This window comes from Thiomonas sp. OC7 (assembly GCF_900634595.1).
Taxonomy (GTDB): Bacteria; Pseudomonadota; Gammaproteobacteria; order Burkholderiales; family Burkholderiaceae_C; genus Thiomonas; species Thiomonas arsenitoxydans.
Map to the genome: position 1 here is coordinate 3,303,929 of NZ_LR131953.1, position 56,342 is coordinate 3,360,270.

General features: G+C 61.5%; 54 protein-coding genes, 2 tRNA genes and 3 pseudogenes (2 of these 59 running past the window's edge). 43 read left to right on the forward strand and 16 right to left on the reverse strand.

Features of this window, described 5'->3' with window-relative positions:
• On the forward strand, positions 1-1,428 hold the 3' portion of the coding sequence (locus BIO17B3_RS15835; protein ID WP_156054752.1) for a diguanylate cyclase. The gene continues 465 nt to the left of window position 1, outside the view; the window shows 1,428 of its 1,893 coding nt (coding positions 466-1,893); its start codon lies off the left edge, out of view; the stop codon is at positions 1,426-1,428.
• A gap of 17 nt (positions 1,429-1,445) precedes the next feature.
• Here BIO17B3_RS15835 and BIO17B3_RS15840 read toward each other — a convergent pair whose 3' ends face one another.
• From BIO17B3_RS15840 to yjgA, 5 genes are all read right to left on the reverse strand, one after another.
• Positions 1,446-2,603 carry an ABC transporter ATP-binding protein gene (locus BIO17B3_RS15840; RefSeq protein WP_156054753.1) on the reverse strand — a complete coding sequence of 386 codons (1,158 nt, stop codon included), beginning with the start codon at positions 2,601-2,603 and terminating at the stop codon, positions 1,446-1,448.
• Positions 2,591-3,415, reverse strand: coding sequence for an ABC transporter permease (locus BIO17B3_RS15845; protein WP_156054754.1), 825 nt, complete (start codon positions 3,413-3,415; stop codon positions 2,591-2,593). The genes BIO17B3_RS15840 and BIO17B3_RS15845 overlap by 13 nt, the downstream gene beginning before the upstream one ends.
• Before the next feature lie 195 nt (positions 3,416-3,610).
• A complete protein-coding gene (locus BIO17B3_RS15850) occupies positions 3,611-4,561 on the reverse strand; it encodes an extracellular solute-binding protein (RefSeq protein ID WP_232054315.1) in 951 nt (316 codons plus the stop codon).
• A gap of 97 nt (positions 4,562-4,658) precedes the next feature.
• Positions 4,659-5,282 carry a molybdopterin adenylyltransferase gene (gene mog / locus BIO17B3_RS15855; RefSeq protein WP_156054756.1) on the reverse strand — a complete coding sequence of 208 codons (624 nt, stop codon included), beginning with the start codon at positions 5,280-5,282 and terminating at the stop codon, positions 4,659-4,661.
• A complete protein-coding gene (gene yjgA, locus BIO17B3_RS15860; RefSeq protein WP_156054757.1) occupies positions 5,260-5,832 on the reverse strand; it encodes a ribosome biogenesis factor YjgA in 573 nt (190 codons plus the stop codon). Before yjgA ends, mog begins: the two co-directional genes overlap by 23 nt.
• A 90-nt stretch (positions 5,833-5,922) precedes the next feature.
• Here yjgA and pmbA point away from each other — a divergent pair, with 90 nt between their 5' ends.
• From pmbA to BIO17B3_RS15875, 3 genes are all read left to right on the forward strand, one after another.
• A complete protein-coding gene (gene pmbA / locus BIO17B3_RS15865) occupies positions 5,923-7,278 on the forward strand; it encodes a metalloprotease PmbA (protein ID WP_156054758.1) in 1,356 nt (451 codons plus the stop codon).
• Between the two features lie 231 nt (positions 7,279-7,509).
• Entirely contained in the window at positions 7,510-8,592 is a 1,083-nt protein-coding gene (locus BIO17B3_RS15870; RefSeq protein WP_156054759.1) for a TRAP transporter substrate-binding protein, read from the forward strand.
• Between the two features lie 137 nt (positions 8,593-8,729).
• Positions 8,730-9,815: a TRAP transporter substrate-binding protein gene (locus tag BIO17B3_RS15875; RefSeq protein WP_156054760.1), complete on the forward strand. Its 1,086-nt coding sequence runs from the start codon at positions 8,730-8,732 to the stop codon at positions 9,813-9,815.
• Between the two features lie 50 nt (positions 9,816-9,865).
• On the opposite strand, the gene BIO17B3_RS15880 is transcribed toward BIO17B3_RS15875, so the two are convergent.
• Positions 9,866-10,774 (reverse strand): LysR family transcriptional regulator, encoded by a 909-nt coding sequence (locus tag BIO17B3_RS15880; RefSeq protein WP_156054761.1) that lies wholly within the window; start codon positions 10,772-10,774, stop codon positions 9,866-9,868.
• Positions 10,775-10,865: 91 nt separating this feature from the next.
• Between BIO17B3_RS15880 and BIO17B3_RS15885 the strand changes: the two genes are divergently transcribed.
• The gene (locus BIO17B3_RS15885; RefSeq protein ID WP_232054316.1) at positions 10,866-11,930 is read left to right on the forward strand and encodes a DMT family transporter; all 1,065 of its coding nucleotides are present in this window, start codon (positions 10,866-10,868) and stop codon (positions 11,928-11,930) included.
• Here BIO17B3_RS15885 and BIO17B3_RS19490 read toward each other — a convergent pair.
• From BIO17B3_RS19490 to BIO17B3_RS15910, 5 genes and pseudogenes are all read right to left on the reverse strand, one after another.
• A pseudogene (locus BIO17B3_RS19490) lies at positions 11,904-12,395 on the reverse strand (phosphatase PAP2 family protein); the annotation flags it as partial. The gene BIO17B3_RS15885 and the pseudogene BIO17B3_RS19490 overlap by 27 nt on opposite strands.
• A 6-nt stretch (positions 12,396-12,401) precedes the next feature.
• Positions 12,402-12,899 (reverse strand): RDD family protein, encoded by a 498-nt coding sequence (locus BIO17B3_RS15895; RefSeq protein ID WP_156054763.1) that lies wholly within the window; start codon positions 12,897-12,899, stop codon positions 12,402-12,404.
• Between the two features lie 35 nt (positions 12,900-12,934).
• Positions 12,935-13,573 (reverse strand): DUF3106 domain-containing protein, encoded by a 639-nt coding sequence (locus BIO17B3_RS15900; protein WP_232054317.1) that lies wholly within the window; start codon positions 13,571-13,573, stop codon positions 12,935-12,937.
• Between the two features lie 29 nt (positions 13,574-13,602).
• Positions 13,603-14,022 (reverse strand): DUF3619 family protein, encoded by a 420-nt coding sequence (locus tag BIO17B3_RS15905; RefSeq protein WP_156054765.1) that lies wholly within the window; start codon positions 14,020-14,022, stop codon positions 13,603-13,605.
• A complete protein-coding gene (locus BIO17B3_RS15910; protein WP_041608698.1) occupies positions 14,019-14,582 on the reverse strand; it encodes an RNA polymerase sigma factor in 564 nt (187 codons plus the stop codon). The genes BIO17B3_RS15905 and BIO17B3_RS15910 overlap by 4 nt, the downstream gene beginning before the upstream one ends.
• Before the next feature lie 376 nt (positions 14,583-14,958).
• Here BIO17B3_RS15910 and BIO17B3_RS15915 point away from each other — a divergent pair, with 376 nt between their 5' ends.
• The 15 genes and pseudogenes from BIO17B3_RS15915 to BIO17B3_RS15985 form a co-directional block, all read left to right on the forward strand.
• On the forward strand, positions 14,959-16,749 hold the full coding sequence (locus BIO17B3_RS15915) for an acetolactate synthase 3 catalytic subunit (RefSeq protein WP_156054766.1): 1,791 nt from the start codon (positions 14,959-14,961) through the stop codon (positions 16,747-16,749).
• A 189-nt stretch (positions 16,750-16,938) separates the two neighbouring features.
• The gene (gene ilvN / locus BIO17B3_RS15920; protein WP_013106403.1) at positions 16,939-17,430 is read left to right on the forward strand and encodes an acetolactate synthase small subunit; all 492 of its coding nucleotides are present in this window, start codon (positions 16,939-16,941) and stop codon (positions 17,428-17,430) included.
• A gap of 25 nt (positions 17,431-17,455) precedes the next feature.
• Positions 17,456-18,526 carry a ketol-acid reductoisomerase gene (gene ilvC, locus BIO17B3_RS15925; protein WP_156054767.1) on the forward strand — a complete coding sequence of 357 codons (1,071 nt, stop codon included), beginning with the start codon at positions 17,456-17,458 and terminating at the stop codon, positions 18,524-18,526.
• Between the two features lie 86 nt (positions 18,527-18,612).
• A complete protein-coding gene (locus tag BIO17B3_RS15930; RefSeq protein WP_156054768.1) occupies positions 18,613-19,254 on the forward strand; it encodes a phosphatidylserine decarboxylase in 642 nt (213 codons plus the stop codon).
• A 42-nt stretch (positions 19,255-19,296) separates the two neighbouring features.
• Complete coding sequence (gene pssA / locus BIO17B3_RS15935) at positions 19,297-20,190, forward strand: CDP-diacylglycerol--serine O-phosphatidyltransferase (RefSeq protein WP_156054769.1); 894 nt, start codon at positions 19,297-19,299, stop codon at positions 20,188-20,190.
• 62 nt (positions 20,191-20,252) lie between these two features.
• A tRNA-Gly gene (locus BIO17B3_RS15940) sits at positions 20,253-20,328 on the forward strand.
• Positions 20,329-20,497: 169 nt separating this feature from the next.
• A tRNA-Cys gene (locus BIO17B3_RS15945) sits at positions 20,498-20,571 on the forward strand.
• Positions 20,572-20,726: 155 nt separating this feature from the next.
• A protein-coding gene (locus tag BIO17B3_RS15950; protein ID WP_156054552.1) for an IS3 family transposase occupies positions 20,727-21,859 on the forward strand; the annotation gives its coding sequence in 2 pieces (ribosomal slippage) (positions 20,727-20,982 and positions 20,982-21,859; 1,134 coding nt in all).
• Positions 21,860-22,127: 268 nt separating this feature from the next.
• A complete protein-coding gene (locus BIO17B3_RS15955; RefSeq protein WP_156054770.1) occupies positions 22,128-22,694 on the forward strand; it encodes a serine O-acetyltransferase in 567 nt (188 codons plus the stop codon).
• A 75-nt stretch (positions 22,695-22,769) separates the two neighbouring features.
• The gene (locus BIO17B3_RS15960) at positions 22,770-23,945 is read left to right on the forward strand and encodes a glycosyltransferase family 4 protein (RefSeq protein ID WP_156054771.1); all 1,176 of its coding nucleotides are present in this window, start codon (positions 22,770-22,772) and stop codon (positions 23,943-23,945) included.
• Positions 23,932-25,455, forward strand: a complete 1,524-nt coding sequence (locus BIO17B3_RS15965) for a lipopolysaccharide biosynthesis protein (RefSeq protein ID WP_156054772.1) — start codon at positions 23,932-23,934, stop codon at positions 25,453-25,455. Before BIO17B3_RS15960 ends, BIO17B3_RS15965 begins: the two co-directional genes overlap by 14 nt.
• An 84-nt stretch (positions 25,456-25,539) precedes the next feature.
• Entirely contained in the window at positions 25,540-26,607 is a 1,068-nt protein-coding gene (gene dusA / locus BIO17B3_RS15970; protein WP_156054773.1) for a tRNA dihydrouridine(20/20a) synthase DusA, read from the forward strand.
• Between the two features lie 147 nt (positions 26,608-26,754).
• A pseudogene (locus BIO17B3_RS15975) lies at positions 26,755-27,726 on the forward strand (IS5 family transposase); the annotation flags it as partial.
• Positions 27,727-27,873: 147 nt separating this feature from the next.
• Entirely contained in the window at positions 27,874-29,577 is a 1,704-nt protein-coding gene (locus BIO17B3_RS15980) for an IS1634-like element ISThsp8 family transposase (RefSeq protein ID WP_156054774.1), read from the forward strand.
• 69 nt (positions 29,578-29,646) lie between these two features.
• Positions 29,647-30,039, forward strand: a pseudogene (locus BIO17B3_RS15985) (IS5/IS1182 family transposase); the annotation flags it as partial.
• Here the strand turns inward: BIO17B3_RS15985 and mnmH are convergent.
• Positions 30,018-31,139 (reverse strand): tRNA 2-selenouridine(34) synthase MnmH, encoded by a 1,122-nt coding sequence (mnmH, locus tag BIO17B3_RS15990; RefSeq protein WP_156054775.1) that lies wholly within the window; start codon positions 31,137-31,139, stop codon positions 30,018-30,020. The pseudogene BIO17B3_RS15985 and the gene mnmH sit on opposite strands and share 22 nt — an antisense overlap.
• Positions 31,136-31,759, reverse strand: a complete 624-nt coding sequence (locus tag BIO17B3_RS15995; protein ID WP_156055314.1) for an arylesterase — start codon at positions 31,757-31,759, stop codon at positions 31,136-31,138. The genes mnmH and BIO17B3_RS15995 overlap by 4 nt, the downstream gene beginning before the upstream one ends.
• Before the next feature lie 105 nt (positions 31,760-31,864).
• Between BIO17B3_RS15995 and BIO17B3_RS16000 the strand changes: the two genes are divergently transcribed.
• Together BIO17B3_RS16000 and rlmB are read left to right on the forward strand one after the other, a co-directional pair.
• Positions 31,865-32,560, forward strand: a complete 696-nt coding sequence (locus BIO17B3_RS16000; RefSeq protein WP_156054776.1) for an ABC transporter ATP-binding protein — start codon at positions 31,865-31,867, stop codon at positions 32,558-32,560.
• Positions 32,557-33,285: a 23S rRNA (guanosine(2251)-2'-O)-methyltransferase RlmB gene (rlmB, locus tag BIO17B3_RS16005; protein WP_156054777.1), complete on the forward strand. Its 729-nt coding sequence runs from the start codon at positions 32,557-32,559 to the stop codon at positions 33,283-33,285. Before BIO17B3_RS16000 ends, rlmB begins: the two co-directional genes overlap by 4 nt.
• A 7-nt stretch (positions 33,286-33,292) precedes the next feature.
• Here the strand turns inward: rlmB and BIO17B3_RS16010 are convergent, their stop codons facing one another.
• Positions 33,293-34,600 (reverse strand): DUF3422 family protein, encoded by a 1,308-nt coding sequence (locus BIO17B3_RS16010; protein ID WP_156054778.1) that lies wholly within the window; start codon positions 34,598-34,600, stop codon positions 33,293-33,295.
• 426 nt (positions 34,601-35,026) lie between these two features.
• On the opposite strand from BIO17B3_RS16010, the gene rpsB reads away from it, so the two are divergent.
• From rpsB to BIO17B3_RS16090, 16 genes are all read left to right on the forward strand, one after another.
• Positions 35,027-35,785, forward strand: coding sequence for a 30S ribosomal protein S2 (rpsB, locus tag BIO17B3_RS16015; RefSeq protein ID WP_013106390.1), 759 nt, complete (start codon positions 35,027-35,029; stop codon positions 35,783-35,785).
• A gap of 120 nt (positions 35,786-35,905) precedes the next feature.
• Complete coding sequence (gene tsf / locus BIO17B3_RS16020; protein WP_156054779.1) at positions 35,906-36,784, forward strand: translation elongation factor Ts; 879 nt, start codon at positions 35,906-35,908, stop codon at positions 36,782-36,784.
• Positions 36,785-36,925: 141 nt separating this feature from the next.
• On the forward strand, positions 36,926-37,636 hold the full coding sequence (gene pyrH / locus BIO17B3_RS16025) for a UMP kinase (protein ID WP_013106388.1): 711 nt from the start codon (positions 36,926-36,928) through the stop codon (positions 37,634-37,636).
• Positions 37,637-37,722: 86 nt separating this feature from the next.
• The gene (gene frr, locus BIO17B3_RS16030; RefSeq protein WP_013106387.1) at positions 37,723-38,283 is read left to right on the forward strand and encodes a ribosome recycling factor; all 561 of its coding nucleotides are present in this window, start codon (positions 37,723-37,725) and stop codon (positions 38,281-38,283) included.
• 66 nt (positions 38,284-38,349) lie between these two features.
• Positions 38,350-39,087 carry a polyprenyl diphosphate synthase gene (uppS, locus tag BIO17B3_RS16035; protein ID WP_156054780.1) on the forward strand — a complete coding sequence of 246 codons (738 nt, stop codon included), beginning with the start codon at positions 38,350-38,352 and terminating at the stop codon, positions 39,085-39,087.
• Between the two features lie 24 nt (positions 39,088-39,111).
• Positions 39,112-39,954 (forward strand): phosphatidate cytidylyltransferase, encoded by an 843-nt coding sequence (locus tag BIO17B3_RS16040; protein ID WP_156054781.1) that lies wholly within the window; start codon positions 39,112-39,114, stop codon positions 39,952-39,954.
• On the forward strand, positions 39,951-41,156 hold the full coding sequence (gene ispC, locus BIO17B3_RS16045) for a 1-deoxy-D-xylulose-5-phosphate reductoisomerase (RefSeq protein WP_156054782.1): 1,206 nt from the start codon (positions 39,951-39,953) through the stop codon (positions 41,154-41,156). Before BIO17B3_RS16040 ends, ispC begins: the two co-directional genes overlap by 4 nt.
• A gap of 9 nt (positions 41,157-41,165) precedes the next feature.
• On the forward strand, positions 41,166-42,530 hold the full coding sequence (gene rseP, locus BIO17B3_RS16050) for an RIP metalloprotease RseP (RefSeq protein WP_156054783.1): 1,365 nt from the start codon (positions 41,166-41,168) through the stop codon (positions 42,528-42,530).
• The gene (bamA, locus tag BIO17B3_RS16055; RefSeq protein ID WP_370512648.1) at positions 42,530-44,833 is read left to right on the forward strand and encodes an outer membrane protein assembly factor BamA; all 2,304 of its coding nucleotides are present in this window, start codon (positions 42,530-42,532) and stop codon (positions 44,831-44,833) included. Before rseP ends, bamA begins: the two co-directional genes overlap by 1 nt.
• A 90-nt stretch (positions 44,834-44,923) precedes the next feature.
• Positions 44,924-45,409, forward strand: coding sequence for an OmpH family outer membrane protein (locus BIO17B3_RS16060; RefSeq protein ID WP_156055315.1), 486 nt, complete (start codon positions 44,924-44,926; stop codon positions 45,407-45,409).
• Between the two features lie 32 nt (positions 45,410-45,441).
• Positions 45,442-46,509 carry a UDP-3-O-(3-hydroxymyristoyl)glucosamine N-acyltransferase gene (lpxD, locus tag BIO17B3_RS16065; RefSeq protein ID WP_156054785.1) on the forward strand — a complete coding sequence of 356 codons (1,068 nt, stop codon included), beginning with the start codon at positions 45,442-45,444 and terminating at the stop codon, positions 46,507-46,509.
• Entirely contained in the window at positions 46,506-46,955 is a 450-nt protein-coding gene (gene fabZ, locus BIO17B3_RS16070; RefSeq protein WP_156054786.1) for a 3-hydroxyacyl-ACP dehydratase FabZ, read from the forward strand. Before lpxD ends, fabZ begins: the two co-directional genes overlap by 4 nt.
• An 8-nt stretch (positions 46,956-46,963) precedes the next feature.
• Entirely contained in the window at positions 46,964-47,755 is a 792-nt protein-coding gene (gene lpxA / locus BIO17B3_RS16075; protein ID WP_156054787.1) for an acyl-ACP--UDP-N-acetylglucosamine O-acyltransferase, read from the forward strand.
• A 7-nt stretch (positions 47,756-47,762) separates the two neighbouring features.
• Positions 47,763-48,911: a lipid-A-disaccharide synthase gene (lpxB, locus tag BIO17B3_RS16080; RefSeq protein ID WP_156054788.1), complete on the forward strand. Its 1,149-nt coding sequence runs from the start codon at positions 47,763-47,765 to the stop codon at positions 48,909-48,911.
• Positions 48,908-49,552 (forward strand): ribonuclease HII, encoded by a 645-nt coding sequence (gene rnhB / locus BIO17B3_RS16085; protein WP_156054789.1) that lies wholly within the window; start codon positions 48,908-48,910, stop codon positions 49,550-49,552. Before lpxB ends, rnhB begins: the two co-directional genes overlap by 4 nt.
• Entirely contained in the window at positions 49,549-50,337 is a 789-nt protein-coding gene (locus tag BIO17B3_RS16090; protein WP_156054790.1) for an RNA methyltransferase, read from the forward strand. Before rnhB ends, BIO17B3_RS16090 begins: the two co-directional genes overlap by 4 nt.
• 3 nt (positions 50,338-50,340) lie before the next feature.
• Here the strand turns inward: BIO17B3_RS16090 and BIO17B3_RS16095 are convergent, their stop codons facing one another.
• Together BIO17B3_RS16095 and BIO17B3_RS16100 are read right to left on the reverse strand one after the other, a co-directional pair.
• Positions 50,341-51,399, reverse strand: coding sequence for a DegV family protein (locus tag BIO17B3_RS16095; protein WP_013106374.1), 1,059 nt, complete (start codon positions 51,397-51,399; stop codon positions 50,341-50,343).
• A 12-nt stretch (positions 51,400-51,411) separates the two neighbouring features.
• On the reverse strand, positions 51,412-52,230 hold the full coding sequence (locus tag BIO17B3_RS16100) for a pyruvate, water dikinase regulatory protein (protein ID WP_013106373.1): 819 nt from the start codon (positions 52,228-52,230) through the stop codon (positions 51,412-51,414).
• A 139-nt stretch (positions 52,231-52,369) separates the two neighbouring features.
• On the opposite strand from BIO17B3_RS16100, the gene ppsA reads away from it, so the two are divergent.
• The 5 genes from ppsA to rplI form a co-directional block, all read left to right on the forward strand.
• Positions 52,370-54,757 (forward strand): phosphoenolpyruvate synthase, encoded by a 2,388-nt coding sequence (gene ppsA, locus BIO17B3_RS16105; protein ID WP_156054791.1) that lies wholly within the window; start codon positions 52,370-52,372, stop codon positions 54,755-54,757.
• 159 nt (positions 54,758-54,916) lie between these two features.
• Positions 54,917-55,279, forward strand: a complete 363-nt coding sequence (gene rpsF, locus BIO17B3_RS16110) for a 30S ribosomal protein S6 (RefSeq protein ID WP_013106371.1) — start codon at positions 54,917-54,919, stop codon at positions 55,277-55,279.
• Between the two features lie 23 nt (positions 55,280-55,302).
• Positions 55,303-55,593: a primosomal replication protein N gene (priB, locus tag BIO17B3_RS19495; RefSeq protein ID WP_013123686.1), complete on the forward strand. Its 291-nt coding sequence runs from the start codon at positions 55,303-55,305 to the stop codon at positions 55,591-55,593.
• A gap of 3 nt (positions 55,594-55,596) precedes the next feature.
• Positions 55,597-55,887, forward strand: coding sequence for a 30S ribosomal protein S18 (gene rpsR / locus BIO17B3_RS16120; protein ID WP_013106369.1), 291 nt, complete (start codon positions 55,597-55,599; stop codon positions 55,885-55,887).
• 15 nt (positions 55,888-55,902) lie between these two features.
• Positions 55,903-56,342, forward strand: the 5' portion of a protein-coding gene (gene rplI, locus BIO17B3_RS16125) for a 50S ribosomal protein L9 (protein WP_156054792.1). Its footprint extends 13 nt past the window's final position; 440 of the gene's 453 nt are visible here — the first part of the coding sequence; it begins with the start codon at positions 55,903-55,905; its stop codon lies off the right edge, out of view.

Consider the following 56,342-nt stretch of genomic DNA (forward strand, 5'->3'; position numbering starts at 1 on the left):
ATGGCTGTCAGTCTGGGCGCGCAGGCGGTCTATATCGGTGCCGAAGGTTCGGTGCAAGCGTTGCTGGCTCAGCAGTTGCAACAGTACGGCTACGACCAGGGCGACGCCAGTGCGGTGCTGCTCGCGCACTGGGGCTTTCCGCAGACCTTGGCGCAGGCCGTGCGTATTCGGCCGCAGACGCCGGGGGCTGCGGGCAGCCGTGAAGCGCAGCTGGGCGAGTGCGTGGCGCTCAGCCGCAGCCTGCAGCTTCGTCCGGGTGGTGTGGCGGCCGATGCCGGGCAGATGCGCAGCCTGGCCGAACATCTCCATCTCAGCGAAAGCGATCTGCAGGGTGTGCTCGCCAGCGCCGCGCAAGACATGGCGGGCATGGCCGCGGTGTTCGAGATGAAGCTCGAACAGGCCGAAGTGGATGCCGAGTTCGACCGTCTGCGCCGCGCTCTGGCCACTCCGCCGCTGCTCGACGAACCCATTGCCGACGAAGTGCTGATTGTGTCGAAAGACGCAGCGCTGCGTCTTGGCCTGCGGCAGGCGCTGGAATCGGCTGGGCATGCGCTCGCCGAAGCCGCCACCCCGGCCGAGGCGTTTGAGATCGTGCAGATTCAGGGGCCGCGGGTGGTCGTGCTCGATTGGGCCGACGGCGACAGCGTGGCGGCGCTTTGCCGCAGCCTGCGCACCGAGCGCGGCCCGCGTATCTACTTGCTGGCCCTGTCCCGCGACATGGAGCAGCACGCGGTGCTGAACGCGCTCGATGCCGGCGCGAACGACGTGCTCTTTGCCCCCGTCTTGCCGCAAATGCTGATCGCCAAGGTGCAGACCGGAGCGCGCGCCACGCGGGTGCTCGCCGCCGCAGAGGCCGAGCGCAGCCACGGCTTGCGCACTCTGCGCACGCTGGAGCAGCGCAACGCCGAGTTGCTGCAGGCCGCGGGTACCGACGAGCTGACCGGCGTGGGCAACCGCCGCGCGCTCGACGCTTTTTTGCCGCCGCTTTTTGCCCAGGCCGCAGCCGAGGGTCAGCCGCTGGCGTGTCTGATGTTCGACCTCGATGAATTCAAGCGCATCAACGACCGGCTGGGCCATGATGTGGGAGATCAGGCTTTGCGTGCTGTGGGGCGTGTGCTGCGCCAGCAGTCGCGCGGCATGGATTTTGTTGCGCGGGTGGGCGGCGAGGAGTTTTTGATGCTCTGCCCGCAAACGACCGAAGAGGCCGCGATGCGCGTGGCCGAGCGCATCCGCGCCGCCATTGCAGTCCCACAAGCCGATTTGCCGCCCTTGTCGGTCAGCGTGGGGGTGGCTCTGGGCGCCGCGGGTTTTGCCGACGCCGCATCGCTCATCCGTGCCGCCGATCAGGCTTTGCTGCAGGCCAAGCGACTGGGCCGCAACCGGGTTTGTCTGGCGCCGACTGCTTCCTCTGCGGCGGCGAGCAATTGATCTGAATGATCTGAATTTCAGACCAGCAGATGCAGGTTGGCCTGCCGGATACGCAGGCCAAGTGTGCCGCCGATCTCCAGCGCGAGTTCGCGCCAGAGCGTCGGCAGGGCGTAGGTCTCGGCTTCCAGCCCGCAGGGCAGCGCACAGCGCAGCCGCCACAGTGGGCCTTCGCATCGGGCTTCGATCAGGCGGGCCGTCAGGGTGAGGCTGTCGTCGTCTTGAGTCACTAAAGCCGAGGCCGAAGCCGGGCAGGGATGCACCGCCTCGGCGCGAACGGCCAGGGTGACTCGGGCGCCGGGTTGCAACTCGACGCCAGCAGGCAGCGTGCCGCGCCAGTCCAGCACGGGCTGCGCTTCGATGCCGAGCGAGAGCACGTCCTGTGCGCCCAGCCGCGACTGTGCCAGCACTTGAAGCGGCCACAAATTGTCCACACCCGCCAGTCGCGCCGTGGGCAGATCGGCCGGGCGCTCGAAGACTTGTTGTGGCGTGCCCGCTTGCAGCAGACGCCCGCCATCGAGCACGCCCACGAGGTCGCCCAGCAGGCGTGCGTCCACCGGGTCGTGCGTCACCAGCACGGTGGTGATGGCGCGCTCGCGCAGCAGTGCAGCCAGGGTGCGTCGCAAGCTAGGGCGGGCCTCGGGGTCGATGGCCGAGAAAGGTTCGTCGAGCAGCAGCAATTCGGGTGCACCGACCAGCGCCCGCGCCAGCGCAACCCGCTGCCGTTGGCCGCCGCTGAGTTGGTGCGGGTACTGGTTCAACCAGGGCCGCAGATCGAGCGCGTCGAGCAGCGGATCGAGATCGGCCTGTGCGCCACGGCCGAACTGCAAATTGCGCGCAATCGTCCAGTGCGGAAACAGCGCATCGCGCTGAAACATATAGCCGATGCGGCGCTTCTCGGGCGGCTGGGCGGTGAGGTCTTGCGCGCCCAGTTGCACCTGCCCGGCGCGCGCGGGCAGAAAGCCAGCGAGGGTGTCGAGCAGGGCGCTCTTACCCGCGCCGTTGTGGCCCAGCAAAACCAGGGTCTGGCCGCGCGGAACTTGCAGATCGACGACGGCCGACTGCCAGGCGCCGATGCCCCATTGCAGTCCGCGTAGACGCAGAGCGCCAGGCACGCCATGAGTCGGGCTGGTGACCGCGGGCGTTACCAGGACGGTGCGTTGCGTCAGTGCAGCCATGCCTTTTGCCGGTCTTGTGCGGACTGCGGTGCGCGCACCGAGGCGAGCAGCCTCAGTCCCCAGAACAGCGCCATGACCACCAGCAGAAACAGCACCGAAGCCGCCACGGATTGCCGCAGCCCGGACTGCAGGAACAGGTCGTAGATGCGTATGGGCGCGGTCATCGGGTAATAGGCCAGCAGCACCACCGCGGCAAACTCGCCGATGGCGCGGGCGAAGCACAGCGTCAGCCCAGTGCCGATGCCCTGACGCGCCAGCGGCAGGGTGACGCGGCGAAATACCTCCCACGGCGCCGCGCCCTGAATGCGCGCGGCGCGCTCGATCTGCAGGTCCACCGCCTCGAATCCGCCGCGGGCGGCGTTCACCGCATAGGGCAGGCCGACATAACTCATCGCCAGCACGATGCCGGCAAACGTGCCCCAGAACTCCAGGCCGATGTGTGCCAATGGTGCGCCCAGCCAGCCGCCCCGGCTGAACACCAGCAGCAGCGCGATGCCCGCAATGGTGTGCGGAATGGTGAGCGGCAGATCGACCAGCGCTTCCACCGCGCTCTTGCCACGAAACTGCTGCCGCGCCAGCACATAAGCCAGCGGCACGGCGAACATCGCCGCCAGCACCGTGCTGAACAGCGCCGCGCCCAGACTCAGGCCAATGGCGCTGCGCACATCCGCCATCGCCGCCACCTGCCGCAGATCGCCCAGCGTGGGGTGCAGCAGCAGGGCCAGCAAGGGCAGGGCGATGAAGGCCAGCAGCGTCGCGCCGATCAGCCAGAACACCCAGAACATCGGGCTGCGCGCCTCACGCCTCAACATGCTTTGCGTTCCTCGGCGAGGTGATCACAGTGACACGCCCGCCGGGCCGCCCCAAGGGCGTGTCGCCCCTTGAGGGGCAAGCCAAGCGCAGCGCAGGCTTTCGGGGTGGGCATAGGCCACGCCCGCCGGGCCGCCCCAAGGGCGTGTCGCCCCTTGAGGGGCAAGCCAAGCGCAGCGCGGGCTTTCGGGGTGGGTTCATTTTGGCCAGGCGACTGTGAGCTTGCGCAGGTCTGCAGGAACTTTGTCGCGGTTCATGGCGTAGGGTTGCTTGAGCGGAATGAAGCCATTGGCCGCAATGACCTTTTGCTCTGCTGGTCCGAGCAGGTAGGCGATGAACTCCTGCGCCAGCTTGGGATGCGGGGCGGTCGTTGGGATCGTGACCGCGTAAATGATGGGACGGCCGGAAAGTTCGCCGTTCTTGGTCTTGGCGCTGGCCTTGGCGTAATCGGCGTCGTATTTGGGATCGCTGAGATTGATCTGCGGCGGCAGGTCGATGGACTCCATGTGATGCTGCACGGCATCGGAGCGGTAGATGGCGAGATAGTCGATTTGACCGAGCTGCAGCGCCGAGATCAGATCGGTCTCGGTATCGCGCATATTGCTCTCGGGCGAGTTGGCCAGCACCTTGGCTTCAAGGTCGGGCTGTTTGTAGTAGCGGCCGGCCAGATCGAGCATCTGCAGAGTTTGATAGCCCGAGGGATCGGTGTTGGGGTTGGATCGCCCGATCTGCACGCCGGGTTCGGAGAGAATTTTCCACCAGTTGTCGGCGTTGATCTCCTTCGCGCCCTTGCTCTTGGGGGTGTAGATGAAGGTGATAGCGTTGCCCAGAAAGCCGATGGACCAGTCGGCCGTGGGTTTGTTGCCCTCATCGCCCTTGAACATGTACTTGGGGATGACCGAATAGTCGGCCACCGCCACTACGTCAGCCGGCTGGTGCAGAACAGTGACCTGCTTGACCATTTTGACGCTGCCGCCGAATTGCGGCTGCACGGTCACGCCGGGATGCAGCTTCTCGAAGCCGCGTGCCAGGGTGGTGAAGGTTTTGCCGAGAGTGCCCGCGGCGAACACGGTCAGGGTTTCAGCCTGGGCCGTGGTGCAGGCGGCAGCCAGCGCCAGTGCGCTCAAGGTGAGAGGGAGTGTTTTCATCGGGTGCATTGCAAGTCTCCTGTCGTTGTGCATTTTGAGCATAACGCGAAAGGCCGACGTTTGTCGTGCCCGCAGAAAGCAAGGTGGTGAGAGCGTGTTACGAAACCCGTGGCGGCCGCTGCGCCGACTTGGGGCGGAAGGCCACGCACACTGCGGGGTCGGTTTCCAGATACGGCCCGCCGATCAGATCGACGCAATACGGCACCGCGGCGAACAGGCCCGGCACGACGCTTTGCCCGGCGGCGTCGCGCACGCCTTCGAGCGTTTCGGCAATCGACTTGGGCTGGCCTGGCAGATTGATGATCAGCGTTTTCGCGCGGATCACTGCGGTCTGCCGCGAAAGAATGGCGGTGGGCACGAAGTGCAGGCTGATGCGGCGCATCTGTTCACCGAAGCCGGGCATCTCCTTGTCGGCCACATCCAGCGTGGCCTCCGGGGTGACGTCGCGCGGAGCGGGGCCGGTGCCGCCCGTGGTCAGCACCAGGTCGCAATGCTCGGAGTCCACCAGTTCGCACAGCGTGTTGGCGATCTGCAGGCGGTCATCGGGTATCAGCCGTTCGACAAAGCTCACCGGGTTGAGCAAGGCGCGCCCGAGCCAGTCGCGCAAGGCGGGAAGGCCCTTGTCTTGGTAGATGCCGGTGCTGGCGCGGTCGCTGATGGAGACCAGGCCGATGCGCACCCGGTCGGCGGCGGACGTTTCAGAAACTGGGGAGGGGTTCATCGTCTGCGGGATGGTGAGGTGTGTCGTGCGCGGCGATGGCCGCTTTGACGAACTGGAAAAGTTGACGGGTGAGCCGCGGCGGCTTGTCGGCGCCGACTTCGGCGCGTGCGCCGCGCACGAGCTGACGCAATTGTTGCGCGTCGGTGCTGGGGTATTTGTCGAGGAATTCGGTCTGCGCCTGGTCGTCGGCCAGCAGAACGTCGCGCCAGCGCTCCAGCGCGTGCATGCGGGCGACGCTGGCGCGGTCGTCCCGGGTGGCTGCGGCAATGACCGCGCGCACTGCGTCGGCATCGGTCGAGCGCATCAGCTTGCCCACATAAAGGGTCTGGCGCTTGCGGCCGCCATGCGCGGTGATGCGCTGTGCTTCAAGCACGGCATCACGCAGGGCTTCGGGCAGATCGGCCTGCCGGATGGTGTGGGCTGGCAGACTGATCAGTTGTTCGCCCAGCTCTTGCAGCGCAAGCATGTCGCGTTTGACCTGGCTTTTGCTCGGCGGTCGGTCGTCGGGTGGATCAAAGGCGGGGCCGGTGGGGCGATGCGGGAATTTCATGGCTCTTATTATCCGTTGAGTTCATGCGTGCCCTGGCCACCTGCCCATCCTGGACAGTGAGCCGGGCCGCCAAAAAAGGAATGCCATATCGTGGGACGTTTCGCCTACAGCAAATCGCAGTTTCAGGATCTCGCCCAACAGGCGCTCGAACAGGCGCGCAAGGTCGGCGCCTCGGACGCACAAGTGGAAGTCTCCGAAGGGCAGGGCATGTCGGTCGGCGTGCGCAACGGCCAGATCGAGAACGTGGAGCACAACCGCGACAAGAGCCTGTCCATCAGCGTGTTCGATGGCCAGCGCCGCGGCCATGCCAGCACGTCGGACTTTTCGGCAGAGGCCATTGCGCGCACCGCGCAGGCGGCGTTCGACATCGCCCGCTACACCGCCGAAGACGACTGCGCCGGGCTGCCCGAGGTGGAGCTGCTGGCCATCGGTCGGCAACAGCCGCAGCTCGATCTCTATCACCCCTGGGATCTGACACCGCAGAGCGCGGCCAAGATCGCCCTGCGCGCCGAGAAGGCCGCGTTCGCCGTGGATCCGCGCATCCGCAACAGCGAAGGCGCCAGCGTTTCCGCGCAAGAGTCGCACTTCGTATTGGCCAACAGCCGCGGCTTCTGCGACGGCTACGCTACCTCGTCGCACAGCGTGTCTTGCGCGCCGATCGCTGGTTCGGGCGACGATATGCAGCGCGATTACTGGTGGACGTCCGAATGCGACCCCGCCGACCTGGCTTCTCCCGAGGCGGTGGGGCGTTACGCCGCAGAGCGGGCGTTGTCGCGGCTGAAGGCGCGCAAGCTGTCCACGCGCAAGTGCCCGGTGTTGTTCGAGTCGCCGCTGGCTTCCGGCCTGATCGGCAGCTTCACCCATGCCATCAGCGGCGGCGCGCTGTATCGCAAATCCTCTTTTCTGCAGGACAGTCTGGGACAGCAGGTGTGGGCCGATCACATCGACCTGATCGAAGACCCCACCCTGCCCAAACGCCGCGGCAGCGCGCCGTTCGACAGCGAAGGTGTGGCCACGCACAAGCGCAGTTTGGTGGACGGCGGCGTGGTGCAAGGCTATCTGCTCGGCACTTATTCGGCGCGCAAGCTCGGCATGCAGACCACCGGCAACGCCGGCGGCGCGCACAACCTGCTGCTGCAAAGCCGCCTTACGCAGGCCAAGGATGATCTGCCCGCCATGCTGCGCAAGCTCGACACCGGGCTGTTTGCTATCGAACTCATGGGCCACGGCGTCAACTATGTGACGGGCGACTATTCGCGTGGGGTCATGGGGTTTTGGGTGGAAGGCGGAAAAATCCGCTATCCCGTGCAGGAGATCACCATTGCGGGCAATCTGCGCGACATGCTGCGCAACGTGGTGGCCGTGGGCGCGGATACGCACACCTATGGCAGCAAGACCACGGGCTCCATCCTGATCGACGGCATGACGGTGGGCGGCGCGGGCTGAGTTTGCCGAGCCCCTCGCACAAGGCCGCCTTCGGGCGGCCTTGTCGTTTGCGCGTCCGCATTGTTGACTTCAAGTCAAAGCTGATTCGCGCCAGAGTCAGCAATCCTTCGCGCTTACCCGCAATGATGCGAATGGTTACAGAAGTTACGATGTTCATGTCGGGTCAAGCCGTCTCGCGACTGCAGAAGAACTCACAGCCCGATCCTTTCTTATTCCCCTTCCGGAGACTCCATGGAACGTCGCTCCTTTGTCAAACACGCCGGTCTCGCCGGCATCCTCGCTGCCGGTACCGCCCCGGCCGTCATGGCCCAGCAATCGGTACGTTGGCGTCTGGCCTCCAGCTTTCCCAATTCGCTCGACACCATTTATGGCGCCGCCAATGTGTTCGCGCAGAAGGTCAAAGACCTGACCAACGGCAAGTTCGAGATCTCGGTGCACGCCGCTGGCGAACTGGTGCCGGCGTTCGGCGTGGTCGATGCCGTGCAACAAGGCACGGTGGAGTGCTGCCACACCGCGCCGTATTACTTTTTCGGCAAAGACCCGACCTTCGCGCTGGGCGGCACGGTGCCGTTCGGCTTCAACTCGCGCCAGATGACGGCCTGGATGTTCCAGGGCAACGGTCTCAAGCTCATGCGCGAGTTCTACAGCCAGTACAACTTCCTCAACTTCCCCTGCGGCAACACCGGCGCGCAGATGGGCGGCTGGTTCCGCAAGCCGATCAAGAGTCTGGCCGACATGAAGGGCCTGAAAATGCGCATCGGCGGTTTCGCTGGCAAGGTGATCGAGCGCATCGGCGTGGTGCCGCAGAACATTCCCGGCGGTGACATCTACCCCTCGCTGGAAAAAGGCACCATCGACGCGGCGGAGTGGATCGGCCCGTATGACGACCTGAAGCTCGGGTTCTACAAGGTGGCGAAGAACTACCTGTACCCCGGCTGGTGGGAAGGCGGTCTGGAGCTTGACCTCTATGTCAACCAGAAGGCCTACAACGCGCTGCCCGCCGACTACAAGGCCGCAGTCGATACCGCGACGGCCTACGCCCACGTCAATATGCAGGCTGCCTACGACGCCAAGAACCCCCCGGCTCTCAAGGAACTGGTGGGCAAGGGTGCCAAGCTGCAAGGCTTCCCCAAAGACGTCATGGAAGCGGCGTACAAGGCGGCCAACGATCTTTACAGCGAACTGTCCGCAAACAATCCGAATTGGCGCAAGGTCTACGCCGACTGGGTGAAATTCCGCAACGACGACATTCTGTGGTTCCGTTTTGCCGAGAACGAGTTCGACCGTTTCATGTCCACACGCAAGCTCACCTGAGCGCGCTGCCCTAGCCAAAAAAAGCCCGCCGAAGCGGGCTTTTTTCAGGGCGTTTGGGACGGGTCAATACAATTGGAATCATCTTGATATGAAATGAATCATCTGTATCGAGAGTGACTTATTTACCAGGAGACCCTATGGAACGCCGTTCATTTGTCAAACACGCCGGCCTGGCCGGTATTCTCGCGGCGGGTAGCGCACCCGCCGTTGTCATGGCCCAGCAGTCCGTGCGCTGGCGCCTGGCGTCAAGTTTTCCCAATTCGCTCGACACCATCTTCGGTGCGGCCAACATCTTCGCGCAGAAGGTCAAGGAAGCCTCGGGCGGCAAGTTCGAAATCAGCATCCATGCTGCCGGTGAACTGGTTCCACCCTTCGGCGTGGTCGACGCCGTGCAACAAGGTACGGTGGAGTGCGCGCACACCGCGCCGTACTACTTCTTCGGCAAGGATCCGACCTTCGCCCTGGGCTGTGCTGTGCCCTTCGGCATGAACTCCCGCCAGATGAGCGCCTGGATGTATCAGGGCAATGGCCTCAAGCTCATGCGCGAGTTTTATGCAAACTACAACATCATCAGCTTTCCTTTGGGCAATACCGGCGCGCAGATGGGCGGCTGGTTCCGCAAGCCGATCAAGAGCCTGGCCGACATGAAGGGCCTGAAAATGCGCATTGGCGGCTTCGGTGGCAAGGTGATGGAGCGCATCGGCGTGGTGCCGCAGAATATTCCGGGCGGTGACATTTATCCCTCGCTGGAGAAGGGCACCATCGACGCGGCGGAGTGGATCGGCCCGTATGACGATCTGAAGCTGGGCTTCTACAAAGTGGCGAAAAACTACCTGTATCCCGGCTGGTGGGAAGGCGGCCCGCAGCTCGACCTGTATGTGAACCAGAAGGCGTACAACGCTTTGTCGCCAGAATACAAGGCCATGGTGGAACTGGCGGCCTCGCATGCGCACATCAATATGCAGGCCATGTATGACGCCAAGAACCCTCCCGCGCTCAAGGAACTGGTGGGCAAAGGCGCCAAGCTGCAAGGCTTTCCGAAAGACGTGATGGAAGCGGCGTTCAAGGCGTCCAACGACCTTTATAACGAGCTTTCAGCGAGCAATCCGCGTTGGAAAAAGGTCTACACCGACTGGGCCAAGTTCCGCAACGACGACATTCTCTGGTTCCGCTTTGCGGACAACGAGTTCGACCGTTTCATGGCCACGCGCAAATTCACCTGATGTGCGCAGAAGTGGTCTGATGAAAACGCCCCGCAAGTCGGGGCGTTTTTTTATTCCAGGGCGGCGGCAAGATGGTCGATCAGTGCGCGCAAGGTGGGCGACACAAAGCGGCTCGGCGGATAGAGTGCGTAGGCACTGCCACCATAATTTCCGAGGAAATTCCAGTCCGGCAAGACCTGGACGGCAGACCTGTTCTCCAGTGCGGGGCGCGCCACATAGTCAGGCAAGGTGCAGAGCCCCAGACCGGCCAGCATGGCCTCCAGCCGCAATGCGCTGTGATTCACGGTATAGCGACCCTGCACGACGACTTCAGTCTCAGTGTCGCCCTGCCGAAAACGCCAGCACCTGTCGTGAGCATCTTCGCCTAGGGGAAGGCAGCTGTGCACCGCCAGATCGGATGGATGAGTAATAGCCGGGTGGGCCGCAAGATACGCGGGCGCTGCGCATAGAACCTGCTCTACCTGCATCAGTTCGCGCGCGGCAAAGCCTTCGGGCGGATGACGCGTGACGCGGATCATCAGATCGACGCCCTCGCGAAAGGGATCGACCTCATGGTCGGTCGCGATCAATTGCAGTTGTACCTGGGGCCATTGCGCCAGAAACTGCAAGAGCAAGGGATGCAGCACATGCCGGGCAAATGCCTTGGGGGCGCTGATGCAGATCGATCCCTTCGGCGTTCCGGCTATTTGTTGCGGCACTTGCATGACGGCTTGCGCCGCGGCGACCAACTCGCCGCAGCGCACGCGCGCCGCGTCTCCTGCGGCGGTCAGACGGAGCTGCCGCGTCGTTCGCAGGATCAGCTGAATGCCGAGGTGTTTTTCCAGGCGAGAGACCTGACGGCTCACCGCCGAGGGCGTGGTGCCAAGCTGCCGTGCGGCTGCGGAGAAACTCCCGAACTCGGCGACTCGCAGGAAGGTCACCATTTCAGGCAGAACGCTCAAAAACGCATTTGTACTCACGGCGCAATAGTCCTGTTCCGGTGGAGGGTCTGGTTTGCCAGGGATGCACGCCCAACAATGGGACAACGCTCCATCTTATGCAGGTCTTTCGATGACAAATCCGCCTATCAAGCGCGCGGCCTCAGCGCCCGCATTTCATGCGCTCAACTTGGGTGTGCCTGAAGTGCTGCTTCTACTGGTTGCAGCGGTTTGGGGTGGCAGTTATGGGGTGACCAAATTGCTGGCTCAGCAGTGGCCGGTGCTCGACTTGCTCACCCTGCGCTTTGGTTTGACCTTTCTGATCCTGTCGCCGACCTTGCGTCCCCTGTTTACGGCGCAATGGCGAGGCGGGTTGGCGGTCGGCTCGATACTGGGACTCAACCTGCTGGCCGTGTTTCTCTGCGAAACCTACGGCGTCACGTTGACGACTGCAGCAAACGCTGCTCTGCTCATCAGTCTTTGTGTCGCGCTGACGCCACTGGTCGAATGGGCGCTATTGGGGCAGCCGCCCACCTTGCGCGTGTGGCAGGCGGCGGGTTTGTCGGTGATCGGAGCGGGTTTGCTGTCGGCAACATCGGGAATTGGCCGCCCGGGCTTGGGCGATGCGCTGGTGCTTCTCGCTGCCTTGCTGAGGGCCGTGATGGTGACTCAAACCAGACGGCTTGCAGCCCGTCATGCCTTGCCCGCACTGACTTTGACCGCCGTTCAATCGGGCGTGGTGACGGTGGGGTTGGCTGCCCTGGTGTGGGTCTGGCGCGGGCCACACTGGCCGTCCATCCCCCTGCGGGCCAGTTTCTGGGCCGGGATGGCGTTTCTGGTGTTGCTGTGCACCGTATTTGCTTTCTTTGCGCAGAACTATGCGGCGTCGCGCACGAGCCCCAGCCGGGTCTCGTTGTTGATGGGTAGCGAGCCTTTGTTTGGTGTGTTGGTTGGCGTTGCTCTGCTGGGCGAGAAGATGACGATACCGGGCTGGCTGGGAGGTGGTCTGATGGTGTTTGCAGCTTGGCATGCCACTCGCCTTCCGAATCAGACGAATGAGACCGCGTCTGCCTTATGCGGGCTTCGCACCCCGAATCCACAACCTGGCGAGCCCGTGCGCCACCAAGACGCACAGGGCGCCCACGAACGCCCCGCCGATCACGTCAGCCGGGAAGTGCGCGCCGACGGCGATGCGTGACCATGCCACCCAAAGCGCGAACAGCCACAGCACGACGCCCCAGGGGCGGGGCAGCGAAAAGGCCAGACTTGCGGCAAGCACCATGGCAAAAGCCGCGTGACCCGAGGGAAAGCTGTGCGCAAACTTGGGTTCTCCAAGCACATGAACCATCTGCGGCCCGAAAACCTCAAGCGGTCGCGGAAAGTGGGCCCAGGGTTTGAGTACGCCGTAAATCGAGACAAACAACAGCAGATTGGCCCAGGCATAGACCAGCACACTGCGCAGAGAAATCAGCCGGGGCCAGCGCATCGCGAGGGTCAGCAGCAGGCCGAGGTAGACCGGCAGCAGATGATGGTCGCCCAAGGCGGTGCCCAGGCGTGCGGCGTTGTTCCACACCGGGTTGTCTCCGGCGTGATTGATGGCGAGGAATAGGCGGGCGTTCCAGCCGTCCCATGCGTACCAGATGGCGTGAGGGTCGAGTTTCATGGGCGGTTATCCGTTTGCGGGCACCAGGCGCGTGCCCGCGAGCACATCGTGCAGATACTGACGGTCTTTGCGCAGCAGGCTGGTGCAGGCCCACAGCAAAATGCCCGCCGCGAGCAGCCAGCCGGTCTCCCCCGGCGAAAGTTGCAGGGCCGCAGCCAAGGTCAGGGCGGGGACGACCCAGAGCCAGGCCAGAACGGCGCGCCATAGTGCCCGCCCAAGGCCGAGCGGCGCCCCGCTTGGGGTGACCAGAGCGATTTTCCAGACCTTCATTGGTAGTGTTTGTCGACCTGCACTCCAGAACCCGGCGCCATAGCCGGTGAGCGCAACGAATTCTGCGACTTGCAGGACGACGCGGTGTGTTGCCGACGCCTGCGGCAAACCCAACAAGTGCAGTAGCCCTAGCGTGACCGCCGCAGTGACCAGGGACAGGCCCAGCAGTATGAGCCCTTCATAGGACAGGCAGGCCAGGCGTCGGCGCAGTGGGGGCGCGTTTAGAGAAAGCATGGATTTGGGCGAAGACGTGCGCCCGTCGTGCGAACTTAGCGGGCCGGGCAGCGCAGCGCATCTGCACAAGGCACTGCGGCGGAAGCGACTTTGGCGGGTATCGGCACCGATGCCGGAAGAGGTGGCTGGGGCGCGGGTTTGACGGGCGGCTTGACAGGCTGCGCGTGGCTTGCAGCAGCCTGTTTTTCCTGCAAATATTTGCCCACCTGTCCGGGGTGGGGCTTGGGATGTCGGGCTTCTTCCTTGAGCCGCTCACGTTCGGCCTGAGGCAGTTTTTGGTAGGCCTCCCAGGCTTCGCGGCGGCTTTGCTGCGGCGTCTTGCCGGTGGAGAGAAAATTTTCGCGCGCCAGACGACGTTTTTCCGGACTGAGGTGCGCCCACTCATTCATCCGCTGCTGCAGGGTTTTTTGCTGCTGCGGACTCATTGCGGGATAGCGGGCGGCGATGTCGAGCCATTTTTTCTTGCGGTCGTGATCGAACTCGCTCCAATCGGCTTTCAGGGGGGCAAGAATGTGCTGCTGCGTCGCGCTGAGGTGTTGCCAGCTCGGCGGCGCTTCAGCCGCATGCGCCGGAGTGACGCAGAACAGCAGGGCCACGAACAGGAACAGCAGCAAGGCGGACTGAAACAGAGCCGACTGAAACAGGGCGTACTGAAGCAGGAGGGGGCGCTCCATCAGGCGTGGAGGACAGGGGCGCAAAGTCATCAGCGCTCCAGCTTGAGGTAGCGGGCAAATCCGGGATCGGCGTAGGCCGCTGGCGGCAAATCGCCCAGCAAAAGGGCGGTGTCGATGTCGGCCGTGACGCGGATGAACCGTTCCTGTTGATAGTCTTGCAAGACCAGCAGGCCGACGACCAGCACGATCAGCGGCAGAACGGAGCCGAAACGAAATAGCCACGACCTCCAGAGCGAGGGGCCCGCCAGCGAAAGCGCGCGGCCCTGCGCGACGGCAGCAGTTGCCGAAACGGGCTGAATCTGGGCGACCGCCATCAGCCGCAGGGCCTTGAGGCGCTCGGCCTGTTCGGTCGTGATCTGCCGCTCGGCCTGTTGCAGCCGTGTGGCGAATTGCTGCGCAAGGCGGGCTTCGACTTTGGGGCGCAGCGGATCGGTTGCGTCGTTTTTCATGAGTAGCCCTGGGCTTTCAAAACGCGTGCCAGCGAATGGATGGCGCGCGAGCAATGCGTTTTGACGCTGCCTTCCGAGCAGCCCATGGCTTGCGCGGTTTCGGCAACGTCGAGTTCCTCCCAATAACGTAACAAAAACGCTTCCCGTTGACGTGCGGGCAAACGCGAAATTTCAGTTTCGAGATGTTTCAGGATCTGCATGCGCTGAACCTGGGTTTCGGCGCTCTCGAGATGCTCGCTCAGTGCTTCGAGTTCCAGTGTTTCGAGCAGGTCAAACTCGCCCTCGCTTTCCTGAGATTCAAAATCCGACAGATTGCTGAACAGCGCGCTGCGCACCTTGCGCTTGCGATGCCAGTCGAGAATGGCATTGGTCAGAATGCGCTGGAACAGCAGCGGCAACTCCTGGCGCGGTTTGTCGGCGTATTTGGTCGCCAGGCTGATCATCGCCTCCTGCACCAGATCCATCGCGGCGTCGTCGTCGCGCGTCGAGAACGCGGCGCGCAAAAAAGCGCGCTTGTCGATGCTGGCGAGGAATTCGTTGAGTTCTCGTTCGGTGGCCATCGAGTCGGACGTCGTGCGGTCCGTGAGGATGAGAGGCAACTGCACATTATGCAATGGCGCATCGTTGCACCAAATGGGCTACAGGACGGGCTCATGAAGCTCAACCAGCCGACCGGCGTTGGGGCGACGTTGGGGCGTCAGTCCGATCTGATGCGAGACCAAAATCCCCACGGTCATGTGCAGCAGTGCTGCGCTGCACTACACTACCTAGTTCCGTTTGGTCTGAGCCTCCGTGCAGCAACAAGGTGAGATGCGATTTGCATTGCCTGCCGCGCCCACAACGTTCCAGATCGCACGTGTATCCCAAAGGCCGGCCACAAGCGGGTGCCGAGGGAGACCTGAAGTCTTTCGTCAGAGAAATTCACAAGGTGAACTCATGGAAATGAATCGCACAGAACACAAGTCGGCCGCTACGGCCGCATCAAAGTCCGGCGCGGCAAGCGCGCAGGAACTCACCGGGGCAGAAATCCTGGTGCGATGCCTTCAGGAAGAAGGCGTCGAATTCATGTGGGGCTACCCCGGCGGGGCCGTGCTCTACATCTACGACGAACTCTACAAGCAAACCTCGATCCAGCATGTACTGGTGCGGCAGGAAGCGGCCGCGGTTCATGCCGCAGACGCGTATGCCCGTGCGACGGGCGAGGTCGGCGTGGCCCTGGTGACCTCCGGGCCGGGGGCGACCAATGCCATCACGGGCATCGCCACCGCGTATATGGACTCGATTCCGATGGTGATCATCACCGGGCAGGTGCCGACGACGGCGATCGGGCTGGATGCGTTTCAGGAATGCGACACCGTGGGCATCACCCGCCCGGTGGTCAAACACAATTTCCTGGTCAACGATGTACGCGATCTCGCGGCCACGATGAAAAAGGCGTTCCACATCGCCCGTTCGGGTCGGCCGGGCCCGGTGGTGGTGGATGTGCCCAAGGATGTGTCGCGTCACACCACTCAGTTCGAGTATCCCAAGACCGTGGAGATGCGCTCGTACAACCCGGTGCGCAAGGGTCACGGTGGCCAGATCCGCAAGGCGGTGCAACTGCTGCTCTCGGCCAAGCGGCCCTACATCTATACGGGCGGCGGCGTGGTGCTGGCGAATGCGTCTCCCGAACTGCGCAAGCTGGCCGATCTGCTGAAGTATCCCTGCACCAATACGCTGATGGGGCTGGGCGCGATGCCCGGCGAAGACCCGAAGTTTCTCGGCATGCCTGGCATGCACGGCACCTTCGAGGCGAATATGGCGATGCAGCATTGCGACGTGCTGCTCGCGGTGGGCGTGCGGTTCGACGACCGGGTGATCGGCAATCCGGGGCATTTTGCGCAAAACCAGCGCAAGATCGTGCATATCGACATCGATCCTTCCTCTATCTCGAAGCGGGTGAAGGTGGACGTGCCCATCGTGGGCGATGTCGGCGAGGTGCTGCGGGAACTCATCGATCAGCTCGAACAGTCCTTCAAGGCGGGCAACAAGAACGACGGCGGCGCGCTGGCGGCCTGGTGGGCGCAGATCGACGAGTGGCGCAAGCGCGATTGTCTCGCCTATGAGCATTCGACCGAGGTCATCAAGCCGCAGGCTGTGATCGACACGCTGTACGAGCTGACCAAAGACCGCGAGACCTATATCTGCTCCGACGTTGGACAGCATCAGATGTGGGCCGCGCAGCTCTATAAATTTCCCGAGCCGCGGCGCTGGATCAATTCGGGCGGTCTTGGCACCATGGGCGTGGGTCTGCCCTACGCCATGGGCATCAAGCTGGCCAAGCCCGAAGCCGAAGCCGTTTGCGTCACCGGTGACGGCTCCATCCAGATGAACATTCAGGAGCTTGCCACCTGCCTGCAGTATGGCACGGCGGTGAAGATCATCCTGCTTAACAACCGCTATCTTGGCATGGTGCGGCAGTGGCAGGAGATCGAGTACGAAGGCCGCTATTCGCATTCCTACATGGACTCCTTGCCCGACTTCGTCAAGCTCGCCGAAGCCTATGGTCATGTGGGCATCAAGGTGGACAAGCCCGAAGACCTGCGTCCCGCCATGGAGAAGGCGTTTGCGATGAAAGACCGCACGGTCTTCCTCGACATCTCGGTGGACCCCACAGAGAACGTCTGGCCCATGGTGCAGGCGGGTCGGGGGATTACCGACATGTTGCTTGGGTCGGAGGATCTCTAATTTTTGAACGGCGCAATCCTGCCGGCTCTGCAGGGGGCGTGTCTCACCAGACGCGGCGGTCTGTGGAGTTGCAGCAAGTGCCTTGACCTATCGTGTGCGGCAGTGCTGCACACCCTTTCATCATCAATCTCGCAGCAGCCAGGCGACGCTTACCGGCGCCGCACGAAGCCTGCGTAGAGGAGTGAATTCATGAAACACATCATTGCCGTTCTGCTGGAAAACGAACCCGGTGCCCTGTCGCGTGTGGTGGGCTTGTTCTCCGCTCGGGGCTACAACATCGAATCGCTGGTCGTGGCGCCCACGGAAGATGCCTCACTGTCGCGCATGACCATTGTCACCAGCGGCTCGGAAGAGGTCATCGAGCAGATCACCAAGCACCTCAACCGGCTCATCGAAGTGGTCAAGGTCGTCGATCTCACCGAGGCTTCCTTCATCGAGCGCGAGCTCATGTTGATCAAGCTGCGGGCCGTGGGCAAGGAGCGCGAAGAGATCAAGCGCATGTCTGACATTTTCCGCGGCCACATCATCGATGTGACCGACAAGTCCTACACCATCGAACTGACCGGCGACGCCGCGAAGCTCGACGCTTTTATCCAGGCGGTCGATCCCACGGCCATTCTGGAAACCGTGCGAACCGGCAGCTGCGGAATTGGCCGCGCCGAGCGTATCCTGCGCGCCTGATTCCAAGACGGCGCATATTTTTTCTTTGTGGCGTGGATCGTCCCGCCGAGAACACAATACCTCAACTTCAGGAGCCAATATGAACGTTTATTACGACAAAGACGCCGATCTCTCCCTCATCAAAGGCAAGAAGGTCACCATCGTGGGCTACGGCTCGCAGGGCCATGCGCATGCCCAAAATCTGAATGACAGCGGCGTGAAGGTCACCGTCGGCCTGCGCAAGAACGGCGCATCCTGGGACAAGGCCAAAAAAGCCGGCCTGAAGGTCGCCGAGGTCGAAAAGGCCGTTGAAGGCGCCGATGTGGTGATGATGCTCATGCCCGACGAGAACATCGCCGAGGTCTATCGCAATGCCGTCGAGCCGAACATGAAGAAGGGGGCTGCACTGGCCTTTGCGCACGGCTTCAACGTGCATTACGGCCAGGTTCAGCCGCGCGCCGATCTCGACGTCATCATGATCGCCCCCAAGGCGCCCGGCCATACCGTGCGCAATACGTACACCCAGGGCGGCGGCGTGCCGCATCTGATCGCGGTGCATGCCGACAAGTCGGGCAAGGCGCGCGATCTGGCCTTGTCCTACGCCGTGGCCAACGGCGGCGGCAAGGCCGGCATTATCGAAACCAACTTCCGCGAAGAGACCGAGACCGATCTCTTCGGTGAGCAGGCGGTGCTGTGCGGCGGCACTGTCGAATTGATCAAGGCCGGTTTCGAGACCCTGGTTGAGGCCGGCTATGCGCCCGAGATGGCCTATTTCGAGTGTCTGCACGAACTCAAGCTCATCGTCGATCTGATCTACGAAGGCGGCATTGCCAACATGAACTACTCGATCTCCAACAACGCGGAGTATGGCGAGTACGTCACCGGGCCGAAGGTCGTCACCGAGGACACCAAAAACGCTATGCGTCAGTGCCTCAAGGACATCCAGACGGGTGAATACGCCAAGAGCTTCATTCTGGAAAACCGCGCCGGTGCGCCCACCTTGCTCTCGCGTCGCCGTCTGACCTCCGACCATCAGATCGAACAGGTCGGTGAGAAGCTGCGTGCGATGATGCCTTGGATCAAGGCCAACAAACTGGTGGACAAATCGAAGAACTGATCTTCCGACCCTTGGACTTTCACAACACCCGGCCCATGCCGGGTGTTGTGCTTCATGCCGGGCCTTACGGCGACTAAACTCCACCCATGACTTATCCCCATCCCATTCTGGCCCGCGAAGGCTGGCCCTTTATTGCCAGCAGCGTGCTGCTTTCCGTGATTGTTTGGGCGCTCGCCGGGTTCTGGTGGTCATTGCCGATCTGGCTGCTAACGATTTTCGTGGTGCAGTTCTTTCGTGATCCCGCCCGTCCGATCCCTCGCGATCCGCTCGCCGTTCTCAGCCCGGCCGATGGCCGCATCGTGGCCATTACGCATGCGTTCGACCCTTACGCCGGGCGCGATGCCCTCAAAATCAGCGTGTTCATGAACGTGTTCAATGTGCATTCAAACCGTGCCCCGGTGGACGGCGCCTTGCGCGATGTGCAATATTTCCCGGGTAAATTTGTGAACGCCGATCTCGACAAAGCCTCCGAGCAAAACGAGCGCAATGCGCTGGTGATCGATTGCGATGGTCGCGTGGTGACTGCCGTGCAAGTCGCCGGCTTGATTGCCCGGCGCATCCTTTGCTACGTCAAGGCGGGCGATGCCCTGCAGCGCGGGCAACGGTTTGGATTCATCCGGTTTGGTTCGCGTGTCGATGTCTATTTGCCGTTGGACACACAGTCGCGCGTTTCGATCGGAGACAAGGTTTACGCCAGCAGCACCGTGCTGGCCGATTTCGCTGCCTGAAGTCCTTTTCTTAAGACGTCTATTCGTTCAGAGAGGTTGAGCATGTCGCGAAATGTGGCCCAATTTCCCCCGCAGACCAGTTTGTCGGAACGGACAGATGCGCCTCCAGAAGCCGATACGCCCCGGTCGCCGGAAGTGACCTATCAGCCGCCTGAGCCTGACGACGATCCTGCACACCGTCGTCGGCGCGGCATTTATCTTCTGCCCAACTCCTTCACCGCTGCCGCGTTGTTCTGCGGCTTCTACGCCATCGTGATGGCGATGAGCGGGCGATACGACTCCGCGGCCACGGCCATCTTCGCCGCCATGGTGCTCGACAGCCTCGATGGCCGGGTTGCGCGGATGACCAATACCCAAAGCGAATTCGGCGCCCAGTTCGACTCGCTCGCCGACATGGTGTCGTTCGGTGCGGCCCCTGCGCTCATCATTTATGAATGGTCGCTGCGCGGTCTGGGCAAGTTGGGCTGGTTGGCCGCCTTTGTGTATTGCGCAGGGGCTGCTCTGCGGCTTGCGCGTTTCAACACCAATGTTGCGGTGATCGACAAACGCTACTTTCAAGGCCTGCCCAGTCCGGCCGCTGCCGCGCTGGTGGCCGGTTTTCTCTGGATCATGACGGATGCCGGTGTGCAGGGCGCGCATGTCGCCTGGTTCAGTTTTGTGATCACGCTTTTCGCCGGACTCACCATGGTGACCAACGTGCCGTTCTACAGCTTCAAGGACGTGAGCTTTCGCCGCAGCGTGCCGTTCATCAGCATCTTTCTCATCGTGTTGTTGATCGGTCTGATCGCGTATCAGCCTCCGCTGGTGTTGTTTGGCTTGTTTGTTCTATATGGATTGTCCGGCTACGGCGTCTATGTGTGGCATCGTCTCAAGGGCCGCCCGGTTAGCGTGATCGCCACCTCAGTGGACGAGCCTGACGAACGCGGCTTGCATTGATCAATCTTTTTACGAGCGAGTGTTGACAAGCGGTTCAGGCGCTGCGACAATAATTGTTTTACGCGGGAATAGCTCAGTTGGTAGAGCGCAACCTTGCCAAGGTTGAGGTCGCGAGTTCGAGTCTCGTTTCCCGCTCCAAATTCTCAGCAAAAAAGGGAAGCCAAGCTTCCCTTTTTTGTGTCCGGTGCATGTTGTCGCTTTCCTGTGACGACACAGGGTTTGACCAATGGCAGACAAGCCGGGGTCAGCGCTGCAGCATCCTACGGTTTTGCGTACGATCTTTAATCTTTACGCAGCCAAGTCGCCCGGCGGGGTGGCAGAGTGGTTATGCAGCGGCCTGCAAAGCCGTCTATGCCGGTTCGATTCCGACCCCCGCCTCCAAATATCTGTAAAAACAATAGCTTACAGGATTGGCCCACACTAACGCTGTGGGCTTTTTTTCGTCTTCCGGACATCAATTTGTCCCCGTGACCTGCCCCCCGTCAGCCGTACCACGGTGAAGTTCGTGGAGTCCATCACGATGGAGAATGATGGACATGAAGACGAGTCGATTCAGCGAAGAGCAGATCATTGGGTTTCTCCGGCAGGCCGAAGCGGGCGTTTCGGTCAAGGAGGTGTGCCGCACCGGCGGCTTCAGCGACGCGACGTTCTACAAGTGGCGCGCCAAGTTCGGCGGCATGGAGGCATCCGAAGCGACGCGGCTGCGTGCACTGGAGTCGGAGAACGCCAAGCTGAAGAAGCTGCTGGCCGAGGCGCACCTGGACATGCACGCGCTCAAGAGCGTTCTCGGGGTAAAACGCTAGCCCCACGGGTCAAACGCGAGGCCATTGGCAAGATGATCAGCGAGCATCATTTGTCCGAGCGCCGAGCGTGCTGCCTCGTGGGGCTCAGCAGAGATAGCTATCGCCATGCGCCCCAGCAGGATGCGCTCAACACGGCACTGCACGGCAAGATCGTTGAGATCGCGCATGTCCGGCGGCGGTTCGGGTATCGGCGCATCCACGACCTGCTGCGCCCCGCATTTCCGGGCATCAACCATAAGCGGGTGTATCGGCTGTACAGCCAGGCCAACCTGGCTGTGCGCAAGCGCAAGAAGGTCCAGCGCGCGGCGGCCGAGCGCGTGCCGCTGCAACTGGCCAAAACGGTCAACGAGGTGTGGAGCATGGATTTTGTCAGCGACAGTTTGGTAAGCGGCCGACGGTTGAAGTGCCTGACCGTGGCCGACGACTTCAGCCATGAATGTGTGGACATTGCGGTCGACTACGGCATTTCCGGTGCCTACGTGACGCGCCTGCTCGATCAAGCCGCCCAATTTCGCGGCTACCCCGCAGCCGTCCGAACCGACAACGGACCGGAATTCACCAGTCAGGCATTCATGGCCTGGGCCACGAGTCGCGGCGTGCGCCACATCCTGATCGCACCGGGCAAGCCGACGCAGAATGGGTTCATCGAGAGCTTCAACGGCAAGTTCCGCGACGAGTGCCTCAACGAGCAATGGTTCGAGACGCTGCACCAAGCCAGAGTGACCATTGCTGAATGGCGCCGCGACTTCAACGAGGTGCGGCCCCACAGCAGTCTGGGTCGGATACCTCCGGCGCGATTCGCCGAGCAGCATCGCCAGCGCGCTGGCGATGCTGCTCACCCCGCAACCCCCAACGAGGTGAATTAACCTTGCAACCCGGACTCCTGACTTAACGTTGGTACGGCGCGAGGGGGCAGGTCACCCGCAATGACCCTGTAGTGACCAAGAATTCCCATTTTTCGGGAGTGCCCCAAGGGCCGCGTCCCATCTGCTCGACGTTACGCCTCCGCAGGTCTGCTTGGGCTTTCTTGCAGCACCATCCGGCACTGGATCAGCGTCGCTCAGTTGGGGGAGTGCAAGGCAACATTTGAGTGCAAAAATAGATACCGACTGAAATCGCAAAAGGGAGCGCAGCTTGATCAAATCGTACGCAGACTACCAAAGGTATCTCGAGGCGGACCGCATCGCTTTGGGGGTGAATTCGCGCTGGGCCTGGCTGTTTGACGAAATTTTTCAATTTCAGCGCTTGCTTAGAAAAGTCGAATTTCTCACAAACTGTGAGAAAAATTTTTTTCGGCGCCGCCTTGCAGTACATCGTTTTCGTAAGCTTTCGATCAAGCTAGGGTTCTCTATACCGATCAATGTTTTTGGCCCAGGCCTTGCAATTTTGCACTACGGCACGATCGTCGTGAATTCCGGGGCAAGAATTGGTTCGAATTGCAGAATTCATACAGGCGTGAATATTGGAGCGCAGCTTGGCAGAGGAAACGAAGTGCCAAGAATAGGACACAATTGTTATATTGCACCAGGGGCAAAAATTTTTGGTGCGATAGAGATTGGGGACAATACAGCAGTGGGCGCCAATGCGGTAGTCAATAAAAGCTTTCCCGAGGGTAATGCAACTATCGGCGGAATTCCTGCGAAGGTCATTTCACAAAAATCGACTAAAGGACTTTTTGTTCATGGAGATTCTCGATTTTGAGAGGCGGGCCGGATCGCGTCATTAAGTATCTTTTTAAATTTTATGCAGTTTATCTAAATTGGCATTTCATTCAATATGCATACCCCAATACGTATATTAATGGTAGTTGACGGACGCTATCCTGCAACGGGTGGTGCAGAGATGCAGGCCCGGCTACTTAGTCGGTCATTCGCCGCTGCCGGTCACGAGGTGCGCGTTCTGGTGCCGCACCTGGACCGCTCGCTCCCGTTTGCCGATCAGGTCGATGGCATTCCGGTACTAAGATTGGGGTATCCGAAAATAAAGGGACTTGGTGCGATATTACTCAATCTAAATTTTGCGCTCTGGTTGTTGAGGCATCAAGGCGAATTTGATGCTATTCACATTCATATGATGCATAATCTTGCCGGGGCGGCGGGTTGGATCAATCGATGGCTGAAGCCAACTCTTATAGTCAAAGTTTCGGGTGCAGCGGAGTTTCAAGGGGGCATTCTCGACCCAAAATTAATGACAAAGCCTGTTCACCGGATTCTGCGGAGAGGTGCACAGCATCTCGATGCCTATCAATGCATCAGCAAGAGGACGGTGAAGATCATGCTGGAAGCCGGATTCGCCAAGGATCGCCTGCATCTTCTGCCGAATGCAGTGGATTTGGTGCGCTTTGCATACAAAGGGACTAGAGACCAGTCTTCACTTCGTGCTGTGTTTGTCGGGCGTCACGTCCCAGTAAAAGGACTGGATGTCTTGCTGGAGTCCTGGGTGAGGGTATCCTTGCAATCACCTGATGCGCACTTGACCCTTGCCGGTGATGGACCAGAGAGAGAAAGGTTGATGACGCTTTCCCGGCAGTTGGGCATTGAGAATAGTGTTTCTTTCCCTGGTTTGGTGCAGGATGTGCCGGCACTTTTGTCCACGCACAATTTGTACGTGCAGGCCTCGCATCAGGAGGGTCTGCCCAATGCGGTTCTCGAGGCGATGGCAAATGGACTGCCAACGGTTGCCACCCAGATCAGTGGTCATGAAGATGTGATCGCTCATTCCGAGACGGGATTGCTTGTGCCGCCAAATCATGCCGATGAGTTGGCGGCGGCGATTAGTCATTTGGCTGAGAACCCAAACTTAAGGCAAGAGATGGGAGCAACTGCCCGGCGATTTGTTGAGCAATACTTTTCTACTGAAGCGGTCATGCAATCGCTTTTAGCTGTCTACACTCAGCCAAGTGCTCCACTGAGCCATCCAATGACTAAGGCAAAAATCAATGCAAATCGGTGAGGATGCCGTGGTTAGGGCAAAGGGTGAAAAGCGTGGAGTACTTGCACGCCTTTTTCAGCATACTTCAAATTATTCGATTGGTAGTGTGCTGGTTATGTTGGCCAGCATCATCTCTTTTCCAATTCTTACTCGGATTTTTTCGGTTGCGGAATATGGAACAATGGCATTGGTTACCTCTACGATCCTATTTTTAGTAGGAATAGGAAAACTTGGCCTGCAACACTCGGTAGTACGTTATTACAGCGAGGTTGAGGCGGGGACGAGGAAAAATACTGCGACGCAGTTTTTTTCTACCGTATTATTTGGAATGATTGTCGTTGGGTTGGCTGTGACCTTGCTCAGTATTGTGGGGATCCGTTTTGTGCCCACGGCCTGGTTGTCAAATGAGCAAACAAAATACTTGATTATATTGGCGTCGCCACTGATTTTTATCCGTGTGGTGGATAGTGCAATGTACAACATGCTCCGTGCTCAACAAAAAAGCGGAATTTACAGCACCTACTTCACGGTTAGGAAATATCTTGGGCTGTGTTTGATATTTTTTGTGCTTTTTTATGTTTCACGCACTTTGGAAGGGTTTTTTATTTCTTCCATGGTGGGTGAATTTATTGCTGTAGCAGTCATAATTTTTTACTATGCGAGGCAGCACGTTTTTGATGTGCGGCAGTTTAATAGGCCGCTTTTCATGTCGATGTTGGTGTTTGGATTACCTTTGCTTGCTAGCGAGCTTTCTATGCTGCTGCTGAACATGAGTGGGCGTTACATCATAAATTATCAACTCGGTCCAGAGCCTTTGGGCGCATTTTCTGCAGCATTTAATTTTAGTGATTATTTGCAGGGAGTGTTGACTGCTTCCTTTGCGCAGGCTGTTGTGCCGATGTACTTCAGGATGTGGGAGCAACAGGGGCGCGAAAAAACTATTGAATTCATACAACAAGCCCTCAAATATTATATTGCGCTAGCACTCCCTGTATTGGGTGGCATGGCTGCTGTAGGCCCTGAATTACTCCGGCTTCTGGCCTCTTCAAAATATGATGTAAGTGCAACATTGATTGTATTCATCGTTGGGGGCATGCTAGTTTCTGGTGGGACTCCAATTTTTAGTGCTGGAATCTACATCAATAAACTAACTAAAGTCGTCATGTATTCGGTATTGACGGCCGCTGCCGTAAATATTGCATTGACAGTTGTGCTTGTTCGCCCATTCGGTATTGAGGGGGCTGCTTTTGCTGCCCTGGTCAGCTACATCTTGTACACTGTCATGGCGGCCTATTATGGCCGCAAAGTTGTAAAAATACGCATCCCGTGGTTTGACGTATTAAAATATGGGTCATTCACTCTAATAATGTATGGTGTGGTGGTTTATATTGATCCGCCGGACCTGGCTTTTCGAATTTTTTCTCAAATTATTATCGGCGTGCTTGTGTATGGTGCTTTGATTATTATTTTTGACCGGCAGGTGCGAAATCTATTGCGACAAGGTGTCGCAAAGTTGATGAGGGCGCGATAAGTTTTTTTATGTGCTTGATGTACGATTTTAACATTCATCTCGATGTTATTATTTTTTCTGTTCTTTTTCTGAATTTTCTCACTGATGCTTTCAGCGCTTTCCATTGCCCCGATGCTCGATTGGGCGGATCGACATTGCCGCTATTTTCATCGCCTGATTACACAGCGAGCTTTGCTTTACACGGAAATGGTGACGACTGGGGCGTTGCTATATGGAGACGTGGCGCGGCATCTTGATTACAGTTCGCATGAGCACCCTGTTGCGCTGCAGTTAGGAGGTAGTGAGCCAGTTGATCTGGCCTGTTGCGCTAGACTGGCACTCGAATGGGGTTATGACGAAATCAATTTGAACTGTGGATGCCCCAGTCCTCGGGTGCAGCGTGGGGCATTTGGGGCTTGTTTGATGGCTGAACCCTCGCGGGTGCGCGATTCGGTTGCTGCCATGGTGGAGGCGGTTTCAGGCACGATCCCGGTTACGGTCAAGCACCGCATTGGTGTCGACCATGAGGATAGTTACGGTTTTGTGCGCGATTTTGTGGGAACGGTGTCGCAAGGCGGTTGTGAGACGTTTATCGTGCATGCCCGTTCCGCATGGCTTGATGGCCTTAGCCCGAAGGAAAACCGCGATATTCCTCCGCTGCGGCCAGAGTTTATTTTGCAGTTGCGGCGCGACTTTCCAGAACTTGCCTTCGTGCTCAATGGCGGCATCAAGACGGGGCAGCAGATTCGCGAGTGGTTGCCGCAGGTGTCTGGCGTGATGGTGGGGCGGGCGGCTTATCAAGACCCGTGGAGTCTGTCGACTTGGGATCGAGAATTTCTAGGGAGTGCTGATTCGGCTGCGCATGAGCGCGAAATCGTCGAAGAGCAAATGGGCGCTTACATCGCGGAGTGGAAGGCAAAGGGCTTGCATCCGCAGGCGATCACCCGGCATATGCTCAATTTGTGGAAGGGGCAACCCGGTGGGCGTCGCTGGCGACAAGTGTTGAGCGATTCGAGTTTGTTGTCCACGCTGTCGGTGCCTGAGCTATTCGCGACGGCCAGACGCGCCCGCCTGTCGGCCGAAGGCGACGAAGCGATGGAGTGCAATCAACCCAGCCAACTCGGCCAACTCGGCCAACTCGGTCAACCGTTAACGGCTTCGGCTTGCGTCTGAACGCTCGCCTTGGCGGGCGATACTGAGTCGCCCCTGAAAAACTCGCAACACTTTGATTTTTAACGTAAAATATCATTCTACTGGGCCTGAATTTGCAGCCTTATTTTGTGCAGGGCCCAATTTCTTGCAAATTTCTCCGAGGTTTCGATGGCTCCGCACTCTGCCCAGGCACCGCTGCCTGATCTGTTCCGGCAGCGGCTCGATGAACAGCTCAACCTGAGACACCCGCTGGTGCGCCTGGCCGGGCTGATCGACTGGGACGAGATCCACCGCAGCTTCGCTGTTCACTTCAGATCGAGCCGGGGCCGCCCCGCGCTCTCGCCTCGATTGGTAGCTGGGCTGCTGTACCTGCAGCACGCGTTCGACGCCTCGGACGAAGCGGTGGTGAACACCTGGATGGAGAACCCCTACTGGCAGTTCTTCACCGGCGAGGACTACTTGCAAACCGAGTTGCCGATCGACCCGTCGAGCCTGACGCGCTGGAGAAAGCGCATCGGCGAGGAAGGCGTTGAGACGCTCCTGGCGCTGACCATCGAGGCGGCGCGCAAGGCCGGCATGATCGGCAAGACCAGCGTGGACCGGGTCATCGTCGACACAACCGTCATGCCCAAGGCGATCGCCCACCCGACCGACAGTCGGCTGCTCGAGCGCGCCCGCGAGCACCTGGTCAAGCTGGCCGAGGACGGCGGCCTCACCCTGCGGCAGAACGACAACCGCGAGGCCCCGAGGCTGGCCACGCAGGTCGGCCGCTACGTTCATGCCAAGCAGTACAAGCGCATGCACAAGGCGCTGCGCACCCTGCGCGGCCGGGTCGGTCGCGTGCACCGCGAGATCGAGCGCAAGGCCGATGAACTGCCCAAGGGGATGCAGGACAAGGCGAAGGACTTGCTGGCCCGCGCCGGTCGCATCCTGACCCAGAAGACGAAGGACAAGAACAAGCTCTATGCGCTGCACGCGCCCGAAGTCGAGTGCATCAGCAAGGGCAAGGCGCGCACCCCCTACGAGTTCGGGGTGAAGGTCACGGTGGCGACCACGCTCAAAGAGGGCCTGGTCGTGGGCATGCGCTCGATGCCCGGCAACCCCTACGACGGCCACACCCTGGCCGCCGGAGTTCGACAGTTTGAGTCAAAAATTGGCTGAAAACGCCGACCCGGCCTTGACGGAACAAAGGGTTAGCCTCGTTTTTGGAAAAGTACGTGTGGTGGCACGTTTTTCCACATTGTGAGGCTGTTGCCATTTGAAGATGGGTTGGTGTATTGTGGCGGCATGTTCATCAAGATCACCACCTCCGGCGGTCGCCGCTACGTCCAGCTCGTGGAGTCCTACCGGGATGAGAGCGGGCGGGTGAAGAAACGCACGGTGGCCACCCTGGGGCGCGCCGACCAAGCTGGCAGCCAGCTTGAGAGCGTGATCCGCGGCCTGCAGCGACTTCGCAGCGACACGCCGCCGGAGGCCGGCGCGGTGGCGACCGTGGCCGACGTGCGGTTCGAGTCCAGCCGCGCCCTGGGCGACGTATGGGCGCTGACCGAGCTGTGGGACGAATTGGGATTTGGCGAGCTGCGCCGGGTTTTTGGTCGCACGCGCAGCCGCATCGACGTCGAGGCGCTGGTGCGCCTGATGGTGCTCAACCGCCTGTGCGACCCGACGTCCAAGCTCGGCGTGCTGCGCTGGTTGCAGACGGTGGCGCTGCCGCGCTTTGCGCCCAAGGAGGTGACGCATCAGCACCTGCTGCGGGCGATGGATGCGCTGGTCGAACACCAGGACTGCGTCCAGGCGGCGTTGGCCGGGCTGCTGCGCCCGCTGATCGACCAGGATCTGTCGGTGGTGTTCTACGACATGACCACCATCGGCGTGGAGGGCCAGACCGAGTTGGCCGGCGACCTGCGCCAGTTCGGCCTGTCCAAGGACGGGGGGATGCGTCGCCAGTTCATGCTCGGCGTGGTGCAGACGGCCGAGGGACTGCCGCTGACGCATCGGGTCTGGGAAGGGAACACGGCCGAGGCACCGACGCTCAGCACCGTGGTTCAAGAGGTTCTGGCGCTGTACCCGGTCAAGCGCGTGGTGCTGGTGGCCGATCGCGGTCTGCTCAGCCTGGACAATCTGGAGTGGCTGCGCGGGCAACGCGTGGGCGGCACCGAGCAGCCCGTGGAGTTCATCCTGGCCGTGCCGGGGCGGCGCTACGCCGAGTTCGCCGAGATCCTGGAGCCGATTCACGCGCTGCGCTGCGCGGCGGCCACCCGCGAGGTCCTCGGCGAGACCCGCTGGCAGGACCTGCGCCTGGTCTGGGCCCACGATCCGCGCCGCGCCCTGGAACAAACCGCAGCGCGCCGCCAGCATATCGGAGAACTCACGCAGGAAGCCCAGCAGCGTGCTGGCAAGCTTGATGCGCAAGAAGGCGGCACCGCCTTCAGAGGCCGGCGCCTGAGCGACTCCGGTGCTAAGGCCTGGCTGTATCGCGCGGTCTCCGAGGCGCATCTGGGCTCGATCATCAAGGTCGACCTGCAATCGGATCTGTTCACCTACGTCATCGACGACAAGGCGCTGGCGCGTGCAGAACTGGGCGACGGCAAGCTGTTGTTGGTGACCAATGTGCCAGAGTTGTCGGCGCTTGAGGTTCTGCGACGCTACAAGAGCCTGGCCGACATCGAGCGCGGCTTCAAGATTCTCAAATCCGAGATCGAGATCGCCCCGGTGTTCCACCGCTTGCCCGACCGCATCCGTGCCCATGCGCTGATCTGCTTCATCGCTCTGGTGCTGTACCGCGTCATGCGCATGCGCCTCAAGGACGCCGGCTCCAAGCTGTCGCCCGAACGTGCACTCGAGCAACTGCGACGCATCCAATACCACCAGGCCCACCTCGGCGGCGAGCGCCGCGACGGCACGTCCTCGCTCAGCGACGCCGACCACGCCATCCTCCAAGGACTCAAGCTTCCGAAACCCGCCATCGACGACCAACTCGCACTCCTGTAGGGGCACGTTTCAACGCTCACCCTAACGATATCGCGTACTTACGACCGTAACTGTCGAACTCCGGTGGCCGAGACGCTGGAGCAGGTGGGCATCCTCGCCGACGCCCAGCCGAAGATCGCCGTCGTCGATAAGGGCTACCGCGGCGTCGAGATCAACGGCGTGCGCATCCTGCGCTCCGGACAGAAGCGCGGACTGACGCGAACCCTGCACGCGATGATCAAGCGGCGCAGCGCCATCGAGCCGAGCATCGGCCACATGAAGGCCGACGGGCGCCTGGGCCGCAATCCGCTCAAAGGCGCTCTCGGCGATGCGCTGCATGCGGTACTGTGCGGCGCAGGGCACAACATTCGCCTGCTGCTGAAGAAGCTGCGGCTTCTTTGTGCCCAAATCTTGGCCTCATTGCAGGACTGGTTGGTGGCGTCCGCCGCCGCACCGGTCATTCAAACGCCACCGGTCGTCTGACGGACGCATTGTTCAGGGCTGACTACTGAATGGATTTCTGCGGTTGACAGTGCCACGACCTTCAGCGCAGCGTCGCGGAAAGACCCTCCGTCAATGCCCTTGAGCGCGACGACAGGCGCGGCGTCGAACGCCCGAAAATGGTTGGACATCGACCGGGTGTAGCTCGGGTCGTAGTGGTGCTGCAGGATGTCTGCGGTGAAAGCGGCAAGCTCGCCTTGTGTGATGAGTTCCTGCCAGCGTTCGACGGTTTCGGCGCCTCGCAAGGCGCGCAGGCTGGCCAGGCGCTGCAGCAGCAGGGGGCGATCGGCAGACAACTGGGCGTAGTCGGCCAGCAACAGCGCAACGCGCAGGTTGGTTTCGAGCTCCAGGGTGATGCAATGCCCCTGGCGCATCTGCTCCATCAGCGCATCTGGGACGTGAAGGGCGCCAATCTTCTTGCTCTCTGCCTCGACAAATACCGGGCGGTTCGGATCGAAGCGGCGCAGATCGGCCCACACGCGGGTCTCGAACAATTTTTGCGAGGGCTGTGTTTCACCCGGCTCCAGGCCCAGCACGGAACCTCGATGCTGTGCCAGCGCCTCGAGATCGAGCACTTGCGCCCCGACCTCACGCAGTGATTGAAGCAGACGGCTCTTGCCGCAGCCGGTGCGGCCGCAGATGACGTGAAATTGAAGTTGCCCGGGCCGTTGCTCCAGATCGGCGCGCAGGGCGCGGCGCAAAGACCGATAACCGCCCTGCACCAGCACCACGGAAAAACCGATGCGCGCCAGGATGTGGGCCATCGCGCCCGAGCGGTTGCCGCCGCGCCAGCAGTACACCAGAGGCGTCCAGGATTTGGGCAACTCGGCCGCATGCGCCTCGATGTGGTTGGCGATGTTGCGGGCGATCAGCGCGGCGCCGCGCTTGTTGGCGACGAAGGGATCGACCTGGGCGTAAAGCGTGCCGACTTCGGCGCGCTCGGCGTCGTCGAGCACCGGCCAGTTTTGGGCGCCCGGCATGTGATCGAGCGCAAATTCCGACGGGCTGCGCACATCGATCACGGCGCTGAAAGACTGCAGCTTTTGCAGCGCTTCTGCCGCATCCATGACGCGGGGATTCATGGCGCCGATCTCGCGGCAGGCAGGGCCAGCAAAGGGGCGAGGTACGGCCAGACGGTATCGAGCATGGTGGGTTGCGCTTGTGCGGTGGGGTGAATGTTGTCGGACTGAAACCAATCGGGATGGCCGACGACGCCAGCAAGCAGAAACGGGACCAGCGCCACACGCTGCGATTTTGCAACCGCCGGAAACACAGCCGCAAAACGCGCGGTGTACGCCGGGCCGTAGTTTGGCGGAATTTGCATACCGACCAGCAAAACACGCGCGCCCGCCTTTTTGCACAGCGCGACCATACGGTTCAGATTGTTCTGCGTTTGCTGCAAGGAAAGACCGCGCAAGGCATCGTTGCCGCCCAGTTCGATGATGACCACGCGCGGCTTGTCGCGCGCGAGCAGGGCGGGCAGCCGGGCCAGCCCGCCCGCTGTGGTGTCGCCGCTGATGCTGGCGTTGATCACGCTCGAGCGCGGCTCTTTGGCTTCGAGCCGCTGGCGCAGCAGATCGACCCAGCCTTTTCCGGTCTCCAGCCCGTATCCGGCAGACAGGCTGTCGCCCACCACGAGTAGAGAGGCTATGGGCGTGGATACAGGCGGTATGGCGGCCCGCGCGGCGCCGGCTAGCCCCATGCCCCCCGTCAGCGCCGACACCACAAGCCCCAAGACCTTGCGCCGCGACAGCGGGGGCGGGCTTTCTACAATCAGCGGCTTTCCATTTTTCATAACAAGGCTTCCATGACGGTCGATGTGATTGTCGCGCAGGATCTGGGCAAGACTGTTTCCGATGTCGGCGACGCCCTGACCATTCTTCACGCGGTGCAACTGCGAGTTCCTGCGGGACAGAGCGTGGCCATTACCGGCGCGTCGGGCTCGGGGAAATCCACGCTGCTGGCTTTGCTCGCCGGCATGGATCGGCCCAGCACAGGTCAGGTGTGGATCGACGGCGTAGATCTCGACAACCTCGACGAGAACGGCCGGGCCGATCTGCGGGCGCAGAAAATCGGCTTCGTGTTCCAGAATTTTCAGCTCATCGACCACTACACCGCGCTGGAAAACGTGGTGCTGCCTCTGGAAATTTCCGGGCGTGCTCACGGCGCGGTGGACGCCGCAACGACCTTGCTGCACGCCGTGGGGCTGGGCGAGCGACTGCATCATCGCCCGGCCTTGCTGTCAGGCGGTGAGCAACAGCGCGTTGCCCTGGCCCGCGCCTTCGTGGGCCGACCCCGGCTGGTCTTGGCCGACGAGCCGACGGGCAATCTCGATGCGGCCACAGGTGAGCGCATCATGGATTTGATGTTCCGGCTGCGCGCCGAAATGGAAGCAACGCTGGTGCTGGTCACACACGATCCGGCGCTGGCTGCACGCTGCGACCGCGTTTGCACCATGCACGCCGGTCACCTGACCGAACAGCCCCAGGCGGTGGCCGCATGAAGCCGCTCTACGGATTTCACGCGGTGGGCGCGCGCCTGCGCGCGGCCCCTGCGTCGGTGCATGCGGTGTATGTCGACGCCAGTCGGCGCGATGCGCGCATGCAGCAGTTTCTGCGCAAAGTCGAGGCCTCGGGCGTGGAGCTGAAAACCCTCAGCGCCGAGCGCCTGGCCGCGCTGGCGGGCACCGATCGTCATCAGGGCGTGGTGGCGCAGGTTGATGACTTGCCGACTGTGCACGACCTGCACGCCGTGCTCGATGCCGTGGAGGGCGCGCCGCTGGTGCTGGCGCTCGATGGCGTGACCGATCCGCACAACCTCGGCGCCATCCTTCGTACTGCCGACGCGGCGGGGGTGCATCTGGTCATTGCGCCGAAAGATCGCGCGGTCGGGCTCAACCCCACCGTGGCCCGCGTGGCCAGCGGCGCGGCGGAAACCGTGCCCTATCTCATGGTGACCAATTTGGTGCGCAGCCTGGGCGAATTGCAGGATCGCGGCCTGTGGGTGATGGGCACTGACGAGGCCGCGACCGACGATGTCTACGCCGCCAACTGGACGCAGCCCGCGGTGCTGGTGATGGGCGCCGAGGGCGCCGGCATGCGCCGTCTGGTGCGCGAGACCTGCGATCAGCTGCTGCAGATTCCCATGCTCGGCGCAGTGGAGAGCCTCAACGTCTCCGTCGCCGCCGGGGTTTGTCTTTACGAGGCCGTGCGTCAACGGCGCGCCTGAGCCTGATCTATCGGGCTTCGCTGGCGCGCTCCAAGCGGTGATGCATGCGCTGCAGCGCAATCCAGACAATCAGGGCGATGATCGGGATAGAAATGCCCTCGGCCAGCTTGGGCTTGATGTGCAGCCAGGGTTCGGCCGCTTCGAACAAATGGCCCACCAGCGAGGCCATGTAGTACGTGATCGCGGCGACCGACAGGCCCTCGACCGTCTGCTGCAGGCGGAGTTGCAGGAACTGCCGACGGTTCATCGACGCCAACAAGCCGCGGTTTTGCTGCTGCATGGCCACTTCCACCCGTGTGCGCAGCAGGTTGCTGCAGCGTGAAACCCGCTCGGAAAGCGCCTGCTGTCGCCGTGCCGCCCAGGCGCAGGTTTGCATCGCGGGCGCCAGCCGTCGCTCCAGGAATTGCCCGATGGTCTGCAGGCCGAAGATCGGCTTTTCGTGCAGTTCGGTCACACGCCGGTTGACCAAGTCGTAGTACGCATTCGCCGCGGTAAACCGGCCGTGAGAAGCGGCATAGACGCCTTCCACGGCAGACGCCAGCAAAGTCAGACGATCCAGGGTTTTGTGGTCGCGCTGCGGCTCGGCGTCTTCGGCGCCGCCGTTGCTGCCGATGGCGTCCATGATGCTCACCAGATCCTGCTCGTATCGGTTGAGTTGGGGGGTGAGTTCGCGAGCGACCGGCAGCGTCAGCAAAGACAGCAGGCGATAAGTCTCGATTTCGAGCAGACGCTGCACCAGTCGCCCGCGCCGCCGCGCCGACATGGCCTTGCTCAACACAATGAAGCGGGTAAAGCCGTCGGGTGCGATGCGCAGATCGGTGAAGACCTGTGCGTGACCGTCGGCCACATCCGACCCGACCAGCGCATCGATGTCCAGCACCGCGGAGAAATCAGGCAGGGTGTCGCAGCCCAGTTCGCCCTCGGGCATGACGGCGACGTGGTTGGCGCACAGGCGTTGCCCCGGAATGCGCGCCAGCCATTCCGCCGAAACGCGGTCGCAGGCGCAGCGTTCAAACAGCGGATCTTCCGGGCCGAGGGCCTCGTGCGTAATGAAGGTGTAGCTGACGAACTCGCCGTGGCGCTCCCAGCGCAGGCGCACCGGGCCGATCTGCTCCGTGTGAAACATGCTGCCCATTGCTGGCGGCGGCAGGTGCAGATTGCCGAGCAGTTCACTGAGGTGTTCGAACGCCTGTTGCGACTCGGACGGGCTGACCAGCATCACTTGATGGCTGACCTGCGCCGGCGCACCTACTCGCTCGAACGGGCGGGCGTGGATCTCGTTGTGAAGCTGCTGACGCAAAGGATGTTCGGACATGAGAGACGAGCGGTGGGCTGAAAGAAAAACTGAAAGACGCAGGACGAGGCCGAGCCCGTCAGTCGGTCTGGGTGGGCGGAAGTCTGCTATGATGCTCGGGTTTTGTGCGGTGCGGAATGAACGCATAAAAAGCGTTCAGAAAGCACCGGGCCAGCGCAACAAAAAAGTGACTGGCCCGCATCAAGCAGCACAAAACAGAAGCACAGAGCGCGCCATGCTACCAACGCGAATGAGGGAGTGATTTGACGGATCGCTCAAAATTCAGCACGAGGTCATTGTGTGGCGCAAACTGTGGCGCAAACCACCCGCAAACCGACTCAACCAGGTGTTGAGCCGCTGCCGAAGTTACCCGGTGCTTGCACTGGAGAATTTGGGCGGCGTGCCAATCAGAGCCGGATTTCAGACCCAACTTGGATTGGAAACTTTATGTCAGTCTCAATGCGTCAAATGCTGGAAGCCGGGGTGCACTTCGGTCACCAAACCCGCTTCTGGAATCCCAAGATGGCCCCGTACATTTACGGCCATCGCAACAAAATCCATATCGTCAACCTCGAAAAGACGCTGCCGATGTACTTGGAGGCGGCAAAGTTCGCTCGCCAACTGGCTGCGCGCCGCGGCACCATTCTGTTCGTCGGCACCAAGCGTCAGGCGGGTGAAATCGTGCGTGAGCAGGCCGAGCGTTGCGGCATGCCCTATGTCGACCAGCGCTGGCTCGGCGGCATGCTGACCAACTTCAAGACGGTCAAGACCTCGATCAAGAAGCTCAAGGACATGCAGGCCCAGGCGGCCGAGGGTGTGCTCGAGCAGATGAGCAAAAAAGAAGCGCTGACCTTCCAGCGCGAAATGGATAAGCTGGAAAAATCCATCGGCGGCATTCAAGATATGGCGGCTCTGCCCGATGCAATTTTCGTGATCGACGTGGGCTACCACAAGATTGCCATCGCCGAGGCGAAGACGCTGGGCATTCCGGTGATCGGCGTGGTCGACACCAACCATTCCCCGCTGGGCGTGACTCACATCATTCCGGGCAACGACGACTCGGCCAAAGCCGTGATGCTGTACGCGCAGGGCATGGCCGATGCCATCCTGGAAGGCAAGAACGACGCGGTCAATGAAGTCGTGCAAGCCGTCTCCGAGGGCGAAGAAGAATTCGTCGAAGTTCAGGAAGACGCGCCTGCCGCTTGACGGGGCCAAGATGATCCTGCTGCAACGGCCCGATTCACCGGCCTGAAACACCCCGGGGCTGCGATACACAGCCCCTTTTTTTCAACTGCGTTTCTAGTTTCGATTTCAAGGAGTTCAACAATGGCGGCAATTACCGCAAGCATGGTGGCAGAACTGCGTGCCAAGACCGATGCCCCGATGATGGAGTGCAAAAAGGCGCTGACCGAGGCCGAAGGCGATATGGATCGCGCTGAGGAAATCCTGCGCGTCAAGCTCGGCAGCAAGGCCAGCAAGGCGGCTTCGCGCGTGACGGCCGAAGGCATCGTGGCGGCCTATATCAACGGCACGACCGGCGCGATGATCGAGCTGAACTGCGAAACCGATTTCGTGGCCAAGAATGACGATTTCCTGGCCTTCGGCAAAGACCTGACCCAGTTGATCGCGGCGCAGAACCCTGCCGACGTGGCGGCGCTGTCGGCACTGACGCTCGATGGCGAAACCATCGAAGCGCGCCGCAGCAAGCTGATCGGCAAGATCGGCGAGAACATGACCATTCGTCGCTTCAAGCGTTTTGCGGGCGATCACAAGCTGGTGAGCTATCTGCACGGTACGCGCATCGGCGTGATGGTCGAGTTCACCGGCGACGAAGTGGCCGCCAAGGATGTGGCCATGCACATCGCCGCGATGAAGCCGGTGGCGCTGTCGTCGTCGCAGGTGCCCGCCGAGCTGATCGAGAAAGAGCGTTCAATCGCCTCGCAAAAAGCGGCCGAGTCGGGCAAGCCCGCCGAGATCATTGCCAAGATGGTTGAAGGCTCGGTGCAGAAATACCTCAAGGAAGTCTCGCTCTTCGATCAGGTGTTCGTCAAGAACGACAAGCAGACGGTCGAGCAAATGCTGAAATCCGCCAACACCACGGTGCACGGCTTCACCATGTACGTGGTGGGTGAGGGCATCGAAAAAAAGTCGGAGAATTTTGCGGAAGAGGTGGCCGCACAGATGGCTGCAGCCAAGCAAGGTTGAGCGCTGTCGCCCGGCTGACCGGGACCGATTTGGGCCAATTGGGTCGATTGGGCCCGGTCGCCTAGCACCTTGTCGTCTCGCTTCTTTGCAGCTTCTCCAACTCGGCCTTTTCGCCTTTTTTACCGCTCGCCAGGAGTCACCATGTCCGGATACAAACGTGTTCTGCTCAAGCTCTCGGGCGAGGCCCTGATGGGCGATGATGCTTATGGCATCAATCGCGTCACCATCGAGGCCATGGTGCGGGACATCGCCGAGGTGGTGCATTCTGGCGTGCAGCTGGCGATAGTCATCGGTGGCGGCAACATCTTCCGCGGAGTGGCGGGGGGCGCTGTGGGCATGGACCGGGCGACGGCAGACTATATGGGCATGTTGGCGACGGTGATGAATTCACTCGCGCTGAGCGACGCCATGAAGCACGCCGGGCTGAATCCGCGCGTGATGTCGGCCATTGCCATCGACCAGGTCGTCGAGTCTTATGTGCGGCCCAAGGCACTGCAGTACCTCGAGGAAGGCAAGTCGGTGATTTTTGCCGGCGGCACGGGCAATCCGTTCTTCACCACCGATACGGCCGCCGCGCTGCGTGCAGCCGAGGTTGGTGCCGAGGTCATGCTCAAGGCGACCAAGGTCGATGGCATCTACACCGCCGATCCGGCCAAAGACCCGCAGGCCGAGCGTTATGCGCGGATCAGCTTCGATGAGGCGATCGCGCGGCGTTTACAAGTGATGGACGCGACGGCCTTTGCGCTGTGCCGTGAGCAGAAGATGCCGATTCGCGTATTCAGCATTTTCAAGCCGGGGGCGCTGATGCGCGTGGTTCAAGGCGCGGACGAAGGCACGGACGTCTACGTCTGATTACCATCGCAGTCTTTGAGGCCCGCGCCGCGCTGCTTTTTGCGCAGCGGGTTTTGTTTTTTCCCGATCTGTTTTTGGAGTGCATCATGGGAATCGCAGAGATCAAGAAAAACACCGAAGAAAAAATGCACAAGTCGATCGAGTCGCTCAAGCTCGATCTGGCCAAGGTGCGTACCGGACGCGCGCATACCGGCTTGCTCGACCATGTGATGGTGGACTACTACGGCACCATGATGGCGATTAATCAGGTGGCGAACATGAATCTGGTCGATGCCCGCACCATCAGCGTGCAGCCGTGGGAAAAGAAAATGGTCCAGGCCGTCGAAAAGGCGATTCGTGAGTCCGATCTGGGTCTGAATCCCCAGACGCAGGGCGACATCATTCGCGTGCCCATGCCTGCGCTGACCGAAGAGCGCCGCCGCGATCTGGTCAAAGTCATCAAGCAAGAAGGCGAGGGGGCCAAGGTGGCCGTGCGCAATTTGCGCCGCGATGCGAACCAAAGCCTCAAAGACCTCGTCAAAGCGAAAGAAGTCTCCGAAGACGACGAGCGCCGCGCGCAGGACGAGGTGCAGAAAATTACCGACCGCTGCATTGCCGAGATCGACAAACAACTGGCGCAAAAAGAAGCGGAGATCATGGCGGTCTGACGGGAGCCAGCGGATTGTTCCGCTGCTCTGATCGGCGTTCCAAGCTGTGTTTCTCATATTGATGGCATGAGCAAGAAAACCATCGCCAAGCGCGACCCCTCCACGCTGCCACGCCATGTGGCGGTGGTCATGGATGGCAACGGACGCTGGGCGCAGCGAAGGTTCTTGCCGCGTTCCTCCGGGCATAAATTCGGTGTTGACGCGCTGAAAAAAATCGTGCGTCACTGTGCGGAGATCGGTGTGAAGCACCTCACGGTGTTCGCGTTTTCTTCTGAAAACTGGGCGCGGCCGGCAGAGGAGGTGCAGACCTTGATGGACCTGTTCGTCAAGGCGCTACAGCGCGAGTCTGCGGAACTGGCCAGACAAGGCGTGCAGTTGCATGTGGTGGGCGATCTGTCGGCCTTTTCTGCCGAGATGCGCGCGCTCATCGACCAGTCCGAGGCGTTGACCCGCCAAAATGACACCCTGGTGCTCAACGTGGCGCTCAACTATGGCGGGCGTTGGGACATGACGCAGGCGGCACAAGCTCTGTTAGCCGCGCAGGAGGCCCCCACGCAGCAAGCGCTGGCGCGGCATCTGGCCCTGTCGCACTCGCCCGACCCGGATCTGCTGATCCGCACCGGGGGCGAGCATCGCATCAGCAATTTCCTGCTCTGGCAACTGGCCTACACCGAGCTCTATTTCAGCGATATTCTCTGGCCCGACTTCAATGCCGAAGCCTTTGACGCAGCGCTGGCCGATTTTGCCAGCCGCCAGCGTCGTTTCGGTGGCGTTCCCGAGGCCAAATCGCCCGCCGCGGCCTGAGGCGGCGAGCGGCGCATCTGCATCATGCTGCGACAGCGCGTCCTGACCGCCCTGGTGTTGATGGCACTTTTGCTGCCCACCTTGTTCTGGCGCGATCCCCTGCCATTTGCGCTATTGGCGCTGGCGTTTTGTGCTGTGGGCATGGGCGAGTGGGCGCGGCTGGCTGGCTATCAAGGCTTTAGCGCGTTGTCCTTCTGGGCTTTGCTCTGGGCGGTGATTGCGGCGGCCTTGCTCTGGCTATTGCAACAGCAGGCCTGGCAGATGGCATCAGCCTGGCGCTGGTTCTGGCTGGCCTGCAGCGCGGCATGGTTGCTCGCGTTGGGGATGAGTCTGCCAAAGGCCCGCCTGCCCGCAGCGCTGCGTCATCCTTTGGCGCTCACTTTATTGGGCTTCTTGCTGTTGCAGGCCGCCTGGCTGGCGTTGGTCCAACTGCGTGTTCAGGGCGCGCTTTTCATGCTGTCTTTGCTGGCGCTGGTTTGGGTGGCGGATATTGCGGCGTACTTTGGCGGCAGGGCCTGGGGGCGCCGCAAGCTCGCACCGTCGATCAGCCCTGGCAAGACCCGTGCCGGGGCCTGGACGGCTCTGATCGCCACGCTGTTCTACGCTGCAGTCTGCGCGAGTCTGGCGCCGATTTACCCCAATTATTTTTCGCGGCTCAACACGCAGTTCGGCGGATTCGGGCTCGCGATTCTGGTCGTCGTGCTGCTGGCGTTTGCCATTGCGGGCGACCTGTTCGAGTCCCTGCTCAAACGCGCGGCGGGGCTGAAAGACAGCGGTAAGTTGCTGCCGGGACATGGCGGCGTGCTGGACCGCATCGACGCGCTCTTGCCCGTGTTGCCCCTGGCCTTGCTGCTGCTGGCGCTATGAAATCGGTCACCATTCTCGGCTCTACCGGCTCGATCGGCGCCAATACGCTGGCCGTGCTGGCGCTGCACCCAGAGCAGTTTCGGGTGTTTGCCCTGGCAGCCCACAGCAATGCCGACAAACTGTTTGCGCAGTGTCTCGAATTTCGCCCGAACTACGCCGTGCTCGGCAGTGCGAAGGCGGCCAGCAGCCTGCAGCAACGTTTGCGCGCCGAGCATTGCCCGACGGAAGTATTGAGCGGCCCCCGGGCGCTCGACGACGTGGCGGCCGCGCCCGAAGTCGATCTGGTCATGGCCGCCATCGTGGGCGCCGCCGGTCTGTCGGCCAGTCTCGCAGCGGCCCGTGCCGGCAAACGGCTGCTGCTGGCCAATAAAGAGTCGCTGGTCGTCGCCGGCGATCTACTGTTGCAGGCCTTGGCGCAAGGAGGCGGCGATCTCATTCCCATCGACAGCGAACACAGCGCCATTCAGCAAAGTCTGCCCGATGATCGCAGCCGCTGGCAGGCGGACGTGCGCAATATCGTGCTGACCGCTTCGGGCGGGCCGTTTCGCCAGCGTGCCGCGCACACCTTGCAGGCGGTCACGCCGACGGAGGCCTGTGCCCACCCGAACTGGAGCATGGGCGCGAAGATCTCGGTCGATTCCGCCACCATGATGAACAAGGCGCTGGAGGTCATCGAGGCGCACTATCTGTTCGGCATGCGGCCCGAACAGATCGAGGTGCTGATCCATCCCCAGAGCATCGTGCATTCGATGGTCAACTATCACGACGGCTCGGTGATTGCCCAACTCGGGCAGCCCGATATGCGCACCCCTATCGCCTACGGCCTGTCCTATCCCGCCCGCATGGCCTCGGGCGCGCCGTGGCTCGACCTGGCGCGCGTGGGACGGCTCGATTTCGAACAACCCGATCCCCAGCGGTTCCCGGGCCTGGCACTGGCCTTCGAGGCACTGCGCATGCCGGTGGGCGCTTGCGCCGTGCTCAATGCCGCCAACGAAGTGGCCGTGGACGCCTTCCTTCATCAGCGCATCCGGTTTACCGATATTCACCGGATCAATGCGGATTTGCTGGCAAGTGCACAATGCGCGGGCTGTAATTCCCTGGAGGCCCTGGCTGAACTAGACGTCCAGACGCGACTCCAAGCGCAACAGCGCGTCGCGCAACTCTCTCCCTCCGGGCGGGGCGGCGCGGCGCTACTGGCCTGACGCGAAACCATGAACCTGCTCATCACCCTGCTGGCGTTTGCCTTTGCACTCGGCGTGCTCATCACCATCCACGAGTTCGGTCACTACCGTGTGGCCGTGGCGTGCGGCGTCAAGGTGCTGCGGTTTTCCATCGGCTTCGGCAGACCCTTGCTGCGCTGGACGCGAGGCGCCGACAAAACTGAATTCACCCTGGCCTGGATTCCGCTCGGCGGCTATGTGAAGATGCTCGACGAACGCGAGGGCGAAGTGGCCGAGGCCGAACTGCCGAGGGCGTTCAACCGACAAAGTCTGTCCAAGCGCGCGGCCATCGTTGCAGCAGGGCCAGCGGCCAATCTATTGCTCGCTACCCTGCTGTTTGCCGTGGTGGCGTTCGCTGGCGTGCGCGAGCCGGTTGCCATACTGGGCGCGCCGCCGGTTCATTCGCCCGCTGCCGCAGCGGGAGTGCAGGGCGGTGAGCGTGTCTTGGCGGTCGTGCATGACGGCTCGCAGGAAGCCGTGCAGAGCTGGACGGGGCTGCGCTGGACGCTGCTGAACGCTGCGATGAACGGCGATCGACTCGCGCTCGTTGTCGAACGAAAAACGGACGGCCTGACGCAACAAATTGCTCTCGATTTTTCTTCGAGCATGCGAGCGGCGGAGAGCGCCGGGTTTCTCACCAGCTACGGTTTGCATCTGCAGAGCCCGCCGGCCGAGATTCGGGAAGTGGTCGCAGGCGGCCCGGCGCAGCGCAGCGGCCTGCTTGCGGGCGACCGGATCGTCGCAGTGGACGGCAAACCCATCGTCACGGCAGACGCCCTGATGCGCTCCATTCAAACATCGGGTGGCAAGCCGATGCAGCTTGAGGTGCGTCGCGATGGCCGTACTTTCCAAACCCAGTTGCAGGCGAAACCGGTGCAGGTCAATGGCCAGGCGGTCCTGCGCATCGAGGCCATGCTGGGCGGCGAAATTCCCACAGTGAAAATCGAGCGCAATCCGCTGCAGGCCTTGCAGGACGGCGTACAGCGCACCTGGGATCTTTCGGCCCTGACCCTCAAGACCCTCGGGCGCATGGTGATCGGCCAGGCTTCGTTGCAAAACTTGAGCGGCCCGGTCACGATTGCCGATTACGCGGGTAAAAGCGCCGAGCTGGGCTGGATGGCGTATATCAGCTTTCTGGCCGTGGTCAGTGTCAGCCTGGGCGTGCTCAATCTGCTGCCTTTGCCCATTCTGGACGGAGGGCATCTCCTGTATTATGCGTACGAGGGATTGACCCGTCGCAGCGTTTCGCAACGCTGGCAAGAAAGGCTGCAGCAAGGCGGTCTCGCGGTCATCGCCATGATGATGGCCATCGCCCTCTACAACGATCTGGTTCGCTTGCTCGGCCAGATGCACTAATCCAGCTCGAGGTCAATTTGAGGTTTTCTCCCGCACTTCGTTGTGCGACGGCGGTTGTGATCGCTGTTGCAGGCGTGCAAGCACACGCAGCTGAATCGTTCACTATCAAGGACATCCGCGTTGACGGTCTGCAAAGAACCGAACCCGGTACCGTGTTCAGCTATCTGCCGTTTCGGGTCGGTGAAACCTACACGCCCGAGGGTGGGGCGGCGGCCATTCGGGCCTTGTTCGCCACCGGGCTGTTCAAGAACGTTCGTATCGAAACCGACAACGATGTGGTCACCCTCATCGTCGAGGAGCGTCCGACGATTGCCGGGGTCGAGTTCGCCGGAACCAAGGAGTTCGACAAAAAGGCCTTGACGACGGCGCTCGCCTCCGTGGGGCTTGCCGAAGCCCGGCCTTACGACCAAGCGCTCATCGATCAGGCCGTGCAGGAACTCAAGCAGCAATATCTGGCCAAGGGCTTCTATGGCACCGAGGTGAATGTCACGACCACGCCGCTGCCGCGCAACCGGGTGAACGTGTTGTTCACCGTAGTCGAAGGGCAGATTGCCAAGATTCGTTCCATCCGCGTCGTGGGCAACAAGGTGTTCGGCGAAGGCACGTTGCTGGGCTTGTTTACCCTCAGCACGCCGGGTTGGCTGAGCTGGTATACCAAGGACGATCAGTATTCCAAGGCCAAGCTCAATACCGATCTGGAGACCCTGCGTTCCTACTACCAAGACCGGGGCTATCTCGATTTTCGCATCGACTCCACGCAGGTGGCTCTGTCGCCCGACAAAGACGGCATCTATATCACCGTCAACGTGCACGAGGGGCCGAAGTACACCGTGTCGGGCTACCAACTCGCGGGCAACTATCTCGGGCAGGACGATGAATTCCGCGCACTGGTCAAACTCAAGCCGGGCGAGACTTACAGTGCGCAGGCGCTCAACGAGAGCGTCAAGGCCATCACAAATCAGTTCGGCGTGTATGGCTATGCCTTCGCCCGGGTCGAGGCCAAACCGGTGATCGATCGTCAGACGGATCAGGTTTCCTTCACCATCACGGCCGATCCGGGTAAGCGCATCTATGTGCGCCGCATCGATATCGCGGGCAACACCCGCACGCGGGACGAAGTGATTCGCCGTGAATTCCGGCAATTCGAAGACTCCTGGTACGACTCCGACCGCATCAAACTCTCGCGCGACCGGGTGGATCGTCTGGGCTACTTCAAGGGGGTGACGCTGCAGCCGCGTGAAGTGCCGGGCACCAACGATCAGGTCGATCTCAACATGAACGTGGAGGAGAAGCCTACGGGCAGTCTGTCTCTGGGCGTGGGCTTTTCGAGTGCGGACAAACTGTCGTTCAACGCCGGCATCAGCCAAGACAATATTTTTGGCAGCGGCAACAACCTCGCGGTCGACTTCAACACGTCGAGCTACTACCGCACGCTGTCGGTGTCGAGCACCAATCCGTACTTCACCGAAGACGGCATCAGCCGCACGGTGAATGCGTATTACCGCACCATCCAGCCATACACCAGCCAGGGTAGCAATTACAAGATCGTCACCCCGGGGTTCAACCTTCAGTTCGGCATTCCGTTCACCGAAGAAGACCGGGTGTTTTTCGGCGCCGGTTATGAGCGCTACACCCTGGACCTCTCTCCGGGTGCGCCGGCCTCCTACATCGCCTATGTCAACCAGTTCGGCAAGACATCAAGCGGCATTCCGCTGACCATCGGCTGGCAGCGCGACAGCCGCAACAGCGCCCTGGTGCCCACCGATGGCCGCTATCAGCGCCTGAGCTTCGAGATCAGTCCGTTCAGCACCCTGCGCTACGACCGCATCACTTATCAATACCAACAGTATCTGCCGCTTACGCGAACCACCAATCTCGCGTTCAACGGTTTGATCGGTTATGCCCACGGTTTGAACGGCCGCCCCTTGCCGGTGTTCAAGAATTTGTACGCCGGCGGTATCGGCACCGTGCGTGGCTTCCAGCAAAGTTCGCTGGGCCCGCAAGATGCTCAGGGCAATGCGCTGGGCGGGGCCAAAATGCTGATTGCCGATTTCGAGTATCAGTTTCCTTTCCCCGGCACCGGCGCGGACAAATCGCTTCGCATGTCGGTGTTCAATGACAACGGCTATGTGTGGGGCGAGAACCAGAAAGTCAGCCTGAGCGATATGCGCTCGTCCATTGGTATCGGCGTGTCCTGGATTTCACCCATTGGCCCGTTGAAGTTCAGTGTGGCCAAGGCGGTTCGCTACAAGTCCACCGATAAACTCCAGAGTTTCCAGTTCACGGTTGGCGCCGGTTTCTAACCTCATACGATTTCCATGAAATTCCACACTCTATCTCGCACTCTTCTGGCCGCGGTTTGTGCCACCGCGTTTTTGATCAGCACGCCTGTCATGGCGCAGACGGCAGCGCCCGCGGCTGGTACGGCGGCCAACGCACCCTTCAAGATCGGCTTCATCAACACCGAACGGGTGCTGAAAGATTCAACCCTGGCCAAGGCGGCCCAGCAGAAGCTGGAGGCCGAGTTTTCCAAGCGCGACAAGGATCTGCAGGACATGGCGGCCAAGATCAAGGCGGCCAACGAGAGCCTGGAAAAGAATGGTCCGGTCATGTCGGATGCAGATCGCATCAAGGCGCAGCAGAACCTTGTGGACATGAACCGCGAATTCCAGCGCAAGCAGCGTGAGTTTTCCGAAGACCTCAATGCCCGCCGCAACGAAGCGCTGGCCTCGGTGCTCGACAAGGCCAACAAGGTCGTGCGCGACATCGCCCTGAAAGATCACTACGACATCATTTTCCAGGAAGCGGTGTACGTCAATCCGCGCATCGACATCACCGACAAGGTGCTCAAAGCGCTGGATGCTCAGTCGGGCAAGTGAGCCAGTCGGCTGTGTCGACGCCTGGCATCTCTATGGATGGCCTCACGCTTGAGCAGATTGCAGCCCGGCTTGGCGGCGAACTCATCGGAAACGGGCAAGCGGTCGTTCAGCGCCTGCGGCCTATCGGCTCGGCAACAGCATCCGACATTACCTTCCTGAACCGGGACAAGCTGCGCCCGCAACTGGCCGAGACCGCGGCCGGTGCGGTCATCCTGCCCGAGTCGCTTCGCGGTGCGTTGCCGCGCTCGGGCAATGCGATTGTCGCCCGCGATCCTTATTTGTATTACGCACACCTGTCGCAGTGGTTTTGGGCCTTGCGGCAGCCGCCGTTTGAGCCGGGGTGTCATGCCACCGCGCAGATCGATCCTGCGGCTCAGGTTTCTCCCGCTGCGCGGGTGGACGCCTTTGCGGTCATCGAAGCGGGTGCGCAAATTGGGGAAGCGGCGCATATCGGGGCAGGCTGCTTCGTGGGGCGCGATGCGGTGATCGGCGCCGGTTCGGTGCTTCATCCGCGCAGTAGCGTGGCCTGGGGGTGTCGACTCGGAGCGCGTTGCGTGTTGCAGTCGGGTGCGGTGGTCGGCAGCGACGGTTTTGGTTATGCGCGGGATGCCAGCGGCGCCGGAGTGAAGATCGCCCAAGTCGGCATCGCCGTGCTCGAAGACGACGTAGAGGTGGGAGCGAACAGCACCATCGATCGCGGTGCGCTCGACAATACCGAAATCGGCTTGGGCGTGAAAATCGACAATCTGGTGCAGATTGCCCACAACGTGCGCATCGGCGCGCATACCGCGCTGGCGGGTTGCGTGGGCATATCGGGCAGTGCGGAGATCGGCGCCTACTGCTTTATCGGCGGAGGGGTCGGCATTGCGGGACACTTGAGCATTGCCGATGGCGTGGTCATCGGCGGCATGTCGCTGGTTTCGCGCTCCGTGCGTCAGCCGGGTATGTACACCGGCGCTTTTCCGCTGGATACCCATGCCAACTGGGAGCGCAATGCGGCGACCGTGCGCCAGTTGCATCAACTGCGAGACCGCATCCGCCGTTTGGAACAACATATAGAACAACACACCAAGTCTTTGAAAACAGAACCATCGACATGACGACCACGCAAGACATCACGCAAATCCTTGAACTGCTTCCGCATCGTTACCCCATGCTGCTCGTCGATCGCGTGGTCGAGCAAGTGAATGGCAAGTACATCAAGGCCTACAAGAACGTCACCTTCAACGAGCCGTTTTTCACCGGCCATTTCCCGCAGAAGCCCATCATGCCTGGCGTGCTGATTTTGGAGGCGCTGGCGCAGGCTTCGGGCATTCTGGCGTTTGGTTCGGTGGGAAAAACACCGGCGCAGGGGTCGCTGTATTACCTGGTGGGCATCGACAATGCGCGCTTCAAACAGCCCGTTATGCCGGGCGATCGGCTCGATCTGTACGTCGAGATGACGCGCAATATGCGGGGCATCTACAAGTTCACGGCAGAGGCTTCGGTCGAGGGCCGCGTGGTCGCGCAGGCCGAATTGATGTGCACCGAGCGCAGCGTGCCCTGAAGGCCAGCATGCCCAAGATTCATTCCACGGCGCAGGTCGATCCGGGCGCGGAAATCGCCGACGATGTCGAGATCGGCCCCTACGCCCTGATCGGCCCCAAGGTGCGCATCGGTGCGGGCACGCGCGTGGGCGCGCATGTCATCATCGAAGGGCGAACCCGCATTGGCGCCGACAACCGGCTGCATCCGTTCAGCGTGATCGGCGGCGAGCCACAGGACAAGAAATACAAAGGCGAAGATACGGCGCTGGAGATCGGCGACCGCAATGTGATCCGCGAATACTGCACCCTGCACATCGGCACGGTACAAGATGGCGGCATCACCCGGGTCGGAGACGACAACTGGATCATGGCCTATGTGCATATCGCGCACGACTGTCAGGTGGGCCACCACACCATCTTTGCCAACAATGCGCAGCTGGCCGGCCATGTTCATGTGGGCGACTGGGCCGTGCTGGGCGGCTATACCGGCGTGCATCAGTTCGTGCGCATTGGCGCCCATGTGATGACCGGCATCAGCTCGGTCATTCTGCAGGACGTGCCGCCCTATACCCTGGTGGCGGGCAATCCTGCCAAACCGCACGGCATCAATGCCGAAGGGCTGAGGCGCAGAGGCTATTCGCCCGATCAAATCTCCGCGCTGCGCGCCGCCTACCGTTTGCTGTATCGGCAGGGGCTGTCGCTGGAGCAGGCACGCACCGCCCTGGCCGATCTGCTGGCCGAGCGGCCGCAGTCGGCCGAGGCGCTCGGCGTGCTGCAGGCGTTCCTGGCTGAGGCTGGGCGTGGCATCGTCCGGCCCTGAGCGGGTGATGACCGCCCGTGCTTCGGCGACTTTGGCCTTCGTCGCTGGTGAGGCTTCCGGCGATCTGCTGGCCGGGCATTTGCTCAGGGCCCTGCACGACCGGGCGCCTGGTCTAAGCAGCGTGGGCATCGGCGGCCCGCGCATGCAGGCCGCGGGTTTCGATGCCTGGTGGCCCAGCGAACGGCTCGCGGTGAATGGCTATGCCGACGTGCTGGCGCGCCTGCCCGAACTGCTGCTGATGCGCCGGCGTTTGCGCGGGCGCCTTCTGGCCGAGCCGCCGGCGGTGTTCGTCGGCGTGGACGCGCCGGATTTCAATTTGCAGTTGGAACGTCGCCTGCGGCAGGCGGGCATACCGGTTGCGCATCTGGTGAGCCCGTCCATCTGGGCGTGGCGGCGCGAGCGCATCGAACTGATTCGCCAGGCTGTGGATCACATGCTCTGTATTTTTCCCTTCGAGCCCGCGCTCTATGCCGATACGGGCGTGAAGGCGACTTACATCGGCCACCCCCTGGCCGAGGTCATTCCTCTGGAGCCCGACCGCGAGGCGGCGCGGCGGGCGCTGGCTCTGCCCGCAGACGCCCGCTGTCTGGCCGTGTTGCCAGGGAGTCGCCAAGCCGAGGTGAAGCATCTCATCGCGCCGTTTTTGGCCGCCGCCGCTTTGCTGGTGCAGCGCGGCCTGATGTCACGGGTGGTTGTGCCGATTGCTCATGCGGGCCTGCGACCCATGGTGTTGCAGGCGGCGGCCGCTCATCCCGACCTTCCCTTGCACCTGATCGACGGTCAGTCGCACACCGTTCTCGCCGCCTGCCATCTCGCCCTGGTCGCCAGTGGCACTGCCACGCTGGAATGTGCCTTGTTCAAGCGGCCCATGGTGATCGGCTATCGCATGTCGGCGCTCTCTTACCGCATGATGTCGGGCCGGGGTTATCTGCCCGATGTCGGGCTGCCCAACATCCTCGCAGGCAAACGTCTGGTGCCCGAGCTGTTGCAGCACGATTGCACCCCGCTGGCCCTGGCCGATGCGGCCAGCGACTTGCTGGAGCACCCGGCGCAATTGCAGCACCTGCAAGACCGCTTCACTGATATGCACCTGAGTTTGCGGCGCGATACGGCCGCGCTGGCCTCGCAGGCCATTCTCGACATGATTCCGGCATGACGCAGGCCGCCTTATTCGCCGCAGAAGACGGTGCTCCTGTTGCCCTGATTGCCGGCTGCGACGAAGTCGGGCGCGGGCCGTGGGCGGGGCCGGTGGTGGCCGCGGCGGTGGTGCTCGATCCCGCCCATCCCATTGCCGGGTTGGCCGACTCCAAGCTGCTCAGCGCTCGCCGTCGCGAGGAACTTGATGCGCAAATCCGGGCGTACAGCCTGGGTTGGAGCATCGCCGAGAGCTCGGTCGAAGAAATCGATCAGCGCAATATTCTGCAAGCCACGCTGCTGGCCATGCAGCGCGCCGTGGCGGCGCTGCCCTGCAAGATCGACCTGTTGCTCGTCGATGGCAATCAGACTCCCCAGGTGGCCATGCCCTGTCGCGCCATCGTGGGCGGCGATGCGGTGCAGCCTGCGATCAGCGCGGCTTCCATCATCGCCAAGGTGTACCGCGATCGCCTGATGACCGAGCTGGCGCAGCGCTACCCGGGTTATGGTTTCGAGCGCCACAGCGGCTACGGCACCGCGGCGCACCGCGCGGCGTTGCTTACACTGGGGCCCTGCGCCGCACACCGCCGCAGCTTTGCCCCTATCCGCCGCCTGTTGGCTCAGTCTATCCGCCCTCCCACGTTGAAGGACGTCGTGTCGTGAAGCGTATTACCTCGGCTGAAAACCCGCTGATCAAAACCCTGCGTAGCCTGTCCACCGAACCGGGCGCGGTGCGCAAGCTCGGCCAGGTCTGGCTCGAAGGCATTCATCTCATCGAAGCCGCGCTCGCCGCTGGCCATGCCGCTGAGCCGCTGATCACCACCGATACAGGCCTGCTCGACCCGGAAATCGCGGCGCTGGTCGAGCGCGTCGGCACCACGCAGACGGTGGTCTTGCATCAGGCCCTGTTCAACTGGATCACTGCGGTGGAGAACGGCCCGCCGGTGGGCATGCTGATCGCCCGTCCCAAGTCGTCCAAGCCCCGTCCGGGCAGCGCGCTCATCCTCGACCGGGTGCAGGACGCCGGCAATGTGGGCACCATGCTGCGCACCGCCGCGGCATCGGGCTGCGGTGCGGTGTATCTGCTGCGGGGTTGCGCCGGGGTGTGGTCGCCCAAAGTGCTACGGTCTGCCATGGGCGCGCACTTCGTCATTCCGGTGTTCGAAGATCCGCCCTGGGAGCAGGTGCTCAACATCGTGCCGCGCCCGATCTATGCCACGCACATGCAGGCTGACACGGTGTTGTACGAACTCGATTTGAAGGAACCCGTGACCTGGATCTTCGGCAATGAAGGACAGGGGATTTCAGATGCGCTGGTGGCCAAGTGTTCCGCGCTGGTGCGTATTCCCCAGGCCGATGGCGTGGAGTCGCTCAACGTCGCCGCGTCTGCGGCGATCTGCCTCTACGAGGGTGTGCGGCAGTCTCAGTTCAGCAATTCGCCGGGCTAGGTTTTAGCCCGCGGGCTTGCGCAGCAACGCCAGCGACAGCGACTGGGCCGAGGCCCAGACCCGGCCACCCAGACTCATGTGGGTGACGTGGAGCTTCACTTCATTTTCAGCAGCCATTTTTTTCAGCGCCTGCATTTCGGGCCAGTCGCGCAATTCGCGAATGCTGCCATCGAAGCTGAGCTGGATCACCGGGGCCGCAAGCGCGTTTGTCCAGATGGCTTGCGCCGCCGCGTCGATCACCCGCGACGCGGCCGATTTCCACTTGCTCGTCCGCGCTTCCAGCCCGAACGCCCCGGCCTTGCAACTCAGCACCGGATAGCGGTGCATGATTTGGGTCAGGCGCGTGCTGCAGGCTTGCACCCAGGGAGACAGATCGGGATGCTCAAGCCGCCCCAGCGTGAAGGCGACGTCAGCGGGATGGCCCGGCGCCAGCCACACCTCGGTCTGATCGGCCAGCGTTTGGGCAAGCCGCCGCAGACCCGGGATATCGCCCATGCGCATCTCGGGAGAGTTCAGCAGCAGGCGCGCCTGCAGGGCCGGGCCGCTCAGCAGCGAACGGGTGTTGATCACCTCCAGGGCATAGTCGGGCCGGAGGTGGCGTTCGCGGCGCAGGTGGGTGATTTCGTCCTGATGATCTTTGAACATCTGCTCCACGCTGCGGCTGGCCTCCACCAGAGCTGGGTGGGTGGCGAGCAGCAGCAGCCGGTCGAAGTTGAGCGCCAGATGCGGGTGCATGCGGTAGCTCAGCGCCTCGACGGATGGCGCGCTGACCTCGGCGCTGCGGATGCGCTCGTGGCTGAGCTGGCGCGAAACGGTGCGAACTTCCGCCGTCCCTTTGTCCAGCAGCGTTCGGCCCGGCCACTGGATGGTCAGCGGCAGAATGCGCACCCGCCGGTCCGCCGCCATCGTGCCCGACAGATCGGTGCCCGCATCGACCATCAACCCGGTGAGCGGAATCTGCGCCCGGTCGGGGTCGATGGGCAGCGCTTCCTCGCGTTCGGGAATTTTTTGTTGGGTCGAGGCGAATCCCAATAGATAGGCGTTTTTATCGTCGTCGTGCATGGCGGGTAGCGCTCAATATTCCAGCCGATCCGGGCGGATCTGCTGCAGGATAGTGGTGGCGATCTCTTCGATGGACTTGTGCGTGGACGACAACCAGCGGATGCCCTCGCGCCGCATGAGTTTTTCCGCCTCACTCACTTCATAGCGGCAGTTGTCGAGCGCCGCGTAACGGCTGTTGGGCCGCCGCTCGGTGCGGATTTCGCTCAGACGCTCGGGCGTGATCGACAGCCCGAACAGTTTGTGCCGCAAACCGTTCAGCCCGTCGGGCAGGCGCATGCGTTCGAAATCGTCGGGAATGAGCGGATAGTTCGCCGCCCTCACGCCATGCTGCATAGCGAGATAGAGCGAAGTGGGTGTTTTGCCGCAACGCGACACACCCACCAGAATGACTTCAGCCTCCGTCAGATTTCGGGTGGACTGGCCGTCATCGTGCATGAGCGAAAAATTGATCGCGTCGATGCGGTTGTGATACTGCGGGCTGTAGGCCGCATCGGAAAATCGTCCGATGCGATGGTTGGATTTGGCCCCGAACGCCACTTCGAGCGGTTGCACGAAGCTGTTGAACATGTCGAGCACCAGCGCGCGTGCGCCCTGAATGATGTCGAGCACGTCCGGGTGCACCAGGGTGACGAACACAATCGGCGGCTTGCCCTCGGCGCGTTCGACCTCGTTGATGCGCTCGACCGCATGCACCGCCTTCTCCACCGTGTCGACAAACGGCAGGCGAATGCGGTGGGGCTGCACGTCGAATTGCGCCAGAACGGAGTTGCCGAAGGTCTCGGCAGCGATTCCGGTGCCGTCCGAGACGAAAAAGACCGAGCGGTTAGGCATGTGTCAGCGTTCAAAACCTAGAATGAGCCGCATTGTCAGTGTGACTTGCGAAGACGGCGATACCAACTCGAACAAGACATGTCATTTTCGCCACGATCACGCCGAGCCCAGTTTTTTCATTCTATGAAGGACTTTCATCATGACCCAGCAAAACACCGCCCACAGCGGCAATGAGCTCATTTTGCAGCTCGATGATGTGCGAATGAGCGACATCGATCAGGTCGGCGGCAAGAATGCGTCGCTTGGAGAAATGATCAGCCAGCTCTCCGGCAGCGGGGTTCGGGTTCCAGGCGGGTTCGCCACCACGGCGCACGCCTTCCGGCAATTCCTGCGTGCCGGGGGACTGGGGGAGCGCATCGAGACGATGCTCAAAGAGTTGGACGCCGACGATGTGCGCGCCCTGGAGCGCTGCGGCGCGCAAATCCGCCAGTGGGTGATCGAAACGCCGTTCCCGGCCGATCTGGAGCAGGCCATCCGCGGCGCTTATGCCAATCTCACTGCGGGCAATCCAGAGGCGTCGTTCGCGGTGCGGTCTTCAGCTACGGCGGAAGATTTGCCCGACGCTTCATTCGCCGGGCAGCAGGAAAGTTATCTGAACGTGAGCGGCATCGACGCGGTGCTGGAAAAAATCAAGCACGTCTTTGCCTCGCTCTACAACGACCGCGCGATTTCCTACCGGGTGCACAAGGGCTTTGTGCACAGCGATGTGGCGCTATCGGCCGGTGTGCAGCGTATGGTGCGAAGCGACAAGGCGGTGTCTGGCGTGATGTTCACGCTCGACACCGAGTCGGGCTTTCCGGATGTGGTGTTCATCACCGCGTCTTACGGCTTGGGCGAGACGGTGGTGCAGGGGGCGGTGAATCCTGATGAGTTTTACGTGTTCAAGCCCACGCTCAAGGCGGGCAAGGAGGCAGTGATCCGCCGCAATCTTGGCTCCAAACTGATCCGCATGGAGTTTGCGCCCGCGGGGTCGCCGCATCTGGTGCAGACGGTCGACACTCCCTCCGAACTGCGCAATCGCTACTGCCTGACTGACGCCGAGGCGCAGGAGCTGGCGCGCTTTGCCATGACCATCGAGGCGCATTACCAGCGTCCGATGGACATCGAGTGGGGCAAGGACGGCATCGACGGCCACCTCTACATCCTGCAGGCTCGCCCCGAGACGGTGAAGTCCAACGGACACACGCGTACCGAACAGCGCTACACCCTGAAGGGCAAGGGCGCCGTGCTGGTCACGGGTCGTGCCATCGGCCAGAAAATCGGCGCCGGGCCGGTGCGGGTGGTGCATTCCATCACCGATATGCACCTCGTTCAGGCGGGTGATGTGCTGGTTACCGATATGACGGACCCGAACTGGGAGCCGGTGATGAAAAAGGCCTCGGCCATCGTCACCAACCGCGGGGGGCGCACCTGCCACGCCGCCATCATCGCCCGTGAACTCGGCATTCCCGCCGTGGTCGGCTGCGGGCATGCGACCGACGTGCTCAAGGACGACATGCTAGTCACGGTGTCCTGCGCGCAGGGCGATACCGGCCAGATCTACGACGGCCTGCTCGAAACCGAAGTGACCGAAGTCGCCCGCGGCGCCATGCCCGAGGTGCCGACGAAGATCATGATGAACGTGGGCAATCCCACCCTGGCCTTCGATTTTTCGCAGGTGCCCAATCAGGGCGTGGGTCTGGCGCGTTTGGAGTTCATCATCAACAACAATATCGGCGTGCATCCTCGCGCGGTGCTCGAGTATCCGAATGTCGACTCCGATCTAAAAAAGGCGGTGGAGAGCGTGGCGCGCGGCCATGTCAGCCCGCGCGCGTTTTATGTGGACAAACTGGCCGAAGGAATCGCCACCATAGCCGCGGCGTTCTATCCCAAGCCCGTCATCGTGCGCTTGTCTGACTTCAAGTCCAACGAATACAAAAAGCTCATCGGCGGCTCGCGCTATGAGCCGGACGAAGAAAACCCCATGTTGGGTTTCCGCGGGGCTTCGCGTTATGTCTCACCCGACTTTGCGCAGAGCTTCGAGATGGAGTGCGTCGCCCTCAAACGGGTGCGCGAACAGATGGGGCTGGACAACGTCGAGATCATGGTGCCCTTCGTTCGCACACTGGGCGAAGCAGAAGGCGTTATCAACCTGCTGGGCCGTCACGGCCTCAAGCGCGGAGAAAACGGCCTGCGCATCATCATGATGTGCGAAGTGCCGTCGAACGCCGTGCTGGCCAAGGAGTTCCTGCAATATTTCGATGGCTTCTCCATCGGCTCCAACGACCTGACCCAGCTCACCCTAGGGCTGGACCGTGACTCCGGCTTGGTGGCGCAGGCTTTCGACGAACGCGATCCGGCGGTGAAGGTGCTGCTGGCGCAAGCGATTGCCGCCTGCCGCGCCGAGGGCAAGTATGTGGGCATCTGCGGTCAGGGGCCGTCCGATCACCCCGATCTGGCGCAATGGCTGATGGAGCAGGGCATCTCGTCGATCTCCCTCAATCCCGACACCGTGATTGCCACCTGGCAACAGTTGGCGAAACATTGAGAGCCTCGAAGACGATTCGTCTATAATGCTTGGTTCCTTGCCGCACCGGTTGTGCCGGAATTGACGCTTTTTGCGCTCCGGGCGGCTTCTATCCACAAGGACAGCGCGTAGGCCTCACCCTAAGGGGGGCTGCGCCCTGCCGCATTTGAAGGAATCTGCATGCGTCACTATGAGATTGTGTTGATTTTCCACCCGGATCAAAGCGAGCAAGTGCCCGCGATGATCGAGCGCTACAAAAGCGCCGTGACCGCCAAGGCGGGCCAGATCCACCGGGTTGAAGACTGGGGCCGCCGCCAACTGGCCTATCCCATTCAGAAGCTTGCCAAGGCGCATTACGCCTGCATGAATATCGAGTGCGACCTGGAAACCCTGCGCGAACTCGAGCACAGCTTCAAGTTCAACGATGCCGTGCTGCGCAGCCTGGTGATCAAGACGGACAAGGCCGAAACCGCGCCTTCCATCATGATGAAGCAGGTCGAGCGCGACGAGGCTCGCAAGGCCCAACAGGAGCAAACAGCCTGAAAAATGGCCTGAATAGCGGCCAGATCAATCGGCTCGAACTTCAGGGCATTTTGGCCGAGCGGGGCGAACTCCGCTACACGCCGGCCGGAATCGAAGCACTGGATTTTGTGTTGCAGCATCAATCGACCCAGTCCGAGGCAGACATGCCTTGCGAAGTGCAGCTTCAGATCGGCTGTGTCGGGTTTGGGAAGATTGCTCACGAAATGCACCGTCTCAGTCCTGGAGTCCTGTTGCAAGTTTCCGGTTTCCTGCGTGCATCGCGTCGCGGCTCGCGCCAGATGAAGTTGCACGTCACACAATACATTGAGGTTTAAATCATGGCACCACCACGCAAATTCGACAAAAAGAACGACCCGAAGCGCGCTCGTCGCAACCAGCAGTCTTCTCTGTTCAAGCGCAAGCGCTTCTGCCGTTTCACCGTCGCCAAGGTTGAGCAGATCGACTACAAGGATGTCGATGTGCTCAAGGATCTGATTGCGGAAAACGCTCGCATCATTCCCGCCCGCCTGACCGGCACCAGCGCGCACTACCAGCGCCAGCTCAACACCGCCATCAAGCGCGCGCGCTTTCTGGCGCTGTTGCCCTACACCGACCTGCACAAGGGCTAATCCGGGGACGACACCATGCAAATCATTCTTCTCGAAAAAGTTCTGAACGTCGGCAATCTGGGTGACGTGGTCAAGGTCAAGGACGGCTACGCCCGCAACTTCCTGATCCCCAAGAAGATGGCGCGCCGTGCCACGGCCGCGGCCATGGCGGAGTTCGAGGCGCGTCGCGCCGAGATGGAAAAGCTGGCGGCTGAAAAGCTGATGCAGGCGCAAGCCGCCGGTGAGAAGCTCAATGGCCTGGTCATCACCCTGGTGCAGAAAGCCGGTGTGGATGGCCGCTTGTTCGGCTCCGTGACCCACGGCGACGTGGCCGAAGCCCTGGCCAAGCAAGGCATTGAAGTGAGCAAGTCGCAGGTTCGCTTCCCGGCGGGTCACGTCAAGACCACGGGTGAGCATCCGGTATCGATCGCCCTGCATACCGATGTCGTCACCGACATCACCCTGCAGGTCAAACC

Coding starts and splice junctions, on each gene's coding strand:
- BIO17B3_RS15840 (WP_156054753.1), bottom strand. CDS start 2,603: ATGGCTGCACTGACGCAACGCACCGTCCTGGTAACGCCCGCGGTCACC.
- BIO17B3_RS15845 (WP_156054754.1), bottom strand. CDS start 3,415: ATGTTGAGGCGTGAGGCGCGCAGCCCGATGTTCTGGGTGTTCTGGCTG.
- BIO17B3_RS15850 (WP_232054315.1), bottom strand. CDS start 4,561: ATGAAAACACTCCCTCTCACCTTGAGCGCACTGGCGCTGGCTGCCGCC.
- mog (WP_156054756.1), bottom strand. CDS start 5,282: ATGAACCCCTCCCCAGTTTCTGAAACGTCCGCCGCCGACCGGGTGCGC.
- yjgA (WP_156054757.1), bottom strand. CDS start 5,832: ATGAAATTCCCGCATCGCCCCACCGGCCCCGCCTTTGATCCACCCGAC.
- BIO17B3_RS15870 (WP_156054759.1), top strand. CDS start 7,510: ATGGAACGTCGCTCCTTTGTCAAACACGCCGGTCTCGCCGGCATCCTC.
- BIO17B3_RS15875 (WP_156054760.1), top strand. CDS start 8,730: ATGGAACGCCGTTCATTTGTCAAACACGCCGGCCTGGCCGGTATTCTC.
- BIO17B3_RS15885 (WP_232054316.1), top strand. CDS start 10,866: ATGACAAATCCGCCTATCAAGCGCGCGGCCTCAGCGCCCGCATTTCAT.
- BIO17B3_RS15895 (WP_156054763.1), bottom strand. CDS start 12,899: ATGCTTTCTCTAAACGCGCCCCCACTGCGCCGACGCCTGGCCTGCCTG.
- BIO17B3_RS15900 (WP_232054317.1), bottom strand. CDS start 13,573: ATGGAGCGCCCCCTCCTGCTTCAGTACGCCCTGTTTCAGTCGGCTCTG.
- BIO17B3_RS15905 (WP_156054765.1), bottom strand. CDS start 14,022: ATGAAAAACGACGCAACCGATCCGCTGCGCCCCAAAGTCGAAGCCCGC.
- BIO17B3_RS15910 (WP_041608698.1), bottom strand. CDS start 14,582: ATGGCCACCGAACGAGAACTCAACGAATTCCTCGCCAGCATCGACAAG.
- BIO17B3_RS15915 (WP_156054766.1), top strand. CDS start 14,959: ATGGAAATGAATCGCACAGAACACAAGTCGGCCGCTACGGCCGCATCA.
- ilvN (WP_013106403.1), top strand. CDS start 16,939: ATGAAACACATCATTGCCGTTCTGCTGGAAAACGAACCCGGTGCCCTG.
- BIO17B3_RS15930 (WP_156054768.1), top strand. CDS start 18,613: ATGACTTATCCCCATCCCATTCTGGCCCGCGAAGGCTGGCCCTTTATT.
- pssA (WP_156054769.1), top strand. CDS start 19,297: ATGTCGCGAAATGTGGCCCAATTTCCCCCGCAGACCAGTTTGTCGGAA.
- BIO17B3_RS15960 (WP_156054771.1), top strand. CDS start 22,770: ATGCATACCCCAATACGTATATTAATGGTAGTTGACGGACGCTATCCT.
- BIO17B3_RS15965 (WP_156054772.1), top strand. CDS start 23,932: ATGCAAATCGGTGAGGATGCCGTGGTTAGGGCAAAGGGTGAAAAGCGT.
- dusA (WP_156054773.1), top strand. CDS start 25,540: ATGCTTTCAGCGCTTTCCATTGCCCCGATGCTCGATTGGGCGGATCGA.
- BIO17B3_RS15980 (WP_156054774.1), top strand. CDS start 27,874: ATGTTCATCAAGATCACCACCTCCGGCGGTCGCCGCTACGTCCAGCTC.
- mnmH (WP_156054775.1), bottom strand. CDS start 31,139: ATGAATCCCCGCGTCATGGATGCGGCAGAAGCGCTGCAAAAGCTGCAG.
- BIO17B3_RS15995 (WP_156055314.1), bottom strand. CDS start 31,759: ATGGGGCTAGCCGGCGCCGCGCGGGCCGCCATACCGCCTGTATCCACG.
- BIO17B3_RS16000 (WP_156054776.1), top strand. CDS start 31,865: ATGACGGTCGATGTGATTGTCGCGCAGGATCTGGGCAAGACTGTTTCC.
- rlmB (WP_156054777.1), top strand. CDS start 32,557: ATGAAGCCGCTCTACGGATTTCACGCGGTGGGCGCGCGCCTGCGCGCG.
- BIO17B3_RS16010 (WP_156054778.1), bottom strand. CDS start 34,600: ATGTCCGAACATCCTTTGCGTCAGCAGCTTCACAACGAGATCCACGCC.
- rpsB (WP_013106390.1), top strand. CDS start 35,027: ATGTCAGTCTCAATGCGTCAAATGCTGGAAGCCGGGGTGCACTTCGGT.
- tsf (WP_156054779.1), top strand. CDS start 35,906: ATGGCGGCAATTACCGCAAGCATGGTGGCAGAACTGCGTGCCAAGACC.
- pyrH (WP_013106388.1), top strand. CDS start 36,926: ATGTCCGGATACAAACGTGTTCTGCTCAAGCTCTCGGGCGAGGCCCTG.
- frr (WP_013106387.1), top strand. CDS start 37,723: ATGGGAATCGCAGAGATCAAGAAAAACACCGAAGAAAAAATGCACAAG.
- uppS (WP_156054780.1), top strand. CDS start 38,350: ATGAGCAAGAAAACCATCGCCAAGCGCGACCCCTCCACGCTGCCACGC.
- BIO17B3_RS16040 (WP_156054781.1), top strand. CDS start 39,112: ATGCTGCGACAGCGCGTCCTGACCGCCCTGGTGTTGATGGCACTTTTG.
- ispC (WP_156054782.1), top strand. CDS start 39,951: ATGAAATCGGTCACCATTCTCGGCTCTACCGGCTCGATCGGCGCCAAT.
- rseP (WP_156054783.1), top strand. CDS start 41,166: ATGAACCTGCTCATCACCCTGCTGGCGTTTGCCTTTGCACTCGGCGTG.
- BIO17B3_RS16060 (WP_156055315.1), top strand. CDS start 44,924: ATGGCGCAGACGGCAGCGCCCGCGGCTGGTACGGCGGCCAACGCACCC.
- lpxD (WP_156054785.1), top strand. CDS start 45,442: ATGGATGGCCTCACGCTTGAGCAGATTGCAGCCCGGCTTGGCGGCGAA.
- fabZ (WP_156054786.1), top strand. CDS start 46,506: ATGACGACCACGCAAGACATCACGCAAATCCTTGAACTGCTTCCGCAT.
- lpxA (WP_156054787.1), top strand. CDS start 46,964: ATGCCCAAGATTCATTCCACGGCGCAGGTCGATCCGGGCGCGGAAATC.
- lpxB (WP_156054788.1), top strand. CDS start 47,763: ATGACCGCCCGTGCTTCGGCGACTTTGGCCTTCGTCGCTGGTGAGGCT.
- rnhB (WP_156054789.1), top strand. CDS start 48,908: ATGACGCAGGCCGCCTTATTCGCCGCAGAAGACGGTGCTCCTGTTGCC.
- BIO17B3_RS16095 (WP_013106374.1), bottom strand. CDS start 51,399: ATGCACGACGACGATAAAAACGCCTATCTATTGGGATTCGCCTCGACC.
- BIO17B3_RS16100 (WP_013106373.1), bottom strand. CDS start 52,230: ATGCCTAACCGCTCGGTCTTTTTCGTCTCGGACGGCACCGGAATCGCT.
- ppsA (WP_156054791.1), top strand. CDS start 52,370: ATGACCCAGCAAAACACCGCCCACAGCGGCAATGAGCTCATTTTGCAG.
- rpsF (WP_013106371.1), top strand. CDS start 54,917: ATGCGTCACTATGAGATTGTGTTGATTTTCCACCCGGATCAAAGCGAG.
- rpsR (WP_013106369.1), top strand. CDS start 55,597: ATGGCACCACCACGCAAATTCGACAAAAAGAACGACCCGAAGCGCGCT.